This is a genomic window from Shinella granuli, assembly GCF_004341885.1.
Taxonomy (GTDB): Bacteria; Pseudomonadota; Alphaproteobacteria; order Rhizobiales; family Rhizobiaceae; genus Shinella; species Shinella granuli.
Window position 1 is genome coordinate 55,149 of sequence record NZ_SLVX01000007.1, and the last position, 57,416, is coordinate 112,564.

Annotated in this window: 48 protein-coding genes, 1 tRNA gene and 1 riboswitch (2 of these 50 cut by a window edge); of the genes, 25 read left to right on the plus strand and 24 right to left on the minus strand. The window is 65.4% G+C overall.

All coding sequences use genetic code 11. The features are described 5' to 3' along the window. From thiB to EV665_RS13370, 3 genes are all read right to left on the minus strand, one after another. Window positions 1-152, minus strand: the beginning of a protein-coding gene (gene thiB / locus EV665_RS13360; RefSeq protein WP_133034471.1) for a thiamine ABC transporter substrate binding subunit. Its footprint begins 856 nt before the window's first position; only the first 152 of its 1,008 coding nucleotides appear in the window; its start codon is at window positions 150-152; its stop codon lies off the left edge, out of view. A gap of 38 nt (window positions 153-190) precedes the next feature. Then, window positions 191-303: riboswitch (TPP riboswitch) on the minus strand. 107 nt (window positions 304-410) lie between these two features. Continuing rightward, window positions 411-1,664, minus strand: coding sequence for an NAD(P)/FAD-dependent oxidoreductase (locus EV665_RS13365; protein WP_133034472.1), 1,254 nt, complete (start codon window positions 1,662-1,664; stop codon window positions 411-413). Between the two features lie 66 nt (window positions 1,665-1,730). Beyond that, complete coding sequence (locus tag EV665_RS13370) at window positions 1,731-2,384, minus strand: GntR family transcriptional regulator (protein WP_064332702.1); 654 nt, start codon at window positions 2,382-2,384, stop codon at window positions 1,731-1,733. Window positions 2,385-2,562: 178 nt separating this feature from the next. Between EV665_RS13370 and EV665_RS13375 the strand changes: the two genes are divergently transcribed. Together EV665_RS13375 and EV665_RS13380 are read left to right on the plus strand one after the other, a co-directional pair. Further along, entirely contained in the window at window positions 2,563-3,912 is a 1,350-nt protein-coding gene (locus tag EV665_RS13375) for a glutamine synthetase family protein (RefSeq protein WP_133034474.1), read from the plus strand. Beyond that, on the plus strand, window positions 3,912-5,219 hold the full coding sequence (locus tag EV665_RS13380) for an NAD(P)/FAD-dependent oxidoreductase (protein ID WP_206362189.1): 1,308 nt from the start codon (window positions 3,912-3,914) through the stop codon (window positions 5,217-5,219). Before EV665_RS13375 ends, EV665_RS13380 begins: the two co-directional genes overlap by 1 nt. Window positions 5,220-5,327: 108 nt before the next feature. Here EV665_RS13380 and EV665_RS13385 read toward each other — a convergent pair whose 3' ends face one another. Continuing rightward, entirely contained in the window at window positions 5,328-5,768 is a 441-nt protein-coding gene (locus EV665_RS13385) for an Lrp/AsnC family transcriptional regulator (protein ID WP_206362188.1), read from the minus strand. Window positions 5,769-5,880: 112 nt separating this feature from the next. On the opposite strand from EV665_RS13385, the gene EV665_RS13390 reads away from it, so the two are divergent. Next, window positions 5,881-6,981 (plus strand): saccharopine dehydrogenase family protein, encoded by a 1,101-nt coding sequence (locus EV665_RS13390; protein ID WP_133034475.1) that lies wholly within the window; start codon window positions 5,881-5,883, stop codon window positions 6,979-6,981. 153 nt (window positions 6,982-7,134) lie between these two features. Here EV665_RS13390 and EV665_RS13395 read toward each other — a convergent pair whose 3' ends face one another. From EV665_RS13395 to hglS, 4 genes are read right to left on the minus strand one after another with little or no spacing between them, the layout of a single operon-like run. Then, window positions 7,135-8,367 carry a pyridoxal phosphate-dependent aminotransferase gene (locus EV665_RS13395; protein ID WP_133034476.1) on the minus strand — a complete coding sequence of 411 codons (1,233 nt, stop codon included), beginning with the start codon at window positions 8,365-8,367 and terminating at the stop codon, window positions 7,135-7,137. A 6-nt stretch (window positions 8,368-8,373) separates the two neighbouring features. Next, on the minus strand, window positions 8,374-9,897 hold the full coding sequence (amaB, locus tag EV665_RS13400; RefSeq protein WP_133034477.1) for an L-piperidine-6-carboxylate dehydrogenase: 1,524 nt from the start codon (window positions 9,895-9,897) through the stop codon (window positions 8,374-8,376). Between the two features lie 21 nt (window positions 9,898-9,918). After that, window positions 9,919-11,337 carry an FAD-binding oxidoreductase gene (locus EV665_RS13405; RefSeq protein WP_133034478.1) on the minus strand — a complete coding sequence of 473 codons (1,419 nt, stop codon included), beginning with the start codon at window positions 11,335-11,337 and terminating at the stop codon, window positions 9,919-9,921. A gap of 11 nt (window positions 11,338-11,348) precedes the next feature. Continuing rightward, window positions 11,349-12,746, minus strand: coding sequence for a 2-oxoadipate dioxygenase/decarboxylase HglS (gene hglS, locus EV665_RS13410; RefSeq protein ID WP_133034479.1), 1,398 nt, complete (start codon window positions 12,744-12,746; stop codon window positions 11,349-11,351). A 171-nt stretch (window positions 12,747-12,917) separates the two neighbouring features. Between hglS and EV665_RS13415 the strand changes: the two genes are divergently transcribed. From EV665_RS13415 to EV665_RS32325, 3 genes are all read left to right on the plus strand, one after another. Further along, the gene (locus tag EV665_RS13415) at window positions 12,918-13,814 is read left to right on the plus strand and encodes a LysR substrate-binding domain-containing protein (protein WP_064331841.1); all 897 of its coding nucleotides are present in this window, start codon (window positions 12,918-12,920) and stop codon (window positions 13,812-13,814) included. A gap of 122 nt (window positions 13,815-13,936) precedes the next feature. Then, window positions 13,937-15,220 carry an NAD(P)/FAD-dependent oxidoreductase gene (locus tag EV665_RS13420; RefSeq protein ID WP_133034480.1) on the plus strand — a complete coding sequence of 428 codons (1,284 nt, stop codon included), beginning with the start codon at window positions 13,937-13,939 and terminating at the stop codon, window positions 15,218-15,220. Between the two features lie 115 nt (window positions 15,221-15,335). Further along, a complete protein-coding gene (locus EV665_RS32325; RefSeq protein WP_162853017.1) occupies window positions 15,336-15,512 on the plus strand; it encodes a hypothetical protein in 177 nt (58 codons plus the stop codon). A 185-nt stretch (window positions 15,513-15,697) separates the two neighbouring features. Here the strand turns inward: EV665_RS32325 and EV665_RS13425 are convergent, their stop codons facing one another. Both EV665_RS13425 and EV665_RS13430 read right to left on the minus strand, forming a co-directional pair. Further along, window positions 15,698-16,876 carry a CobW family GTP-binding protein gene (locus EV665_RS13425; protein ID WP_133034481.1) on the minus strand — a complete coding sequence of 393 codons (1,179 nt, stop codon included), beginning with the start codon at window positions 16,874-16,876 and terminating at the stop codon, window positions 15,698-15,700. A 39-nt stretch (window positions 16,877-16,915) separates the two neighbouring features. Then, window positions 16,916-18,031 (minus strand): D-alanyl-D-alanine carboxypeptidase family protein, encoded by a 1,116-nt coding sequence (locus EV665_RS13430; protein ID WP_133034482.1) that lies wholly within the window; start codon window positions 18,029-18,031, stop codon window positions 16,916-16,918. Window positions 18,032-18,162: 131 nt separating this feature from the next. On the opposite strand from EV665_RS13430, the gene EV665_RS13435 reads away from it, so the two are divergent. Then, window positions 18,163-19,323, plus strand: coding sequence for a M20 aminoacylase family protein (locus EV665_RS13435; RefSeq protein WP_133034483.1), 1,161 nt, complete (start codon window positions 18,163-18,165; stop codon window positions 19,321-19,323). Between the two features lie 46 nt (window positions 19,324-19,369). Next, window positions 19,370-19,446: transfer RNA gene (locus tag EV665_RS13440), tRNA-Arg, on the plus strand. 308 nt (window positions 19,447-19,754) lie between these two features. Here the strand turns inward: EV665_RS13440 and EV665_RS13445 are convergent. Next, a complete protein-coding gene (locus EV665_RS13445) occupies window positions 19,755-20,135 on the minus strand; it encodes a hypothetical protein (protein ID WP_064331836.1) in 381 nt (126 codons plus the stop codon). A gap of 28 nt (window positions 20,136-20,163) precedes the next feature. Next, window positions 20,164-20,880: an META domain-containing protein gene (locus EV665_RS32840; protein WP_245507713.1), complete on the minus strand. Its 717-nt coding sequence runs from the start codon at window positions 20,878-20,880 to the stop codon at window positions 20,164-20,166. Window positions 20,881-21,070: 190 nt separating this feature from the next. Here EV665_RS32840 and dxr point away from each other — a divergent pair, with 190 nt between their 5' ends. After that, complete coding sequence (gene dxr, locus EV665_RS13455) at window positions 21,071-22,246, plus strand: 1-deoxy-D-xylulose-5-phosphate reductoisomerase (RefSeq protein WP_064331834.1); 1,176 nt, start codon at window positions 21,071-21,073, stop codon at window positions 22,244-22,246. A gap of 20 nt (window positions 22,247-22,266) precedes the next feature. Here the strand turns inward: dxr and hemA are convergent, their stop codons facing one another. The 4 genes from hemA to EV665_RS13475 all read right to left on the minus strand — a co-directional run bounded on the left by hemA (window position 22,267) and on the right by EV665_RS13475 (window position 27,484). Further along, the gene (hemA, locus tag EV665_RS13460) at window positions 22,267-23,481 is read right to left on the minus strand and encodes a 5-aminolevulinate synthase (RefSeq protein WP_133034484.1); all 1,215 of its coding nucleotides are present in this window, start codon (window positions 23,479-23,481) and stop codon (window positions 22,267-22,269) included. A 242-nt stretch (window positions 23,482-23,723) separates the two neighbouring features. Next, window positions 23,724-24,521, minus strand: a complete 798-nt coding sequence (locus tag EV665_RS13465; protein WP_133034485.1) for an FAD binding domain-containing protein — start codon at window positions 24,519-24,521, stop codon at window positions 23,724-23,726. Between the two features lie 11 nt (window positions 24,522-24,532). Next, window positions 24,533-26,884: a xanthine dehydrogenase family protein molybdopterin-binding subunit gene (locus tag EV665_RS13470; protein WP_133034486.1), complete on the minus strand. Its 2,352-nt coding sequence runs from the start codon at window positions 26,882-26,884 to the stop codon at window positions 24,533-24,535. Window positions 26,885-26,992: 108 nt separating this feature from the next. Beyond that, the gene (locus EV665_RS13475) at window positions 26,993-27,484 is read right to left on the minus strand and encodes a (2Fe-2S)-binding protein (protein ID WP_133034487.1); all 492 of its coding nucleotides are present in this window, start codon (window positions 27,482-27,484) and stop codon (window positions 26,993-26,995) included. 456 nt (window positions 27,485-27,940) lie between these two features. Here EV665_RS13475 and EV665_RS13480 point away from each other — a divergent pair, with 456 nt between their 5' ends. The 5 genes from EV665_RS13480 (at window position 27,941) to EV665_RS13500 (ending at window position 37,460) form a co-directional block, all read left to right on the plus strand. Then, window positions 27,941-28,204, plus strand: a complete 264-nt coding sequence (locus tag EV665_RS13480) for a YMGG-like glycine zipper-containing protein (RefSeq protein WP_064331830.1) — start codon at window positions 27,941-27,943, stop codon at window positions 28,202-28,204. Between the two features lie 268 nt (window positions 28,205-28,472). Then, window positions 28,473-30,401: an autotransporter assembly complex protein TamA gene (locus tag EV665_RS13485; RefSeq protein ID WP_133034488.1), complete on the plus strand. Its 1,929-nt coding sequence runs from the start codon at window positions 28,473-28,475 to the stop codon at window positions 30,399-30,401. A gap of 104 nt (window positions 30,402-30,505) precedes the next feature. Further along, entirely contained in the window at window positions 30,506-34,675 is a 4,170-nt protein-coding gene (locus EV665_RS13490) for a translocation/assembly module TamB domain-containing protein (protein WP_133034489.1), read from the plus strand. A 146-nt stretch (window positions 34,676-34,821) separates the two neighbouring features. After that, window positions 34,822-35,298, plus strand: a complete 477-nt coding sequence (locus EV665_RS13495) for a chemotaxis protein CheW (RefSeq protein WP_064331827.1) — start codon at window positions 34,822-34,824, stop codon at window positions 35,296-35,298. A 392-nt stretch (window positions 35,299-35,690) separates the two neighbouring features. After that, window positions 35,691-37,460, plus strand: a complete 1,770-nt coding sequence (locus EV665_RS13500) for a methyl-accepting chemotaxis protein (RefSeq protein WP_133034490.1) — start codon at window positions 35,691-35,693, stop codon at window positions 37,458-37,460. 61 nt (window positions 37,461-37,521) lie between these two features. Here EV665_RS13500 and EV665_RS13505 read toward each other — a convergent pair whose 3' ends face one another. From EV665_RS13505 to EV665_RS13535, 7 genes are all read right to left on the minus strand, one after another. Next, a complete protein-coding gene (locus EV665_RS13505) occupies window positions 37,522-37,791 on the minus strand; it encodes a formate dehydrogenase subunit delta (RefSeq protein ID WP_133034491.1) in 270 nt (89 codons plus the stop codon). A 9-nt stretch (window positions 37,792-37,800) separates the two neighbouring features. Beyond that, window positions 37,801-38,634, minus strand: coding sequence for a formate dehydrogenase accessory sulfurtransferase FdhD (gene fdhD / locus EV665_RS13510; RefSeq protein ID WP_133034492.1), 834 nt, complete (start codon window positions 38,632-38,634; stop codon window positions 37,801-37,803). 9 nt (window positions 38,635-38,643) lie between these two features. Next, window positions 38,644-41,523, minus strand: a complete 2,880-nt coding sequence (fdhF, locus tag EV665_RS13515; RefSeq protein ID WP_133034493.1) for a formate dehydrogenase subunit alpha — start codon at window positions 41,521-41,523, stop codon at window positions 38,644-38,646. A 55-nt stretch (window positions 41,524-41,578) separates the two neighbouring features. Beyond that, complete coding sequence (locus EV665_RS13520) at window positions 41,579-41,794, minus strand: DUF4287 domain-containing protein (protein ID WP_133034494.1); 216 nt, start codon at window positions 41,792-41,794, stop codon at window positions 41,579-41,581. Beyond that, on the minus strand, window positions 41,791-43,347 hold the full coding sequence (locus EV665_RS13525) for a formate dehydrogenase beta subunit (RefSeq protein WP_133034495.1): 1,557 nt from the start codon (window positions 43,345-43,347) through the stop codon (window positions 41,791-41,793). Before EV665_RS13525 ends, EV665_RS13520 begins: the two co-directional genes overlap by 4 nt. Further along, complete coding sequence (locus EV665_RS13530; protein WP_133034496.1) at window positions 43,344-43,823, minus strand: formate dehydrogenase subunit gamma; 480 nt, start codon at window positions 43,821-43,823, stop codon at window positions 43,344-43,346. The genes EV665_RS13525 and EV665_RS13530 overlap by 4 nt, the downstream gene beginning before the upstream one ends. Window positions 43,824-44,003: 180 nt before the next feature. Further along, window positions 44,004-44,897, minus strand: coding sequence for a LysR family transcriptional regulator (locus tag EV665_RS13535; protein WP_064331820.1), 894 nt, complete (start codon window positions 44,895-44,897; stop codon window positions 44,004-44,006). Between the two features lie 96 nt (window positions 44,898-44,993). Here EV665_RS13535 and acuI point away from each other — a divergent pair, with 96 nt between their 5' ends. Next, window positions 44,994-45,989: an acrylyl-CoA reductase (NADPH) gene (gene acuI / locus EV665_RS13540; protein WP_133034497.1), complete on the plus strand. Its 996-nt coding sequence runs from the start codon at window positions 44,994-44,996 to the stop codon at window positions 45,987-45,989. A 13-nt stretch (window positions 45,990-46,002) separates the two neighbouring features. Here the strand turns inward: acuI and EV665_RS13545 are convergent, their stop codons facing one another. Next, the gene (locus EV665_RS13545) at window positions 46,003-46,773 is read right to left on the minus strand and encodes an SDR family NAD(P)-dependent oxidoreductase (protein WP_064331818.1); all 771 of its coding nucleotides are present in this window, start codon (window positions 46,771-46,773) and stop codon (window positions 46,003-46,005) included. Window positions 46,774-46,918: 145 nt separating this feature from the next. Between EV665_RS13545 and EV665_RS13550 the strand changes: the two genes are divergently transcribed. The 10 genes from EV665_RS13550 to ptsP form a co-directional block, all read left to right on the plus strand. Continuing rightward, on the plus strand, window positions 46,919-47,689 hold the full coding sequence (locus EV665_RS13550) for a DeoR/GlpR family DNA-binding transcription regulator (protein WP_064331817.1): 771 nt from the start codon (window positions 46,919-46,921) through the stop codon (window positions 47,687-47,689). A 116-nt stretch (window positions 47,690-47,805) separates the two neighbouring features. Beyond that, a complete protein-coding gene (gene glpD / locus EV665_RS13555; RefSeq protein WP_064331816.1) occupies window positions 47,806-49,323 on the plus strand; it encodes a glycerol-3-phosphate dehydrogenase in 1,518 nt (505 codons plus the stop codon). Between the two features lie 40 nt (window positions 49,324-49,363). Beyond that, window positions 49,364-50,446: an ABC transporter ATP-binding protein gene (locus EV665_RS13560; RefSeq protein WP_133034499.1), complete on the plus strand. Its 1,083-nt coding sequence runs from the start codon at window positions 49,364-49,366 to the stop codon at window positions 50,444-50,446. Between the two features lie 10 nt (window positions 50,447-50,456). Then, window positions 50,457-51,527 (plus strand): ABC transporter ATP-binding protein, encoded by a 1,071-nt coding sequence (locus EV665_RS13565; RefSeq protein WP_064331814.1) that lies wholly within the window; start codon window positions 50,457-50,459, stop codon window positions 51,525-51,527. 2 nt (window positions 51,528-51,529) lie between these two features. Continuing rightward, entirely contained in the window at window positions 51,530-52,396 is an 867-nt protein-coding gene (locus EV665_RS13570; RefSeq protein ID WP_064331813.1) for a carbohydrate ABC transporter permease, read from the plus strand. Between the two features lie 11 nt (window positions 52,397-52,407). Further along, window positions 52,408-53,289: a carbohydrate ABC transporter permease gene (locus EV665_RS13575; RefSeq protein WP_245507714.1), complete on the plus strand. Its 882-nt coding sequence runs from the start codon at window positions 52,408-52,410 to the stop codon at window positions 53,287-53,289. Next, entirely contained in the window at window positions 53,289-53,708 is a 420-nt protein-coding gene (locus EV665_RS13580) for a DUF2160 domain-containing protein (protein WP_084438163.1), read from the plus strand. The genes EV665_RS13575 and EV665_RS13580 overlap by 1 nt, the downstream gene beginning before the upstream one ends. 75 nt (window positions 53,709-53,783) lie before the next feature. Further along, window positions 53,784-55,505 carry an ABC transporter substrate-binding protein gene (locus EV665_RS13585; protein WP_133034500.1) on the plus strand — a complete coding sequence of 574 codons (1,722 nt, stop codon included), beginning with the start codon at window positions 53,784-53,786 and terminating at the stop codon, window positions 55,503-55,505. A 193-nt stretch (window positions 55,506-55,698) separates the two neighbouring features. Next, complete coding sequence (locus EV665_RS13590; RefSeq protein ID WP_064331811.1) at window positions 55,699-56,973, plus strand: aspartate kinase; 1,275 nt, start codon at window positions 55,699-55,701, stop codon at window positions 56,971-56,973. Window positions 56,974-57,059: 86 nt separating this feature from the next. Then, window positions 57,060-57,416: the beginning of a phosphoenolpyruvate--protein phosphotransferase gene (ptsP, locus tag EV665_RS13595; RefSeq protein WP_064331810.1), read on the plus strand. Its footprint extends 1,911 nt past the window's final position; only the first 357 of its 2,268 coding nucleotides appear in the window; its start codon is at window positions 57,060-57,062; its stop codon lies beyond the right edge, outside the window.

Here is a 57,416-nt window from a genome sequence, read left to right on the forward strand (position 1 = left end):
TTCTCGAAGGCTTCCTTGACCTTCGGGCCGGGTCCCCATTCGGCGACGAAGCTCTCATAGGTGTAGACGGTCAGCGTCTTTTCCTGCGCCAGCGCGGGAAGGGCGAGGGAAACGGCGAGTGCCGCGATGGTGGAGAAAAGTGTCTTGCGCATCCGCGCCTCCTTGCTGTTCACAAAACGGGAGTAGGGCGCTGGATGTGCCGTCTAATCCCTCCGCCGGTACGAGCCGGATCAGGTTCTTCGGGTTGGCGAAACCGCCTCTCAGCCAGCGGATCGAAACCCGCGGGCACCCCGTTAGAGCAAGGCAAGGCATAATCCCGCTTGCGGCGGGGCGCAAGAGGGTGGCGGCAAGCAAAAGGCCGGCGAAAGCGCCGGCCCCGACCTGTCAAAAAGCTGCCTACCTCTTTTCGGTCACGCGATGAAACGCTCGGGGCGATAGGGGCCGATATTGATGACGGTCCGCTCGCCCAGCATCTTTTCCGCCAGCACGCGGCCGGTGATCGGGCCGAGCGTCATGCCGTGATGGGCGTGGCCGAAGGCGAACCAGAGGCCGGCGTGGCGCGGAGCCTTGCCGATGATCGGCATCATGTCCGGCGTGCAGGGGCGGGCGCCCATCCAGGGCTCTTCGTCGCGGCGTTCGGCGAGCGGGAAGAATTCCCGCGCCACCTTTTCGGCCCGGCGCAACTGCACCGGCGTCTTGCGCGTGTCGCGCTTGGCGAATTCGGCCCCGGTGGTGAGGCGGATGCCGCGCTGCATGGGCGCGAGGAAATAGCCGCGTTCGGCATCCAGCACCCAGTTGTTGAGCGTCGCGCCCTCTTCCGCACCGTAATGCATGTGATAGCCGCGCTTGACGGCGAGCGGGAAGCGGTAGCCGAGCTTGCGCGTCACCGTATCGGCCCAGGGACCGAGCGCGACGACGACTTCCTTGCCTTCGAGCGGGCCTTCCGGCGTGGCGATGCGCCAGCCTTCACCTTCCAGCACATGCTCGATGGTCGCTGCATCGCCGGACTTGAGTTCGCCGCCGAGCGACTGGAAATAGGCGAGGTAGCGCTTCAGGAGGCCCTGCGGATCGAGGATCGACCATGGGTCGGTCCAGCGCAGGCCGCCGGTGAGCTCGGCGCGGATGGATGGCTCGGCCTCGGCCACCTCCCGCGTCGTCAGCTTCTGGTGGTTGACGCCGAAATTGGCCGACAGCTTTTCGGCGTCCGCATAGGCCTTGTCGCGCTCCTTCTCCGTGCGGAAAACCTTCATCCAGCCGTCCTTGCGGATGAGGTCGTCCGCGCCGGACGCGGCGATGAGGTCGGCATGCTCGGAAATCGAGTTCTCGATGAGCGGCGCATAGAGATGGGCGATGCTCTGGTGCTGGCGGAAGCCGGAATGCCACCAGTAGCGGGCAAGGAACGGAATGATGCCGGGGATCGCCGAGGGGTGGTAGTGCGCGTCGATCGTGTTGTTCAGCGCGTAGCGGAAGAGCGCGCCGAAATCATGCGGGAAACCATAGGGGAAGACGCCCTCGCGCTGGATCAGGCCGGCATTGCCATAGGAGGTTTCTTCCGCCGCGCCGCGGCGGTCGACGAGCACCACCGACTTGCCGCGCCGGAGGAGATGGATCGCGGTCGAAATGCCGACCACGCCCGCGCCGAGAACGATGACATCCGTCTTCATGAGCCTGCCCCAGGAGATTTTCGTTTGCGCATCAATGCATGCGGGCTCGCGCCAAGGCAAGGCGCGTCATTGTCCCGCCAGCCGCAGCAGGTTTTCGATCGCCGCGTGTTCGAAGCCGCCGATGCCCTCGGAAATATCGGCCTTGATGGCGGACGCCACGGCGTCCTCGTCGCGCTTGCGCAGCGCGGCGATCGCTTCCTGGTGGCGATCGACGAAATAGAGCTGGGCGACATGCTCCATGGCGATACCGAGGAAGGGGCCGAGCTGGAGCCAGATGCTCTCCACCATCGGCATGATCACCTGCTCGGGATTGGCGGTATAGAGCGTGCGATGGAATTCCTGGTTCAGGAGCAGGGCATTGGCATTGTCCTTGCGGGCGATCGCCTCGTCCTGCGCCCTGTCGATCTCTTCCAGCCGGTCGATCCGGCGCTCCGTGATATGCGGCACCGCCCGGCGCGCGGCATGCTGCTCCAGCACGGAACGCAGCGAGACGAGTTCGCTGAACCGGTCCGCTGTCATGCGCGGCACCATGATGCGCCTGTTGTCGAGCACGCGCAGCGCGCCTTCCGACGAGAGGCGGCGCAACGCCTCGCGCACCGGCGTCGGGCTGCTCTCCATCGCTTCGGCGATGCCGCGGATCGTCAGCGATTCCCCCGGCCGGATCGAGCCGACCATGATCGCCTGGCGCAGGCGCCGGTGCGCATATTCATGCGTCGTCATGCCTTCCGGCCGGTCCAGTGGCTCAAGCGCCAAGTTGCCCAATCCATCCCTCCACGAAAGGCTGCCAGATGCTATCCTATGCTTTGTGACAGGTTCTAGCAGCTTGACCCCCGACAAGAAAGTGTGCATATTTTGAAAATGTGATCACAAAAATAATTATGTGATACGGAAGGGAACCATGACTGCGAACAATGATGCCAATTGGCTGATCAATGCCGACGGCGTGGAGAGCATCCAGGCCGTGGTCTGCGACCTGAACGGCATCCTGCGCGGCAAGCGCGTGCCCGTCGGACAGGCGGAAAAGGTGCTGAAGGGCGGTATCCGCATGCCGCTGTCCATCGTCGGCGTGGACGTATGGGGTGAGGACATCGTCGGCTCCAGCCACGTCTTCGCCTCGGGCGACATGGACGGCATCTGCAGCCCCACCGGCCGCGGCGCGCTCCCGGTCAACTGGACGCTGAAACCGTCGGCCGTCGTGCCGCTCTGGCTGTTCAAGGAGGGTGGTGAACCGTTCCTCGCCGATCCGCGCCAGGCGCTCGCCCATATCGTGCGGCAGTATCACGAATTGGGCCTGCGCCCCGTCGTCGCCTCGGAGATGGAATTCTACCTGATCGACGCCGAGCCCGATCATGCCGAGCCGCCGATCTCGCCCTATACCGGCAAGCGTCTCGATTCCGATGCCATCCTCTCCATCGACGAACTCGACGATTTCGGCCAGTTCTTCTCCGACGTCTATGCGGAATGCGAGCGGCAGAACGTGCCGGCGGATTCGGCCGTCGCGGAAAACGGCATCGGCCAGTTCGAAATCAACCTGATGCATACCGACGATCCGTTGAAGGCTGCCGACGACGCGCTGTTCTTCAAGCGCATCATCAAGGGCGTCGCGCGCAAGCACGGCTTTGCCGCCACCTTCATGGCAAAGCCCTACGGCATGCGTTCGGGCAGCGGCATGCACATGCATTTCAGCCTGGTCGACGAGAAGGGCGACAACGTCTTCGACAACGGCACACCCGAGGGTTCCGACATCATGAAGCACGCCGTGGCGGGCCTGATGCGCGGCATGGCGGAATCGACGCTGCTCTTTGCGCCGCACTACAATTCCTACCGGCGCCTGCGCCCCGATACCCACGCGCCGACCTCGATCTCCTGGGGCTACGAGAACCGCACCGCCGCCATCCGCATCCCCGGCGGCAACAACAAGGCGCGGCGCATCGAGCATCGCGTCGCCGGCGCGGACGCCAATCCCTACCTCGTCATGGCCGGCATTCTCGGCGCCGCCCTCGTCGGCATCCGCAACAAATGGGAGCCGCCGGCGCCGGTCTCGGGCCGGGCCTATCTCTCACAACTGCCGCGCATTCCGAGCGAATGGGGTTCGGCCGTCACTGCCTTCGAGAACGGCTCGATCGTCTCCGAAATCTTCGACACCGACCTTCGCTCCATGCTGATCGCCTGCAAGCGGCAGGAAATCGCCGGTTTCGCCGAACAGGTGACCGACTTCGAATTCAGCGCCTACCTGGAAATCGTCTGATGGCCAAGCAAGACTCCTATGCCGGCAACGGTGCCTACCCCGACAGCTACTACGCCGCCTCCCGCAACATCGTCCGCACGCCGAAAGTGCTGGAAGGCGCGGTGACGGCGGACGTCGCCGTGCTCGGCGCCGGCTATTCCGGCCTTTCGACCGCCATCCACCTTGCCGAAAAGGGCTACAAGGTGGTGATGGTCGAGGGCGCCGGCATCGGCTGGGGTGCGTCCGGCCGCAATGGCGGCCAGATCGTCAACGGCCTCAATGCCAGCCTCGACACGATCAAGCGCCGCTATGGCGTTGAGGCCGGCGCCTTCGTCGGCGGCCTGGTGCAGGAGGGCGGCAAGATCATCCGCCGCCTCGTTTCCCAGTACGATATCGACTGCGACCTGAAGACCGGCAACATCTACGCCGCCTATACGCCCGCCCACATGAAGGACCTCGAACACAAGAAGGCCCTGTGGAAGAGCTACGGCATGGACGACCACCAGATGCTCGACAAGGCGGCGATGCGCAAGCTCGTCAACACCGACGCCTATATCGGCGGCATGCTGGATACGACCGGCGGCCACATGCACCCGCTCAACCTCACGCTTGGCGAGGCGAAGGCTCTGGAATCGCTCGGCGGCGTGATCTACGAGCAGTCGCCCGTCACCCGCGTCGAGCACGAGGCGGAAAAGCCGGTCATCCACACGGCCAAGGGCAGCGTGACGGCCAATGTCGCCGTGCTCTGCGGCAATGCCTATCTCGGCCATGTCGTGCCGAAGCTGGTCTCGCGCGTCATGCCGGTCTCCACCCAGATGGTCGCCACCGAACCGCTCGGCGCCGAGCGCGCCGACGCGCTGATCCCGAGCGACATGTGCGTCGAGGACGTGCGCTACATCCTCGATTATTTCCGCCTGTCGGCCGACAAGCGCATGATCTTCGGCGGCGGCACCGTCTACGGCGGCACCGACCCGGCGGACGTCAGGGCAAAGATCCGCCCGAACCTCGAAAAGGTCTTCCCGTCGCTGAAGGGCGTGAAGATCGACTATGCCTGGAGCGGCAATTTCGCCCTCTCCTTCTCGCGCGTGCCGCAGATGGGCAAGATCGGCAAGAACACCTATTTCGCCCATGGCTACAGCGGCCACGGCGTGACCGGCTCGCACCTTTTCGGCCGCATCCTCAGCGAGGCGATCGACGGCGACCTCTCCCGCTTCAGCCAGTTCGAAAAGCTGCCCTGGATCCCCTTCCCCGGCGGGCGCCTGTTCCGCGCGCAATATTCCACCATCGGTTCGTGGTGGTATCAGTTCAAGGATGCCTTCGGCCTCTGAAGACGGCCGTGTTTTGACGACAAGCATTCCTCCAGACACGTGTCCTCCTCGGCCTTGCTCCGGGGAGGATGAGCCGCGATTGGCCGCCCGATGGTCCTGTGCTGTTTCCTAACGCCGGATCCGCGTCGACAGGATGATCGACGACAGCGTGCGCTCCACGCCGTCGATCGCGCCGATGCGGTCGATCAGGTGGTCGAGTTCGGCGATCGATGCCGCCTCGACCACGGCGATCAGGTCGAAACTGCCGCTCACCGAATGCAGCGTGCGCACGGCCGAGATGGCGTGCAGCTCCGTGGTGATGCGCGCCAAGGTCTTCGGCGCGATGGTGATCAGCACATGCGCCTTCACCATGCCGCTCTCATAGGCATCCGAGAGCTTGACGCCGTAGCCGGCGATCACCCCGTCCCGCTCCAGCCGGTCGATCTTCGCCTGCACGGTGGTGCGGGAAAGACCCAGTTTGCGGGCGATCGTCGCGGTCTGTTCACGGGCGTTCTCGCTGAGGATGGCGAGAAGTTCGCGATCCTTGGCGCCTAGCGTCGAAATGCTCATTTTCACCGTCATTCTGCCGATATCGATAGTGTATTATGCCGGATATGGCGCTTTAAATCGACACCCATCGCCCTCAAAATTAGTGCATCAATTCATGCCGGAGGGAAATCACATGAAGGACATCGTTGTCATCGGCGCAGGCAAGATCGGCTCGACCATCGCCCGCATGCTGGCTCACAGCGGGGATTACCGCGTCACCGTCGCCGACCGTTCGGACGAGCAGCTCGCCGCCATCGAGCGTCACGCGACCGTTTCGACCGCCGTCGTCGACATTGCCGACGGCTCTGCCCTGCGCGCGCTCCTCGCCGGCAAGTTCGCCGTTCTCTCCGCCGCGCCCTACCACCTGACTGTCGCCATCGCGGAAGCTGCCGCCGATGCGGGCCTGCACTATCTCGACCTCACGGAAGACGTCGAATCCACCCGCCAGGTCAAGCGCATCGCGGAAAACGCCAAGACGGCCTTCATCCCGCAGTGCGGCCTTGCACCGGGCTTCATCTCGATTGTCGCCAACGACCTCGCCAGCCGCTTCGATTCGCTCGAAAGCGTGCGCATGCGCGTCGGCGCCCTGCCGCAGTACCCGTCCAATGCCCTGAACTACAATCTCACCTGGAGCACGGACGGCGTCATCAACGAATATATCGAGCCCTGCGAAGCCATCGTCGAAAGCGCGCTGATCGAGGTTCCGGCCCTCGAAGAGCGCGAGGAATTCTCGCTCGACGGCGTCACCTACGAGGCCTTCAACACCTCCGGCGGCCTCGGCACGCTCTGTGAATCGCTGAAGGGCAAGGTCCGCACGCTGAACTACAAGACGATCCGCTATCCCGGCCATGCCGCCATCATGAAGGCGCTGCTCAACGACCTCGGCCTGCGCCACCGCCGCGAAGTCCTCAAGGACATCTTCGAAAACGCCCTGCCGACCACCACGCAGGACGTCGTCATCATCTTCGTGACCGTCTCGGGCCGCAAGGGCGGCCGCCTGATCCAGGAAACCTACGCCAACAAGGTCTACAGCGCCCCGGTCGCCGGCAGCCTGCATTCCGCCATCCAGATCACCACGGCCGGCTCGATCTGCGCCGTGCTCGACATGCTCGCCGACGGTTCGCTGCGCGCCGAGGGTTTCGTCCGCCAGGAGGAAATCGCCCTCGACACCTTCCTCGCCAACCGTTTCGGTCACTACTACGCCCAGGAAAACCACGGCGCCCGCGCCGCCTGACCTTCCAGACCCTTCAGACGCCCCGGTTCGGACCGGGGCGTTTTCGCATCTGTGGCTCGGCCGCGGGGAAGTAGAGAACGCCACAAGGCGCGGATCCATAAAAATGGGGCCTCTTTCGAGGCCCCTTTTCTTTTGTCCGATTGGTGATGCGGCTCAGGCGAGCTTTGCGCAGGCGTCCGCGATGCGCTTCAGCGCTTCCGTCAGTTCCGCCTCCGACGTGGCGTAGGAGATGCGGAAATAGGGGGAAAGGCCGAAGGCCGAGCCGGGCACGACGGCGACATGGGCGTCTTCCAGGAGATAGTCCGTGAAGTCGCTGTCGGCTTCGATGCGCCTGCCCTTCGGCGTCACTTTGCCGATCACGCCCGCGCAGCCGGCGAAGGTGTAGAAGGCGCCTTCCGGGGTGCGGCAGGCAAGGCCGGGGATGGCGTTCAGCGCCGAGACGACGAGGTCGCGGCGATGCTTGAAGCTCGCCTGGCGGTCCTTGAGGAAATCCTGCGGGCCGGTGAGCGCCTCGACCGAGGCGGCCTGGCTGACCGAGGACGGGCAGGAGGTCGCCTGGCTCTGGATCACGGCCATCGCCTTGATCAGCGCCTTCGGGCCGCCGGCATAGCCGATGCGCCAGCCGGTCATGGCATAGGCTTTGGAGACGCCGTTGATCGTCAGCGCACGGCTCTTCAGGCGCGGTTCGATGGCGACGGGGGTGACGAACCTGAATCCATCGTAGACGATGTGTTCGTACATGTCGTCGACCATCAGCCAGACATGCGGGTGTCTCAGCAGCACGTCGAGGAGCGGGCGGTAGTTGGCCTCGCCATAGGCCGCGCCTGACGGGTTCGACGGCGAGTTGAACAGCACCCAGCGTGTCTTCGGCGTGATCGCCCTTTCGAGCTGCTCGGCCTTCAGGCGGAAACCGGCCTCGGCGTCGCAGGGGATCAGCACCGGCACGCCGCCGCAGATCTCCACGATGTCGGAATAGGAGGTCCAGTAGGGCGTCGGAATGATCACCTCGTCGCCCGGATCGATCGTCGCCATGAAGGCGTTGAACAGGATCTGCTTGGCGCCCGTCGCGACGGTGATCTCGTCGAGCGCATAGTCGACATCGTTCTCGCGGCGGAATTTCTCGGAGATCGCCTTCTTCAGCTCCGGCGTGCCGTCGAGCGCGGTGTATTTCGTCTCGCCGCGGTCGATGGCGGCCTTGGCGGCGGCCTTGACATTGTCCGGCGTGTCGAAGTCCGGTTCGCCGGCGCCGAGGATGATGACCGGCAGGCCGTCCTTCTTCATTGCAGCGGCGCGGGCGCCGATCTGCAGGATTTTCGAGACGCCGATGGCGGCGATGCGCGAGGCGGGCGTAAAGCCCGCCTCCTCTGTCTTGGTCCGGTTGTCCATCACGGCCTACTCGATGTCGAAGGAGACGCCCTGGGCGAGCGGCAGAGCCTTCGAATAGTTCACCGTGTTGGTGGCGCGGCGCATATAGGCCTTCCACGCGTCGGAGCCGCTCTCGCGGCCGCCGCCGGTTTCCTTCTCGCCGCCAAACGCGCCGCCGATTTCCGCGCCCGAAGTGCCGATGTTGACATTGGCGATGCCGCAATCCGAGCCGTCGGCGGCGAGGAAGCGTTCGGCTTCCTGCATGTTCAGCGTGAAGATCGACGAGGAGAGGCCGGCCGAAACGGCGTTGTGATCGTCCAGGACGGCGTCGAAGTCGGAATATTTCATGACATAGAGGATCGGCGCGAAGGTCTCTTCGAGAACCGGGCCGGCCTGCTTCGGCATTTCGACGATGGCGGGCTTGACGTAGTAGGCCGTGTCCTTCCCGGCTTCCGCGACGCGTTCGCCGCCGGTGACGGAACCGCCTTCGGCCTTGGCTGCTGCCAGCGCCTTCTGCATGCCGTCGAAGGCCTGCTTGTCGACGAGCGGGCCGACGAGCGCCGAGGTTTCCAGCGGGTTGCCGACGGAAACGCTGGTATAGGCCTTCTTCAGGCGCGGCACGAGCTGGTCGTAGACGCTGTCATGCACGAAGAGGCGGCGCAGCGTCGTGCAGCGCTGGCCGGCGGTGCCCATCGCGCCGAAGGCAATCGCGCGCAGCGCCATGTCGAGGTCGGCCGAGGGGCAGACGATGCCGGCATTGTTGCCGCCGAGTTCGAGGATCGAGCGGGCAAAGCGCTTGGCAAGACGCGGGCCGACTTCCTTGCCCATGCGGGTGGAGCCGGTGGCCGAGACGAGCGCGACCTTGGAATTGTCGACGAGGGCTTCGCCGATGGCGCGGTCGCCGATGAGGACCTGCGACAGGTTCGCCGGGGCGTCGCCGAAGCGGGCGAGGGCGCGCTCGAAGATCGCCTGCGATGCAAGGGCGGTCAGCGGGGTCTTTTCGGACGGCTTCCAGACGATGGAATTGCCGGCGACCAGCGCCAGCGCGGCGTTCCACGACCAGACGGCGACCGGGAAGTTGAAGGCCGAGATGATGCCGACGACGCCGAGCGGGTGCCAGGTCTCCATCATGCGGTGGCCGGGGCGTTCGGTGGCGATCGTCAGGCCGTAGAGCTGGCGGGAGAGGCCGACGGCGAAATCGCAGATGTCGATCATTTCCTGCACTTCGCCGAGGCCTTCGGAGGTGATCTTGCCGGCCTCGATGGAGACGAGGCGGCCGAGATCGGCCTTGGCGGCGCGCAGTTCCTCGCCGAGCAGGCGGACGAGTTCGCCGCGCTTCGGTGCGGGAACGAGACGCCAGGCCTTGAAGGCGTCGTGGGCGGCGTCGATCGCCTTGTCGGCCTCGGCGGCCGAAACGGTCTTCAGCTTGCCGATCTCCTCGCCGGTGACCGGGCTGTAGGAGGCCATGTCGCCGCCCTGCCAGGCGCTGCGCGCGACGCCGAGCTTGTCGAGAAGGGTTTCGGTTTCCTGTTTCACGTCGACTTTCGTCATGGGGTGTCTCCCTGTCTGTTTTTAGAATGTGATGGTGCCGAGCGGGCCCGGCGAGGTGATGGTTTTCAGCCCGGCCGCAAGCGCGCGGAGCTTTTCCGGGGTGTATCTGTCGTAGAAGGCCTGGTTCTTGCGGCCGATGGCGTGTTCCGCGCTGAAGCTGCCGCCGAATTGCTCGACCGCGACGGTGAAGACCCATTCGCGCAGGTCCGCCTCGAAATCGGGATCGGCAAGCCGTGGGTCGTCCTTCGCGACGACCAGGTTGAAGTGCACGCCGCCGTCGCCGATATGGCCGAAGTCGCAGATCGTGACGTCCTCGAAGTGATCAGGCATTTCCGCCTTCATATGGGCGAGGAAGGGCATGATGTCACCCCGGCGGAAGGACAGATCGAAGGCGATCAATCGCCCGCGATGCTTCACGCCCTCCGAGAGCGCATGGCGCAGCGCCCAGATCTCGTGCGGCGGGCCGACGAAGGCGTCGGCGAGCGGTGCGTCCTCGCGCTCCCAGATCGCGGCGAGCACCTCTTCCAGCACCGCGTCGAGCGGCTGCTCGCCAGCGCGCGGCGGAGTGGAGCGGGAGATTTCCGCGAGGATGACGAAGTCGGGCACCACGCCGCCCTGGAAGGGATTGCGCAGCGACGGCACATGATCGAGCGCGGCGGCGACCGCGTTGCCGGACATGCCCTCGAAGGCCGAGAGATAGCTGCCGAGCGCGTCTTCCATGGCGACGAGCAGCGTCGCGACCTGGTCTGCCGAGGCGGGCACGAGCAGGGCGGTGGCGGACTGTTTCGGGGCGGGTTCGAGGTTCAGCACGCATTCGGTGACGACGCCGAAGGCGCCCGACGTGCCGATGAAGAGCTGCTTCCAGTCGACGCCGGTATTGTTCTTGCGCAGGTCCGAGGAGAGGTCGAGCACGGTGCCGGCCTCGTCGGCGAGCACCACGGTGAGGCCGAGAACATTGCGGCGCACATCGCCGTAGCGCAGGAACCGCGAGCCGCCGGTGTTCGTCGCGATCATGCCGCCGAGGCGCGGGTCGGCGCCGAGGTCGATCGGGAAGAAGAGGCCGCTGTCTTCCAGCTTGCCGTTGAGGTCGGAAAGGCGCAGGCCCGCCCCGGCCCTGACCGAGCGGTTCACCCGGTCGAGGTCGAAGGGGGCGGTCAGGCGGTCGAGGCTGAGCACGCCCTGTCGGCCGCTCCCGTCGGGCGTCGAGCCGGAGACGAGGCCGGTATTGCCGGACTGCGGCACGAGCGCGATGGCGTTCCGCACGCAATAGGAGACGATGGCGGAGGCCTCCGCCGTCGTGGCCGGGCGGGCGACGAAGGCGGCGCGGCCCCTGTCGTAGCGCGCGCCGGTCTCGTAGGCGGCCATGTCGGCTTCTTCGGTGAGAAGACCCTTCTCGCCGGCAAGGCCCTTCAGCGCTTCGATATGGCGTGCCTCGATCATGCGCTCTTCCGTCACTCCGCAGCGGCAGCCATGTTGACGATGCCGAGGCACATTTCAAGCGACGCGCGCTGGATGGCGGCATAGTGGGCGAATTCGTCGAGGACGGCATGGCCGAGATCGCGCTCGAACATCACCTGGTTCGGGCTGGCGACGAAGTCCTGGGTCGCGTCGTCGCCGAGGTTCGACTGGAAGATGCCCGCGGCGCTGACCGGCAGGAAATCCTCGTAGACGATCGGGTCGAAGCGGATGAGGCCGGCTTCGATCGCCGTTTCGAGATCGGCGTTGCGGCCGGTGCCGGACTTGCCCTTCTCCGTCAGGCAATAGGTGAAATAGCCGAGGCCCGCCTTGCGGATGCCGTCCCAGTCATCCGGGAAGGCCTTGAAGACGTCGGCGAGCGCGGCCTCGTATTCGGCGGCATTGGAGCCGTCGGCGGCCGGGCGCACGCGGGCGCGCGTCTCGGTGAGCAGCCGGTCGTAGAGCGCGCGGCCCTTCGGCGTCAGTGCCACGCCGCGCTGCTCGATCTCGCCGAAGCGGGCCGTGTGGGAGCCTTGCTGCCAGGCGCCGTCGGCGCCGATGAAGGAGACGGCCTCCTCCAGCGCCTTGAACGAGGTCTGGCGCAGGAGGATCGGGCAGGTGCGGGTCGGCGGGCCCTCGACGACGGCCTTCGGGGCGATGCCCTCTTCCGGCATGCGGGCCTGTACCTTGTCGATGTCGAGCGTGCGCGGTGTCAGGTGGTTGATGTGCGGACCCTTGAAGGAGACGACGTCGGCGATCAGGCGATGCGCCTCGTGCAGGCGCTTGTACATGTCGGCGCTGACGATGGCCTGGTCGTGCCAGCGGAAGGTTTCCAGCACTTCGCTGACGAAATGGGCGGCATCGGCTTCATCGAGGCCGCCGTCACGCTCGGCCTTCTCGACGAGCCTGACGGCCTCGTCGGTGAAGATCTTTCGTGCGGCGAGCACGTCGGCCGCTTCTTCACGCAGTTTTTCGTCGGCGATGAGATCGAGGCGCAGCAGCGAGGTGAAGACGCGGAAGGGGTTGAGGCTGAGGCTTTCGGCGCCGACCGGGCGGAAGGCGGTGGAGTGCACGGGAACGCCGGCGGTGGAGAGGTCGTAGTAGCCGACCGGGAACATGCCCATGACGGCGAAGACGCGGCGCATCATGGAAAGCTCGCCCGGCGTGCCGAGGCGGATGGCGCCATGGCGTTCCTCGGAGATGCGCTCCAGCGTGTCTGTCGCCTCCAGGCGCTCCCTGAGGACGGGGTCGGCGGCAAGCGTCTCGGCGTTCACCTCGGCCACCAGCGACATCAGCGTGCCATAGGCGGGAACCTCGTTGCGGTACATGGCGGACATCGCGGCGGAGAAGTCCGCGCGGATCTTGTCGGCGGAAACGTGCGAATTTGCTTTCATGGCGAGCGGTCTCATCTCGATGTTGCGCAATTCCGCATGGAAAACCGCTTCACACTTTTCCTGGAATTGCTTTAGAAGGGTGGGAGGCCCTGATCATTCTCAAAACGGATCATACCGGATCGTTTCTTGCCGCGATTGCGACCGTTCTGACTATGTTGATGCGAGGAAAGAATGAAGCTCAGTCGAAGGCTGATCCCCGACGTCACCACGCTGCAGGCGTTCGAATGCGCCGCGCGCCACGGCAGCTTCACGCAGGCGGCCCATGAGCTGAACCTCACCCAGAGCGCCGTCAGCCGCCAGATCAAGGACCTGGAGGAACAGCTGGGCGTGCTGCTGTTCGAGCGCGTGCGCCAGCGCGTGGTGCTCTCTGACGATGGCCGCCGTTTCCTGCCGGAAGTGCGCAAGCTGCTGCACCAGACGGAGGAGACCATGCTGCGCGCCATGGCATCGGCCTCCTCCGAGCACAGCCTTTCCATCGCGACGCTGCCGACCTTCGGCAGCCGCTGGCTGACGCCGCGCATTCCGGGCTTCCTTGCGGAAAATCCCGGCACGATCATCAACATCGCCTCGCGCTCGGCGCCGTTCGATTTCGACGAGGAGAATTTCGACCTCGCGATCCACTACGGCCAGCCAGTCTGGGCGCGGGCGGCCTGTACCTATCTGTGCAGCGAGGTCATTCTCCCCGCGGCAAGCCCGGAGCTGGTGAAATCCTGGAACCTTGCCGAGCCGAAGGACCTGGAGCGGGCGCCGCTCCTGCATCTTGCGACGCGCCCGAAGCTCTGGGCGCAATGGTTCGAGCTGAACGGCGGCTCGGCGGATACGGCCTATCGTGGCCATCGCTTCGACCAGTTCTCCATGGTCATCGAGACGGCCGTCGCGGGGCTCGGCTTCGCGCTGCTGCCGCATTACCTGATCGAGCAGGAGCTGGCGAGCGGCCGGCTCGCCGTCGTCTTCGACCGGCCGATGGAGACGGAGAACAGCTATTATCTCGTCGTGCCGGAAGGAAAGCTCGAAAATCCGCTGAGCCAGGCGTTTCGCGCCTGGATTTCCCGGCAGGTCCCGGCATAGGATTTTCGCGGCCGATCATGCGGCGGGGGCATGACCCCGTTCTCATTTTTTGCTTTAGTCGTCGGGCCGCATGGCCGATTGTGCGGCGAGAAATCCTTCTCCTCCGGAAAAGACTGACGCCCATGCTCAACGACCCGCGCTCCCATGGCCTTTGGGAGATGACCGCTCCGCCCGCCCCCGAAACCGTCGCCTTTTCCGGCAGGGCGGAGGCGGATGTCGTCATCGTCGGCGGCGGGTATACCGGTTTCTCGACGGCGCTGCATCTGGCCGAGCGCGGCACGCGGGTCATCCTGCTCGAAGGGGCGGAGATCGGCTACGGCGGCTCGGGCCGCAATGTCGGCCTCGTCAATGCCGGCATGTGGGTGATGCCCGACGAACTGCCCGGCGTGCTCGGCGACCTGTACGGCAGCCGGCTGCTGGAACTTCTCGGCAATGCGCCGCGTGCCGTGTTCGACCTCGTCGAAAAGCATGCGATCGATTGCGAGATCAACCCGGCCGGCACGCTGCATTGCGCCGTCGGCCAATCCGGTCTCGACGAACTGAAGCAGCGCGCCGAGCAATGGGCCCGCCGCGGCGCGCTGGTGCGCCTGCTGGACGCGGCCGAGACGGCGGCGAAGGTGGGCACGGAGGCCTATGCGGGCTCGCTCCTCGACCTGCGCGCCGGCACGATCCAGCCGCTCGCCTATGCGCGCGGCCTTGCCCGCGCGGCGATTGCGGCCGGCGCTGCGGTCTTCACGGCAAGCCCGGTGACGGGTGCGGAGCGGACGGGAAAACGGTGGACGGTGACGACCGCGCGCGGCTCCGTCACGGCGGACTGGGTGGTCGTCGCCACCAATGCCTATACGGTGGCGCCTTGGAACGAGGTGCGCAGCGAGCTCGTGCACCTGCCCTATTTCAACTTCGCCACCGCGCCGCTTTCGCCCGAGATGCAGGCGAAGATCCTGCCGGAGCGGCAGGGTGCCTGGGACACGAAGGAAGTCCTCTCCTCCTTCCGCTTCGACAAGCGCGGCCGGCTGGTGTTCGGCAGCGTCGGCGCGTTGCGCGGCACGGGCACCGGCGTTCACAAGGCCTGGGCGCGGCGCGCGCTGAAAAAGCTCTTCCCCGCGATCGGCGATGTCCCCTTCGAGGCGGAATGGTACGGCAAGATCGGCATGACGACGGACAACCTGCCGCGCTTCCACCGCCTTGCCGAGAACGTCATCGGCTTTTCCGGCTACAACGGCCGCGGCATCGCGCCCGGCACGGTCTTCGGCCGCACGCTGGCGGAGCTCATTTCCGGTGAGATCGCCGAGACGGACCTGCCGCTGCCGGTGAGCGCGCCCGAGGCGCAGTCCTTCCGCTCGATGCGCGAGGGCTATTACGAACTCGGCGCGCAGATCGCCCATTTCGCCGGCGCCCGCTTCTGATTTCGGGGCCGCGCCCGCCTGTTTCCTGCGAAACAGCGGCAGGCGGGACGATGTGAGATCTTCTGATCACCGGATGAGAGAGGCTCATCCCCAACAAGAGATCAGGAGAGACCCCATGCGCAAGATCATCGTTTCCGCCACCGTCGCCCTCATTGCCGCCGTCTCCTTCGCCGCCCCCTCGCAGGCCGGCTACTACAGCTACGGCTACAAGCCGCACTGCTTCATCAAGAAGGTCAAGGCCTACGACTACTACGGCAATGTCATCTTCAAGACGGTCAAGGTCTGCAAGTAAGCGCTTTTCCCGCTGACCTCCCCGAAGGCCCGGATGTCCCCTGCATTCGGGTCTTCTGCCGTTTCTGGCGACGCTGGCGGTCGACAACGGCTGCGGTGCCGAATGCCTGCGCAACGCCACTGCGCTTACGGTGCGCATGGCAAGGCGCTTCCAGCGGATGCCGTAAGCGCCTGCCCCGCCCGGTATCAGAGGCGCAGGCCCGGAATGGCGAGGGGATTGTCGGACAGCGCGGCGCGGTCCGGCCGGTCGATCTTCGGCGTGCCGGTGAAGGCATCGAAGAGATCGCGTACGAAGGCTTCCGGCAGGTCCCTGGTGATCAGCACCAGCCGCGTGCGACGGTCGGCCGGGTCGGGCCAGGCGGAAAGGCGCTCCGGCGGATGGAAGACGCTCTGCACGCCCTGCAGCACCAGCGGCCGCTCCGGATTGTTGGACATCAGCACGATGCCCTTCATGCGCAGGAGCTTTTCCCCGTGCGCGGAGCGCAGGAGATCGATGAACATCTCCAGCGCCATCGGATCGACCGGCCGGTCGTGCACGATGCTGAAGGAGCGGATCGTCGCGTCGTGGCGGGTCACGTCATGGGCGTGCTGGTGGGCATGATGGTGATGATGCCCGTGGTCATGGCCGTGATGGTGGTGGTCATGATCGTGGTGATGCGCGTGATCGTGCCCATGATCATGCTGGTCGTGCGCCTCTTCGTGCAGCCATCGGCGGACGTCGGGGATCTTGCTGCCGGGATCGTAGAGGCCGTTGGCGAGGAGGGCCGGGCCGACGAGGCCGGGCGTGTCGATGTCCGAGACGCTCGCCCGCGGATTGAGTGCGGCGATCTCCCGCTGCACCGCTTCCACCGCCGCGGCATCGGCAAGCGAGATCTTGCTGATCAGCACGCGGTCGGCGACGGCGACCTGCTTGACCGCCTCGGGATGGTTGGCGAGCGTCGACAGGCCGTGGACGGCATCGACCACGGTGATCACGCCGTCGAGGCTGAAGGACTGGCTGAGCACCGGATTGCCCATGACGGATTGCAGCACCGGCGCGGGATCGGCAAGGCCGGTCGTCTCGATCACCACGCGCTTCAGCGGCTGGATCCTGCCCGTCTGCATGCGGTCCATCAGGTCGGCGAGCGTATCGACCAGCTCGCCGCGGATCGTGCAGCACAGGCATCCGTCGGAAAGCTCGATGACGCCGTCGCTCGACTGTTCGACGAGCAGGTGATCGATGCCGACCTCGCCGAATTCGTTGATGATGACGGCCGTGTCGGTGAGCGTCGGGTCCTTCAGCAGCCGGTTGAGCAGGGTCGTCTTGCCCGCGCCCAGAAATCCGGTCAGCACGGAAACCGGCACGCGCCGCTCAGCAGGGGTCATGGTCTTTCCAATCACATGGGGCCAATCGAATGGGGCCAATCAGAAGGTGGTGGGACGCGGGATCGGGATCGGCACGTTGGCAAGGCCGCCGGTGTCGCCGACGGCGACCTGTTCGTTGCCCGCGGGCTTGGCCGTGTCCCCGCCGATAAGGCCCGCGAAGACCAGCTTCAGCGGCCGGTTCAGCTCATGGATATAGGGCGAGACGAGCTTTTGCCGCCCGGCCTCGTCGCGGCTTTCGCTGCGCACCTTGGCCGCGTGTTTCGAGCAGATCTCCTGCGAAACGTCGGCGACGATGTCGCGCGTCTCGCCATAGGGGCGCAACTGGCCGAGTGTCGGCACATTGCCTGCCTGCTTCGTCAGGCCCTTTTCCAGCATGCCGGCGGAAATGTCCGCGCGCGCGCCGAGGCTGTCGGAGCCGAGCACGACGGAGACGACGCTGCGGCCGTTGCGGGTGGCCGAGGACACCTGGTTGAAGCCGGAGGCGCAGATGAAGCCGGTCTTCATGCCGTCCGCGCCGTCGAAGCGGCCGATCAGCATGTTGAAGTTCGGATATTGCTTCTTGCCGGTGGTGAAACCTTCCAGCGCGAAATAGGAGGCGTATTGCGGGAATTCGCGCTTCAGCGTCACGGCAAGCACGGCAAGGTCGCGCGCCGTCGTGTACTGGCCCTTGCCGGGCAGGCCGTGCGGATTGATGAAATGCGAGGAACTCATGCCGATGCGGGCGGCTTCGGCATTCATGCGGGCGACGAAAGCCTGTTCCGAGCCGGCGACGGATTCGCCGATCGCCACGGCGACGTCGTTGGCCGATTTCACCAGGATGATCTTCAGCGCACTGTCGAGCGTCATCTTCTGGCCGGGCTTGTAGTACATCTTGCTCGGCGGCTCGGCGGCGGCGTTCTTCGTCATCGTCACCGTGCTTTCCAGCGAGACCTCGCCGGCCTTGATCGCGCGGAAGACGGTGTAGGCGGTCATCAGCTTGGTCAGCGAGGCCGGATACCAGCGCTGGAAGGCATCCTCGTGCTCGATGACCTTCAGCGTGTTGACGTCCACAAGGATGCGCGGGGCGGCGGTTGCCGCGGTTGCCAGAAGGGTGGCTGCGAGCAGCAGGCTGGAGCCCAAAAACCATGCGCTCCGGCGCGTCGTTCGTCCGTTCATCTGCAAGGCTGTGTCCTCGAAATCGGGAGTTGTCTCGAACCGTCGCCCTATTTAACCTATATGGCACCGTGATGGCAAAGCCATCGAATGCAGATGGCCGGTTTTGCGGCCGAAATGACAGGAAGTGTTGCATGCCCATCCTCAACCGCGCCGCAGAGATGCAGGACGAAATCGCTGAATGGCGCAGGCAGATCCACCGGGAGCCGGAAATCCTCTTCGCCGTGGAAAAGACCGCCGCCTTCGTGGCCGGGAAGCTGCGCGAATTCGGCGTCGACGAAATCGTGACCGGCATCGGCCGCACGGGCGTCGTCGGCCTCATCCGCGGCAAGGGCGAGGGGCGCACGATCGGCCTTCGCGCCGACATGGATGCGCTGCCGATCGAGGAGGCGAGCGGAAAACCCTGGGCCTCGACCGCCAAGGGCAAGATGCATGCCTGCGGCCATGACGGCCACACGGCCATGCTGCTCGGCGCGGCGAAATACCTTGCCGAGACGCGCAATTTCTCCGGCAATGTCGCGGTCATCTTCCAGCCGGCCGAAGAGGGCGGCGGCGGCGGCAACGAGATGGTCAAGGACGGCATGATGGAGCGCTTCGGCATTGCCGAGGTCTACGGCATGCACAACCTGCCGGGCATGCCGGTCGGCTCCTTCGGCACGCGCCCCGGCCCGATCATGGCGGCGACCGACGAGTTCAGCATCACGGTCAGGGGCCGCGGCGGCCATGCCGCCCTGCCGCACAAGACGGTCGATCCGATCGTCATCGGCGCCCAGGTGGTTTCCGCGCTCCAGACCATCGTCTCGCGCGTCGCCGATCCGATCGCGTCCCTCGTCGTCTCCGTCACCAAGTTCAACGCCGGCTTCGCCCACAACGTCATCCCGGAGACGGCGCAGCTTGCCGGCACCGTGCGCACCCTGAGCGCCGAGATGCGCCAGGAGGCGGAAACCCGCATCCGCCAGATCTGCGATGGCCTTGCGGCCGCCCACGGCGCCGAGATCACGGTCGGCTACCACCGCAACTATCCCGTCACGGCCAACCACCCCGAGGAGACCGGCCATGCCGTCGCCGTCGCGCGCGAGATCGCCGGCGAGGCCGCGGTCGACCCGTCGCTCGATCCGATGATGGGCGGCGAGGATTTCTCCTACATGCTGCTCGCCCGCCCCGGCGCCTTCATCTTCCTGGGCAACGGCGACAGCGCGGGCCTGCACCATCCGGCCTACGATTTCAACGACGATGCCATACCCCATGGGGTGAGCTACTGGGTCAAGCTCGCCGAAAGCCGCCTCGCGGCCTGAAAACCACTTGGCTAAAAGCCCCGGCTTTTGTATGGGTGCAGTCAGTGGTCCCGTAGCTCAGCAGGATAGAGCACCAGATTCCTAATCTGGGGGTCCCGCGTTCGAATCGCGGCGGGATCACCACTTGCTTCTGAGTCGCGGCGCGCTGTTCGCAAGCGCAGAGGATGCGGTGCGGCCGCCACGCTTGTGGCCTTTCGTCCAAGATACCTTCAGCCTGTGCACCACCTTTACTTCGCCTCGCACTCGACGAGGTCGGCGGGCGTGACGACGCAGTTTGCCGGGCGGCCGGCGGTGCAGGCGCCGAGCAAGGCGAGGGCGGCGACAAGAATGAGGTGGCGCATGGGGGTCTCCATCGTGCGGATATTGCTCCCTCGCGTGCCCACGTCGTGGAGCCGGATCGCGCGGCGGGGGTCACCGTTCCCCGAATGTCGTCAGACGTCTTCCTTCTCGCGCTCCGGCGTGACGACACGGGGCTTGGTGCGGATGGACGGCACGATCGAAGGTTTGGTGACGACCTTCGGCTGCGGGGCCTTGAGGCCGAGGAGGCTGCGGATGCGATCGGACACGAGCGGGCGGAAGCGGCTGGCGCGGAAGGGCATGTCGTCGGCGCCGTAGCCTTCCGGGCCGTCGTCCTTGCCGCGGTAGAGCTCCATCAGCTTGATGCCGTAGAAGTCGCCGTCGACATAGTGGCGGTAGTGGCCGGTCCAGCGGACCGTGTAGACCTGCCCCTTGCGGATGCCCTGGTCGATCGAGACGTTCTTGAAGCGGTCGTTGATGCAGACGACCTTCTGTCCGACGCGGAATGTGGGCATGCGATGTCCCCTCCAATGACCGGCCGGCTCAGCCGGTCTTGCGGCAGCTGACGCCCGGCGCGTTCTCGCCCCCGGTCAGGTCGTAGAGCGTCGCCTCGTCGCCCTTCGTCCACCATTCATACTGGCCGCCGGCATATTTGGCGCCGGAGGCCGAGAGCACGTTGGCGGCGATGACCGTCTCTTCGGCGATCCTCAGGACGGCGAGCGAATTGGCGCCGGCATTGATGTATTCGACGACGACGCGTTGCTCAGCGTCGCACTGGTAGTTGATCGTTTCGCGCGCCACGCTCTGTTCGGGGCCCGGCAGGCGGATGACGATGTCGGTGTTGTTCTTGAGGCCGGCAAGGCGGATCGCGGGTGCGCCTTCCTTGCCCGTCAGGTGCAGGATGCCGTTTTCGAGCTTCCACGAGGTCACGGTGCCGAGCGCGTCGAAGAACTTCTGCTCCTGGTCCATGATGGCCGGCGCGCACATCTTGCGCGTCGCGGCGGCGGGGGCGAAGGCGATGTTGCCGTTCTGCACCTTCAGCTTGCCGCGATAGGTGTTGCAGCCGCCATTGCCGCCATAGGAGCCGTCCGGCTTGATTTCCAGCGTCGTCTGCAGGTCGTCGATGACACCGTTGCCGCCGATATCCTCGGCAAGCCAGGTGCCGCCGAGACCACCCGGGACCGGCTCGTCGGCATAGGCCGGAGCTGCCGCCATGAAGGCGAGGCAGGCGAGGGTCCATACTCTCAGGCGTCGGTGCACAGATTTCTCCAATCGCGTCAGCGCGGAAGACCGCTTTGCCGGGACGTTATGGCCGTCCGGGCGAAAAGGTCAAGCCGCGGGGTTGCGAAGACGGGCGCAGCCTTCGCTTTACAGCATTTCCATGACTTGTTGCAGGCGCCTTTCGCCTGTAGAGCCTTCTGTCGATAACAAGAAAATCGCGGACTTCACCATGGCTCCCGACGCGCGGCAAAAGCGCCGCATCACCATTCTCGGCTCGACAGGCTCCATCGGCACCAGCACGCTCGACGTGGTGCGCCAGCTCGGCGGGCAGGATCGCTACGAGGTCCTGGCGCTGACCGGCAACGGCAATGTCGATCTCCTCGCCGCGCAGGCGAAGGACTGCGGGGCGAGGATGGCGGTGACGGCGGACGAGAGCCGCTACGGCGCGCTGAAGGAGGCTCTTGCCGGCAGCGGCATCGAAGCGGCGGCGGGACGCTCGGCGCTGCTGGAAGCGGCCTCCGGCGAAGCGGACTGGGTGATGGCGGCGATCGTCGGCACGGCCGGCCTTGCGCCGACGCTGGCGGCGGCGAGGAAGGGCGCGGACATCGCGCTCGCCAACAAGGAATGCCTCGTCTCGGCCGGCGACCTCTTCGTCCGGGCCGTCGCTGCGGGCGGCGGGCGGCTCATCCCGGTCGACAGCGAACACAGCGCGATCTTCCAGGCGCTGGAGGACGACCAGCGCCACGCGGTCGAGCGCATCGTGCTGACGGCTTCCGGCGGGCCGTTCCGCACCTGGAGCCGCGCGCAGATGGCCGATGTCACCGCCGATATCGCCCGGGCTCATCCCAACTGGTCGATGGGCCTCAAAATCTCGATCGGCAGCGCCTCCATGTTCAACAAGGCCCTGGAGATGATCGAGGCGAAGCACCTCTTCGATGTCAGGCCGGACCAGATCGAGGTGGTGGTGCATCCGCAGTCGATCATCCATTCGATGGTCGGTTATGTCGACGGCTCGGTGCTGGCGCAGCTCGGCGCGCCGGACATGCGCACGGCGATCGGCTATGCGCTGACCTATCCCGGGCGTTCGCCGCTCAATGTCGACCGGCTGGATTTCGCAAAACTGTCGCGGCTCGATTTCGAGGCGCCGGATGAAGAGCGCTTCCCGGCGCTGCGCCTGGCCCGCACGGCGCTGGAGCGCGGCGGCCTGCAGGGCGCGGTGATGAATGCGGCCGAGGAGGTGGCGTTCCATGCCTTTGTCGGCGGGCGCATCGGTTTCCTCGCAATGGCCGATATTGCCGAGGCGGTGATGGACAGGCTCACGCATCTGCCGCCGGCCGCGTCCATGGACGACGTCTTCGCCGCGGACGAAGAAGCCCGGCGGGTGGCCGCCGGGCTCATCGGATAGTGCTGGCTTACGCCGATCCGTCAGGCGACGGCGCGGGCGAGCGCACAGCGCGACCAGAGCGAATGCAGGGCACTGACGAGGTGCTCGATATCGGCATCGTCATGCAGCGGCGTCGGCGTGATGCGCAGGCGCTCGGTCTTCTTCGGCACGGTCGGATAGTTGATCGGCTGGACGTAGATACCGAAATTGTCGAGCAGCAGGTCCGAGATCCACTTGCACTTGGCCGCATCGCCCACCATGACCGGCACGATATGGCTCGGATTGGGCATGTGCGGAATGCCGTTGCGGTCGAGCAGGCTGCGCAGCTTGCGCACGCGCTCCTGGTGGGCGAAGCGTTCGACCTGGCTTTCCTTGAGATGGCGGATGGCCGCGGCCGCGCCGGCGGCGATCGCCGGCGGCAGCGACGTCGTGAAGATGAAGCCGGAGGCGAAGGAGCGCACGAAGTCGCAGAGCGCCGCCGAGCCGGCAATGTAGCCGCCCATGACGCCGAAGGCCTTGCCGAGCGTGCCCTCGATGAGGGTCAGGCGGTGCATCAGGCCTTCGCGTTCGGCAATGCCGCCGCCGCGCGGGCCGTACATGCCGACGGCATGCACTTCATCGAGATAGGTCATCGCGCCGTATTTGTCGGCGAGGTCACAGATCTCCTTGATGGGGGCGATGTCGCCGTCCATGGAATAGACCGATTCGAAGGCGATCAGCTTCGGCGCCTTCGGATCGGCCGCGGAAAGCTTGGCTTCGAGGTCCTTCAGGTCGTTGTGCTTCCAGATCACCCGCTCGCATTTCGAATGGCGGATGCCCTCGATCATCGAGGCGTGGTTGCCGGCATCGGAGAAACAGATGATGCCGGGGATCCTGGAACAGAGCGTGCCGAGCGCAGCCCAGTTTGACACGTAGCCCGAGGTGAAGAGCAGGGCCGATTCCTTGCCGTGCAGGTCGGCGAGCTCGCGCTCAAGGATGACGTGATAGTGGTTGGTGCCGGAGATGTTGCGAGTGCCGCCGGCACCGGCGCCACACTGGTCGATGGCGAGCTTCATCGCCTCGGTCACCTTGGGATGCTGGCCCATGCCGAGATAGTCGTTCGAGCACCAGACCGTGACGTCCTGCGGGCCGTTCGCCGTGTGGCGGGTCGCTTTCGGGAAATTGCCCTTCTGGCGCTCCAGGTCGGCGAAAACGCGATAGCGGCCTTCCTGATGCAGGCCGTCCAGCTCGTTCTTGAAGTAGGTCTCGAAGTCCATCCAGAGTCTCCTGTCCGGCGGAAACCCGGACATCATCATCGTTGGCGGTCGTTCAATCGGCTATATCAGGCGCCCTTTTCCCGCAACGGTATCCGCTGCGGCAAATCGGCGCCACCTTTGAACCATTCCAATGTATCCTAAGCCCCCAAAGGCCATTTCCTGTTGATGCATGTCAAGTCTGCATGAAAAAAGGACGGCCTCAACCGTCCTTTTAATCGAACAGTTTCAAGTTTTTCGAGGGGTCAGGCGGCGGCGACGGCGCGCTTGGCCATGACCTTCACGAGATTGGCGCGATATTCCGCGCTGCCGTGGATGTCCGAGAGCAGGTCGCCGGCATCGACGGTCACGCCCGCTGCGGCATCGGCTGACCAGTCGGCGGAAAGCGCGGCTTCCAGCCCGGCATGGCGGAAGACGCCGTTGGCGCCGGCGCCTGTCACCGCCACCCGCACGCTGCCGTCCTGCGCCTTCGCCACGAAGACGCCGGTCATGGCATAACGCGAGGCCGGGTTCGGGAACTTGGAATAGGCGGCTTTCGCAGGCATGTCGAAGGTCACCGCGACGACGATGTCGCCGTCTTCCAGCGCCGTCTCGAAGAGGCCGGTGAAGAAGTCGTCGGCCGGAATCTCCCTGGCATTGGTGACGATCGTCGCGCCCAGCGCCAGCATGGCGGAGGGGTAGTCGGCGGCCGGGTCGTTGTTGGCGATGGAGCCGCCGATCGTGCCCATATGCCGCACATGCGGGTCGCCGATATGGGCGGCGAGGTGGCAGATCGCCGGGCAGGCGGCCGCAAGCTCGGGCGAGGCCGAGACCTCGGCATGCGTCGTGCCGGCCCCGATGCGCACCCGGCTGGCGTTGACGGAGATGCCCTTCAACTCCGCGATGTGGCGGAGATCGACGAGATCGGACGGGGCGGCGAGGCGCTGTTTCATGGTGGGAATCAGCGTCATGCCGCCGGAGACGTATTTCGCCTCATTGGAAGCGGACTGCAGGGCGACGGCCTCGGCGATCGAGGAGGGGCGATGGTAATTCGTGGCGTACATGGCGTCCTCCGTCAGTTGCCGGCGGCCAGCGCCGCCGCCCAGACCTTCTGGGGCGTTGCCGGCATGGTGAGGTCATTGTTGCCGATGGCGTCGGTGATGGCGTTGATCAGCGCCGGCGGCGAGCCGATGGCGCCGGCCTCGCCGCAGCCCTTGATGCCGAGCGGATTGCCCGGGCAGGGCGTCACCTGGTGCGAGACCTTGAAGGAGGGCAGGTCGTCGGCACGCGGCATGGTGTAGTCCATGTAGCTCGCCGTGAGAAGCTGGCCCGTCTCCGGATCGTAGTGCACGCCTTCGAGCAGCGCCTGGCCGATGCCCTGGGCGATGCCGCCATGCACCTGGCCCTCGACGATCATCGGGTTGATGATGTTGCCGAAATCGTCGGCGGCGACGAACTGGACGATCGTCGTCTTGCCGGTTTCCGGATCGACCTCGACTTCCGCGATGTAGCAGCCGGCCGGGAAGGTGAAGTTGGACGGGTCGTAGAAGGCGCCTTCCTTAAGGCCCGGCTCCATGCCGGAGGGCAGGTTGTGCGCGGTATAGGCGGCCAGCGCCATCTGGAACCACGGCACCGACTTGTCCGTGCCGGCGACCTTCAGCGCGCCGTTCTCGATGACGATGTCGCTCTCGTCGGCCTCCATCAGGTGGGCGGCGATCTTCTTGGCCTTGGCCTCCACCTTGTCGAGCGCCTTGACGATGGCGGACATGCCGACGGCGCCGGAGCGCGAGCCGTAGGTGCCCATGCCCATCTGCACCTTGTCGGTGTCGCCGTGCACGATGGAGACGCTGTCGATCGGCACGCCGAAGCGTTCGGCGACGAGCTGGGCGAAGGTCGTCTCATGGCCCTGGCCGTGGCTGTGCGAGCCGGTCAGAACCTCGATCGTGCCGACGGCGTTGACGCGCACCTCGGCCGATTCCCAGAGGCCGACGCCGGCACCGAGCGAGCCGACCGCCGCCGACGGCGCGATGCCGCAGGCCTCGATATAGCAGCTCATGCCGATGCCCCGCTTCATGCCGCGGCTTGCGGCTTCCGCCTTGCGGGCGGGAAAGCCGTTCCAGTCGGCGGCCGCCATGGCGGCTTCCAGCGAGGCCTCGTAGTCGCCGGCGTCATAATTCATGATGACGGGCGTCTGGTGGGGGAAGGCGCGGATGAAATTGATGCGGCGAAGCTCCGCCGGCGAGACGCCGAGTTCGCGCGCGGCCGTCTCCACGGTGCGTTCGAGCAGGTAGGTCGCTTCCGGCCGGCCGGCGCCGCGATAGGCGTCGACGGCGGCGGTGTTGGTGTAGACCGCACGCACATTGGCATGGATGGCCGGGATGGCGTACTGGCCGGAGAGCAGGGTGGCATAGAGATAGGTCGGCACCGAGGAGGAGAAGAGCGACATGTAGGCGCCGAAATTGGCGATCGTGTCGACCTTCAGGGCCGTGATGCGGTTGTCGGCATCGAAGGCCATCTTGACGGTCGAGACATGGTCGCGGCCGTGCGCATCGGTGAGGAAGGCCTCGGTGCGGTCGCTCGTCCATTTCACCGGCACGCCCGCGCGCTTGGACGCCCACAGACAGACGATCTCCTCCGGATAGATGAAGATCTTCGAGCCGAAACCGCCGCCGACATCCGGGGCGATGACCCGCAGCTTGTTTTCCGGCGCGACATTGTAGAAGGCGCTCATGACGAGGCGGGCGACATGCGGGTTCTGGCTGGTCGTGTAGCAGGTGTAGTGGTCCTCGGCGGAATCATAGATGCCGAGCGCGGCGCGCGGTTCCATCGGGTTCGGCGCGAGCCGGTTGTTGACGATCCGCATCTCCGTGACATGGGCGGCCGCGGCGATGGCCGCATCGGTGGCGTCGGAATCGCCGAGCTGCCAGTCGAAGATGAGGTTGCCGGGCGCCTCGGGGTGGAGCTGCGGCTGGCCGGCTTCAAGTGCCCTGACGGCGTCGGTGACGGCCGGCAGCACCTCGTAGTCGACGAGGACGGCCTCGGCCGCATCGCGCGCTTCGCCCATGCTGTCGGCGACAACCACGGCGACGGCGTCGCCGACATAGCGCACCGTCTCGTGCGCGATCGGCCGCCAGGCGCCCATCTTCATCGGCGAACCGTCCTTGGAATGGATCATCCAGCCGCAGATCAGGTTGCCGATGCCGTCGTCGAGCATCTCTCTGCCGGTGAGCACGGCGATGACGCCGGGCATGTCCTTCGCCGCCGACGTATCGATGCTCCTGATCTTCGCGTGCGCATGCGGCGAGCGCACGAAGGCCGCATAACGCATGCCCGGCACGGACATGTCGTCCGTGTAGCGGCCCTGGCCCATGAGAAACCGCTTGTCTTCCTTTCGCGCGACACGCGCGCCGATGCCTTCGACACCCATCTTCATCTCCTCCAGAGAAGTGAGGCAGTAGGCTTTAGCCAATAGGCGCTGGGGATTTCACCGTCGCGCAATTGGCCGCCCTGCTGGCTACTGCCTATTGCCTAACGCCTATTCCGCTGCCTGCCGGCCTGCCGCGCCCATTTCCGCGGCGGCGGCCAGGATGGCTTTCACGATGTTGTGGTAGCCGGTGCATCGACAGATATTGCCTTCGAGGTTTTCCCGCACCGTCTTCTCGTCGAGCCTTGCGCCGTAGCGGTTGATCATGTCGACCGCACTCATCACCATGCCGGGCGTACAGAAGCCGCATTGCAGGCCGTGATTGGCCTTGAAGGCGGCCTGGACGGGGTGCAGCTCGCCATTGGCCGCAAGGCCCTCGATGGTGAGGATCTCGGCGCCGGCGGCCTGGGCTGCCAGGATCGAACAGCTCTTCACCGCCTTGCCGTCCATATGCACGACGCAGGCCCCGCACTGGGACGTATCGCAGCCGACATGGGTTCCGGTAAGACTGAGCTGGTCGCGGATGAAATGAACGAGCAGCGTGCGGTCCTCGCACTCGCGGCTCACCTTCCGGCCGTTGACGGTCATTGCCACTTTCGCCATGCGTTCCTCCCTGGCGGTTCATTGTCCGCTGGGGCGATCGATCCGACGTCACATGCAGCGGGCGTCCTCACGACGCGGGCCTGGGATCAAACGACACCAGCATTGTCTGCACTGTATTCGTAGCGGGAATGCCGCCGGCCGTTCCTCCGACCGCCGGTGCGGCATCAACAGTCATATCATTTGACTTTTTGCGGCGGCGATCAACCGGTACTTTCAGGCAACCGCGAAATTTCTCGTGACCGGTCGAAGTGTCGGGGCCAATCAAACGAAATGGAAACGATATTTATTCGCACGCCAAAAAAATACTTCAATGCCATGGACTTCCCGATTTCCGGGTATATTTTCGACCTTGGACAAACCTGACCGTTGAAGACGGCCGGGGTATGTTGCCTGAGTAGAAGGGGATAGGGCGGACCCGGCAAACGTGGCCGCCGCTCAACTTTGGAGAACATCTTCATGAAGAAAGTCATTGCGCTCGTTCTGGTCGGCCTGGCCGTGGCCAGCTGCACGCAGACCGAAAAGGGTGCGGGTATCGGCGCCGTCTCCGGCGCGATCATCGGTGGCGCGGTTACGGGTAACGTGCGCGGTGCCGCCGTCGGCGCGGCCATCGGCGGTGTCTCGGGTGCTGTCATCGGCAGCGTCTCCGAACAGCCGGGCCAGTGCTACTACCGTGACCGCTATGGCCGCCGCTACATCGACCGTTGCCCGTCAGGTTACTGATAGTCGGTTCATGCAACCTATGCGAAGCCCCGGAGTGTCTCCGGGGCTTTTGCTTTTACGGGTGTGGCGTAAAATCACCGCTGCGGTGCTTCAAATCTTGTCTCCATCCGTGTAAAACCGCCGTTAACATTACGGAAAACCTAACGCGTTAGGGTCTTTTCCTGCCTGAAAGCTCCGTATGAGACGGGGCGCCTGAAGTCTGTGACGGAAAGCTGTCGGTCCGCCGCGCGCACCGCACCTGAAGGAGAAAGGCGACGGATAGCTGCGGATGCGGGATAAAGTGAACCGGCCGGAAAAGAGTATTGCGTTTCTGAGAGCTGGCACCGCGCTCGCGGTTGCTGCTGCGCTGGTGTGCGGTCCCTTGTCGGCTCCGCCAGCCTCTGCCTTCGAGCTCTTCGGCATGAAGTTCTTCGAGGGTGACGACGAGGAGGCGGCCGCCGCCGTCATCGATCCCGTGAACTACACGCTGACGCTCGATCCCGGCACGGACGACGACGATCTCAAGCAAGCGATCGAGAACACCGCGCGTCTCAAGCAGGACGAGGGAACGCCGGTCTCCGGCGATCTCGGCCTCGTCATCAAGGCGCGCGACGACCGCGACCGCATCCTCGCCGCGCTTTATGAAAAGGCCCGCTACGGCGGCGTGGTGACCGTGACGGTCGGCGGGCGGGACCTCGATTCGCTGCCGCCCAACCCCGAATTCAACCAGCGTGGCGCCGTTCCGGTGACGATCAGCGTCGAGCCCGGTCCGGCCTTCACCTTCGGCGAGGTCGCCTTTTCCGGCGATGCGGAGGGGCGCAATCCGGCCGATTACGGGCTGGTGCCCGGCGCGCGGGCCGATTCCACCCTCATCCTGAAGGCCGGCGAAAAGGTCGTCGTCGACCTGAAGGCCGAAGGCCGGCCGCTGGCCAGGCTCACCGAGCGCAACGCGACGGCGGACCACAAGACGCAGACCGTCGACGTGGTGATCGCGGCCGAGGGCGGGCCGGTCGCGCCCGTCGGCGAGGTCGGCGTTTCCGGCACCAAGACGGTCGATCCGGATTTCGTGCAGCGCTATTCGCGCATCAATGCCGGCCAGCCCTATTCGCCGGAAGCGCTCACCAAGGCGGCCGAGCGGCTTCGCACGCTCGGCGTCTTCTCCAGCGTGACGATCCGCGAGGCCGACAAGCTGGCGCCGGACGGTTCGCTGCCGATGACCATCGAGGTCTCCGAAGGCAAGCACCGCTATTTCGGCGTCGGCGCGCAATATTCGAACACGGACGGCCTGGGCCTGCAGGGCTACTGGGGCCACCGCAATCTTTTCGGCCAGGCCGAATCCCTGCGCCTCGAAGGGTCGGTCAACCGGATCGGCGAGTCGGATATCGGCAATCTCGACTATTCGGTGGGCATCCTCTTCTCCAAGCCCGGGGCGTTCGGGCCGGCCTCGACCTTCAATGCCAGCCTCAAGGCCTCGATCGTCGATCCCGATGCCTACAAGGCGTTCACCACCACGGCCGCCGCCGGCGTCAGCGTCGAGCTTTCCGACAGGGACACGGTCAGTGCGGGCGGCGAGGTTATGTGGAGCGATGTCGAGGATGCCTTCGGCAAGAACAAGTACCTCACGCTCGCCATCCCGATCGAATATGTGCGCGACACGCGCGACGACAAGCTGAACCCGACCGAGGGTTATCGCGCGATGATCAGTGCGAAGCCGAGCTACGAGATCGAGCGCGGCACCTTCTTCTCCAGCTTCGAAGGCGCGATCACCGGTTACCAGGCGTTCGGCGAGGAGAAACGCTTCGTGCTGGCGGGGAAGCTTGCCGCCGGCACGATCATCGGCGGCGACGAACTCTCGGACATTCCGGCGACGCGGCGCTTCTTCCTCGGCGGCGGCGGCACGGTGCGCGGCTACGGTTACCAGGAGATCTCGCCGCGCGACGGCCGCAACAAGCTGCTCGGCGGTCGTTCCTATGTCGCGGCCACGGCCGAGGCGCGCATCGGCGTCACCGAGACGATCGGCGTCGTGCCCTTCATCGACGTCGGCACGGTCTCGACCGACAAAGTGCCCGATTTCAAGGACATCCGGGCCGGTGCGGGCATCGGCCTGCGCTATGCGACGCCGTTCGGGCCGCTGCGTCTCGATGTCGCCGTGCCGCTGAAGAAATATCCCGGCGGCACCTCCTTCGGCGTCTATGCCGGCATCGGCCAATCCTTCTGACTGTCGCCTCAATTTTCGTCTAGACTCTTGATCGGCCGCGCGATTCAGATTCAAGACGGACCGGAGCGATTCCTTGCGCTCTTCGCACGCGAAATGGATAAGGCATGAACAGGCTGTCCCGAATTCTCCGCGCCACGCTCCGTTATCTCGGTTATGGCCTTGCCATTCTCCTGGTTCTTCTTGTCGCGGTCATCGGTTTCGTCGGTTTTACCGATGCGGGCGCGCGTTTTGCCGTCTCGCAGGTGGAAAAGATCGCCGCGGCGAGCGGGCAGGTGATCTCGATCAGCGAGCCCTCGGGCCTGCTCACGGGCAAGCTCCGGGCCGGCACGATCACGGTGGGGGACGCGAAGGGCACCTATGCGGAAATCCGCGACCTTGCCGTCGACTGGTCGCCCTGGGAGCTTCTGTTCTTCAGCTTCGAGGCCGAGCGCGTCTCCGCCTCTTCCGTTTCCCTGCTGCGCCTGCCGGAGCCGAAGGCCGATGCGGAGCCATCGGACAAACCGTTCACCCTGCCGGTGGAGGTGCATGTCGGCGCGCTGGCGATCCCGGAGCTTTTCGTCTCCGGCACGGTCGCCGGGCGGGACCAGCGCATCGTCGTTGCCGGCAGCGGCGATGCGACCGCCGAGAGCGTCGCGATAAAACTTTCGGCTTCCGAGAAGGCGCGGCCGGATGCCCGGGTCGCCGCCGACATCGTCTTCAATCCGGCCGGTAACGAGCTTCGCCTCGAAGCCGACGTCGCCGAGCCGCAGGGCGGGCTGCTCGCAGCGCTGCTCAAGCTGCCGAACGACCCCGCCGTGGCGATCCGCCTGACGGGGGACGGCCCGCTCTCGCAATGGACGGGCCGGCTGTCCGCATCGCTCGACGGCACGGAAATGCTGAGGGTCGACGGCCGCCACGATCTTTCGGCGAACGGCCTGCACACGATCGCCCTCATTGGCGGCGGCACCTTCGACGCGCTGATGCCGCCGCAGCTTCGCCCGCTCTTTGCCGGCGACACGGGCATCGATGTTGTGGCCGCCTTCGATGGTTCGGACATGCTGCGCATCGAGAAGGGTTCGATCTCGACGGGCGCCATGACGCTGGCCGCCTCGGGCACCGTCAGTGCCAAGGGCGCGAACGATCTCGACGTCAAGCTTTCCGGCAAGGACGGGCCGATCGATTTCCGCTGGCCGCTTGCCGAGGGCGATGCGCGCGTGCTGATCGAGGGCGCCGATATCTCGCTGACCGGCGAGGCGAGCGCTGCGGCGCTTGAGGCCAATGCCACCGTGGTTTCCGCCGAACTGCCGGCCGGCCGGGTGGAGAACATCCGCCTGACGGCCAGGAGCGATGCCTTCAACGTCGCAAGCCAGTCCGGCCGCATCGACGCGACGCTCGAAACCGGGCTGACGGCCTTTGCCAACGCCGATCTCGACCGCATGGTGAAGGGGCCGGCGAAGCTGATCGCGACGCTGAATATCTCGCCGGATGAGATCGCCTTCGATCCCGCGACGCTCGAAAGCGCCAGCATCGGCGGCACGCTCTCCGGCCGCTACGGGCTGGCGAGCCGGGAGGCCGACGTCAATTTCCGCCTCTTCGCGCTGCCTGCCGTGCTGCCGCCGGCGCTGGCCGGCAAGTTCGACACGACGATCGCGATGGAGGGGCGGGTCCAGGTGGCGGGTGACGGCGCCGTTCAGGTTTCCGGCCTCCAGGTCAAGTCCGGCACGCTGGAGACGGCGGGCACGGTCTCGCTCGGCAACGGCACGCTCGATGCCGCGCTGACCGGCAAGGTGCTGGACCTCGGCAAGCTGCTCGCCGATGCGGCGGGTGAGGCGGCCTTCGAACTCTCCGCCACCGGCCCCGTCGCGGGGCTCGATGTGTCCGCCAAGGTCACGTCGAGCGGGGCGACCCTCTCCGGCCGCACGCTCAGCGACCTCGTCGTGACGCTGACCGGCAAGGCCGTCGCCGACAGCCCGTCCGGCGAGCTGACGGCGACCGGTGCGCTCGACGGCCAGCCGATCAATGTGCGCTCCAGCATCACCTCGCAGGGCGGGCGCATCTCCGTGCCGGTACTGGAGGCGGAGATCGGCCCGAACACGCTGAAGGGCTCGCTCGCGCTGGCGGAGAACTTCATGCCTGATGGCACGATCCGCTTCGATTTCCCCGATCTCGGCCTGCTCGCCGCCATGGCGGGGCAGCAGGCGGCCGGCGATCTTTCCGGTCAGGTGGAAATCGCGACCGGCAATGGCAGGACGTCCGCGACCATCCAGGCTTCGGGCTCCGCCATCCGGCGCGATACGCTGAGCATCACCAGGCCGGTCGTCGATCTCACCATTGCCGATCTCGCCACCGCCGCGATATCAGGCACGGTGCGCGCCGAGCGGGTCGCTTCGGGCGAGAACCGGCTGGACGCGCTGAAGCTCGACTTTTCACGCGAAGGGCAGGCGAGCAATTTCGACCTGACCGGCCGCCTCGACGACGCGCCGCTTCTGACGAAGGGCAAGGTCATCCAGCGCGACGGCGGGCTGGATGTCGCCCTTGAGGCCTTCGAGGCGGCACCGCGGGGCATCGCCTTGAAACTGGCCAAGCCGACGACGATCGGTGTTGTCAACGGTGTCGCCGCGCTCGACGGGCTGACGATCCAGGCCGGCCGCGGCTCCATCGCGGTCTCCGGCCGGGCGGGCGAGACGCTGGATCTGTCCGCCCGCCTTACGGCGCTGCCGGCTGCGCTCGTCAACAATTTCGCCGCCGGCCTCGGTGCGGAGGGCACGATCGACGGCACGGTCACGGTGAAGGGCCGCGCGTCGGCGCCGGTCGTCACTTATGCGCTGGACTGGGACGGGGCGGCGACGAGCCAGACCCGCGGCGCAGGCATCGGGGTGCTTTCCATCAATGCCAAGGGTGAATATTCCAACAACCAGGTGCGGCTCGATACGGTGCTTTCGGGCGGCGGCGGCCTCTCCTTCCGCGGCGGCGGCACCGTCGGCATCGGTGGGGCGACGCCGCTCGGGCTCAAGTTCAACGGTACGGTGCCGTTCGGCCTGCTGCAGGGCCAGCTTTCCGCCCAGGGCTTCGTCCTGACCGGCAATGCCGATGTCGATGTCTCCATCGGCGGCACGGCGGCCGCGCCCTCGATCACCGGCAGCATCACGGCCGGCGGCGCGCGGCTCGTCGATGTGCGCCGCAACCTCGCGGTGGAGAACCTGACGATCCGCGTCACCATGGACGGGCGGCAGGCGGTGATCGAGACGGTTTCCGGCCGGCTCGCCAGCGGCGGCCAGCTTTCGGCCAGCGGGCGCGTGGGCATCGATCCGGCGAGCGGTTTTCCGGTGGATGTCGCCGTCAAGCTCGGCGACATCACCTATGTCGACGGCACGCTGGTGACGGCGAATGTCGCGGGCGACCTGACGCTGAAGGGGCCGGTGGCCGGACTTTCGCTCGGCGGCAAGCTGCGCATCAACAAGGCGAACATCACCATTCCGCAGAAACTGCCGGCCTCGCTCTCCGAAATCGACATCAAGCACCGCAACGCGCCCGCCGATGTCAAGCGCATGACGGCGGACGTGCAGCGTGACCAGGGCAGCAGCGGCGCCTCGCGCGGCATCGCGCTGGACCTTACCATCGAGGCGCCGGGCCAGCTCTTCGTGCGCGGCCGGGGCATCAATGCGGAACTCGGCGGCAGCCTGAAGATCACCGGCACCTCCGCCGCGCCGGTCGTGTCAGGCGGTTTCGAACTGGAGCGCGGGCGCATGGAGATCCTGACGCGCCGCCTCGACTTCACCAGCGCCCATATCGGCTTTGCGGGGGGGCTCGTGCCGACGGTCAATCTGGTGGCCGGCAGCACGGTCGGCTCGACGGAAATCACGGTGACGGTGGCCGGCCTTGCCAACAACCCGACGGTCACTTTCGCCTCCTCGCCCTCGCTGCCGCAGGATGAGATCCTGGCGCAGCTCATCTTCAACCGCTCGATGTCGAACCTTTCGGCGGTGCAGATCGCCCAGCTCGCCTCGGCTGCCAGCCAGCTTGCCGGCGGCAGCTCGACCGGCCTGCTCGACAGCCTGCGCAGCAAGCTCGGCGTTGACGATCTAGACATCACGACGGATGCGGAAGGCCGGGCGGCGGTCTCGGCGGGGAAGTATCTCAACGAGCGAACCTATATCGAGCTGAAGCAGGACCCGGAGACGAACGGCGCCAAGGCGGTCATCAACCTCGATGTCGGCCGCGGCCTGAAGCTGCGCGGCGAGGCCGGCAGCGGTGGCAGCGCGGGAGCGGGCATCTTCTACGAGAAGGAATATTGAGGGCACGGCGGAGGCTGCCGGGTGCTTTCGCGGTGACGCGGGGCCTTTTGCATGCGGGGCGCAACAAACCGCGGCGCGTTTGAAAGATTTTAACCAGGCCGTGCATAGGATCGGGGCACGAAGCAGATGAAACTGGAAAGACCCCGATGACCTCCATCAAGACGGCCGGCTTTGCCGGCGACACGCTCGAAATCATCGCATTCCGCCTGCACGATCAGGAATTCTGTGTGAAGACGACGACGATCCGCGAAATCCGCGGCTGGGCACCGTCCACGCCGATCCCGCATTCCCCGCCTGATGTCATCGGCGTGATGAACCTGCGCGGCACCGTGATCCCGATCATCGATCTCGCCCACAAGCTCGGCATGAAGAGCACCGAAGCGAACGAGCGCAGCGCCATCGTGGTTGCCGAAGTGCACAGCATGGTCGTCGGCCTCGTCGTCGATCGCGTCTCCGACATCCTCACCATCCGCAGCGAGCAGATCCAGCCGGTGCCGGAAGTGACGACCTCCTTCGACAAGGTCTATGCGGAAGGCATCATCGCCCATGAGAACGGCATGATCTGCTTCCTCAACCTGGCGCGCATGTTCAAGGAGCGCGACGTGGAAGACATGGCGGCCTGACCCGTCCCGAACATCGTTGGAATAAAGAGCCGCCGTGCGATTGTCCGGCGGTTTTTTGTTGCCGGTTTTTTATGCAACTTTACCGATAGTTTGCTTATGCGCAGGATGGAGCTCACCTAACGTAACTTGAGTTCCGAGCTCCAGGATCAGGCGTAAGGCATTGTTATATAGTATCTTCATAATCTTGCCGTTCGATTTTCATGGATTTTTAAGCCTGCAATGCCATCTTTGATTGTAGATGCGCATTTCTTCGCTCCGGCATGAAGCCTCTCGCGAAGATTGTTTTCACCGCTGCCAGTGCGCGATCGCCGCGGCGTCCGCGCCTGAGTGTCAACACATGAGGATCGCCATGCGCGCAATCCCGGCCGCGGCATCGCACAGAGGGACAGGTCATGCTTTCATTCGCAAAATCCATGGATGCGGGCCATATCTTCGACGCGCTGTCGCGCTCGCAGGCCGTGATCCAGTTCGATCTCACCGGTACGATCCTGACCGCCAACGAGAACTTCTGCCGGACGCTCGGCTACGAGCTGAAGGAGATCGTCGGCAAGCATCATCGCATGTTCTGCGAGGCGGCCTATACGGCCAGCGAGGAATACCGCCAGTTCTGGGCGCGGCTGGCGCGGGGCGAATACGATTCGAACAGCTACAAGCGTCTGCGCAAGGACGGCGGCGAGATCTGGATCCAGGCGACCTACAATCCGGTCTTCCGCGGTGGCAAACCCTACAAGGTCGTCAAGTTCGCCTCCGACATCACAGAGGCGAGGAAGCGGGCGGCGGAGGATGCCAGCAAGCTCGACGCGATCGCCCGCTCGCAGGCGGTGATCGAATTCACGCCGACCGGCGAGATCCTGACCGCCAACGAGAATTTCTGCGCGGCGCTCGGCTATGACCTTTCCGAAATCCGCGGCAAGCATCATCGCATGTTCTGCGACCCCGCCTATGTGCAGACCGCGGCCTATGCGGATTTCTGGAGAAGCTTGGCCGAGGGCCGCTTCATCTCCAACGAATTCGTGCGTTACGGCAAGGGCGGGCGCGAGATCTGGATCCAGGCGGCCTATAACCCGATCCGCGACCTTTCCGGCCGGGTCTACAAGGTGGTCAAGTTCGCGACGGATGTGACTGAGCGCATGTCGGCGATCAACGCGCTCGGCGGTGCGCTGAAGGCGCTGGCCGAGGGGGACCTGACGCAGACCCTCGCCACGGCCTTCGTGCCGTCGATGGAGACGGTGCGCAAGGACTTCAACGAGGCGGTGGCCGGCCTGCACGAGGCGATGCGCACGGTCGAGAGCAACGCCAATGCGATCGCCTCTGGTGCGCAGCAGATCCGCTCGGCCGCCGACGACCTGGCGAGGCGCACCGAGCAGCAGGCGGCTTCCGTCGAGGAAACCGCTGCCGCCCTCGACGAGATCACCACGACGGTCGGCGATTCGAGCCGGCGGGCCGACGAGGCCGGCATGCTGGTCGGCAAGACCCGGGCGGGCGCGGAACAATCCGGCGCGGTCGTCAAGAAGGCGATCGACGCGATGGGCCAGATCGAGCAGTCCTCGCGTGAGATCTCCAACATCATCGGCGTCATCGATGACATCGCCTTCCAGACCAACCTCCTGGCGCTCAATGCCGGTGTCGAGGCGGCACGGGCGGGCGAGGCGGGCAAGGGCTTCGCCGTCGTGGCACAGGAAGTGCGCGAGCTCGCCCAGCGGTCCGCCAGCGCCGCCAAGGATATCAAGGCGCTGATCACCACCTCCGGCGAGCAGGTCAGGAGCGGCGTGGCACTGGTCGACGAGACGGGGCGGGCGCTTCAGGAGATCCTGGTGCAGGTGCAGGACGTGCACGCCAACGTGGTGGCGATCGTCGAGGCTTCGCGGGAGCAATCGACCGGGCTTCGCGAGATCAACCAGTCGGTCAATGCGATGGACCAGGCGACGCAGCAGAATGCGGCGATGGTGGAAGAGAGCACGGCGGCAAGCCACGCCATGGCGCGCGAGGCGGAGGCGCTGCATGCCCTCATCCGCCGGTTCCGGCTTGCGGGCAACCCCGCCCAGCCGGTGCAGCGCACGCCGTCGCCCACCCCCGTATCGCAGCTTCATGCCATGGCGCGCGCCCTGCGTGCGCCGCGCGGCTCCACGGCGCCGGCAGCGGAGAACTGGGAAGAGTTCTGAGGGCACCGCGGCATGAAAACGGCCGGCAGCAATGCCGGCCGTTCGCGTTCTCGGGATGGAATCAATGGGCGGCGGCGTTGCCGGCCCGTGCTGCCGGCGGCACTTCGGCTGGCGGCGGGCGGTGGATCAGCGGCGCGGCCTCAAGGACGAGGCTGTCGAGCCCTTCGCCGCCATGGTTGTCGACGATGTCGAAGAATTGCCGGCGCATGCGCGGCTCCCAGAACTTGTTGATATGGGTCGCTACGCCGTTCGCCGCCTCGCTCGCCGGCTGCGAGTGGAAGAAGGTGGCGATCTGGTTTGCCATCCTGACGAGCTTGTTGCCTTCCGACATTCCTGTCTCCTAACCGTTGCCGATCCGGCGTTGCGTGCCGGAGACGATGCGCTCCGCGCCAGTGAAAATCTCGAATTCCTCGCCGCGCACCAGCGCGATCAGCGTCATGCCGGCCTCTTCGGCGGTGCGGATGGCGAGCGCCGTCGGCGCGGAAATGGCGATGATGAAGGGGCTGCCGATGATCGCGGTCTTCTGCACCATCTCGACGGAAACGCGGCTCGTCACCACGACGGCGCCGGTGCTGCCCGCATGGCCCGCCCGCCGCGCGGCGCCGACGAGCTTGTCGAGCGCATTGTGCCGGCCGACATCCTCCCGCACGGCGATGAGGCCTTCGCCCGGGACGTAGAACCCGGCGCCATGCACGGCGCGCGTCACCATGTGCAGCGGCTGCTGGCCGTTCAGCAGGCGTACCGCCTCGACGACCGCATCTTCGCTGAGCGTAAGGGAGGAGGCACGCACCGAGGGCGTCACGCGCACGGCCTGCTCGATCGATTCGATGCCGCAGAGCCCGCAGCCGACGGGGCCGGCCATGTGGCGGCGGCGGGCGGTCAGCGCGTCGTTCTGCGTGTCCGCCAGCCGGATCTGCACGTCGATGCCCTTGTCCTCGGCCAGCACCTCGATGGTCTCGATCTCGCCGGGATCGGTGATGATGCCCTCCGTCAGGCTGAAGCCGACGGCGAAATCATCGAGGTCGGCGGGCGTCGCCATCATCACGGCATGGGTCGAGCCGGCATAGGAGAAGGCGACCGGGGTTTCCTCCGGCACGAAGCGCTCGCCCTCCGCGAGCCGCCCGTTGCGGCGGGCGATCTCGGCGACCTTGGTCGTGGTGGAAAAATCCGGCACGCCGCTATCCTACTCCGCTGCCTCCAGCTTGCCCCTGATCCGGCGCGAGCGGCGGGCCAGTTCGTCATATTCGATCTGCCAGTCGGACGGGCCGTTCGACGGCGAGATCTGCACGGCGGTCACCTTATACTCCGGACAGTTCGTCGCCCAGTCGGAGAAATCGGTGGTGATGACGTTTGCCTGTGTCGTCGGGTGGTGGAAGGTCGTGTAGACGACGCCCGGCGCGACGCGATCGGTGACGAGGGCCCGCAGCGTCGTCTCGCCGGCGCGGCTGGCGAGGCGCACCCAGTCGCCGTCGCGAATGCCGCGGTTTTCCGCATCGTGCGGGTGGATCTCCAGCCGGTCCTCCTCGTGCCAGACGACGTTTTCCGTACGCCGCGTCTGGGCGCCGACATTGTACTGGCTGAGGATGCGGCCGGTGGTGAGCAGCAGCGGGAAGCGCGGGCCGGTCTTCTCGTCCGTCGCGACATATTCCGTGCGGATGAACTTACCCTTGCCGCGCACGAAGCCGTTGATGTGCATGATCGGCGAGCCCTGCGGGTTCTTCTCGTTGCAGGGCCACTGCACCGAGCCGTTCTTCTCCAGATAGTCGTAGGAGACGAGGGCGAAGCTCGGCGTCGTCGCGGCGATCTCGTCCATGATCTCGGAGGGATGGCTGTAGTTCCAGGCAAGGCCCATGGCCCTGGCGAGGTTCTGGGTGACCTCCCAGTCCGCATAGCCGTTCTTCGGCGTCATCACGCGGCGCACGCGGTTGATGCGGCGCTCGGCATTGGTGAAGGTGCCGTCCTTTTCGAGGAAGGTCGAGCCCGGCAGGAAGACATGGGCGTAGTTCGCCGTCTCGTTGAGGAAGAGGTCCTGCACGACGACGCATTCCATGGCGGCCAGGCCTGCGGAGACGTGCCTGGTGTCCGGGTCGGACTGGAGGATGTCCTCGCCCTGGATGTAGAGGCCCTTGAACGTGCCCTCGACGGCGGCGTCCAGCATGTTGGGGATGCGCAGGCCCGGTTCGTTGTTGAGCGTCACGCCCCACAGCTTCTCGAAGATCTCGCGCGTCGCGTCGTCGGAGATATGGCGGTAGCCCGGCAGTTCATGCGGGAAGGAGCCCATGTCGCACGAGCCCTGCACGTTGTTCTGGCCGCGCAGCGGGTTCACGCCGACGCCCTCGCGGCCGATATTGCCGGTCGCCATGGCAAGGTTGGCGATCGCCATGACGGTGGTCGAGCCCTGGCTGTGCTCGGTGACGCCGAGGCCGTAATAGATCGAGCCGTTGCCGCCGGTGGCGAACAGGCGGGCGGCGCCGCGCAGCGTCTCCGCCGGCACGCCGGTGAAGGCTTCGGTTTCCTCGGGGCTGTGGCGCGGCTCGGCGACGAAGGCGGCCCAGTCCTCGAACTCCGACCAGTCGCAGCGCTCGCGGATGAATTTTTCGTCGTAGAGGCCTTCCGTCACGATGACATGGGCGAGCGCCGTGACGACGGCGACGTTCGTGCCGGGCTTCAGCGGCAGGTGATAGGACGCCTTGATGTGCGGCGAGGAGACGAGCTCGATGCGGCGCGGATCAATGACGATCAGCTTGGCGCCCTGGCGCAGGCGCTTCTTCAGGCGCGAGGCGAAGACCGGGTGGCCGTCCGTCGGGTTGGCGCCGATGACGATGACGACATCCGTGTGCTCGACGCTGTCGAAATTCTGCGTGCCGGCGGAGGTGCCGAAGGCCTGGCCGAGGCCGTAGCCCGTCGGCGAATGACAGACGCGGGCGCAGGTGTCGACATTGTTGTTGCCGAAGCCGGCGCGGATCAGCTTCTGGACGAGGAAGGTCTCCTCGTTGGTGCAGCGCGAGGAGGTGATGCCGCCGATCGAATCCCGGCCGTACTGGTACTGGATGCGGCGGAACTCGGCGGCGACATGGGCATTGGCTTCTTCCCAGGTCACCTCGCACCACGGGTCCGAGATCTTCTCGCGGATCATCGGGTTGAGGATGCGCTCCTTGTGGGTCGAGTAGCCATAGGCGAAGCGGCCCTTGACGCAGGAATGGCCGCGGTTCGCCTGGCCATCCTTCCAGGGCACCATGCGCACCAGCTCCTCGCCGCGCATTTCCGCCTTGAAGGAGCAGCCGACGCCGCAATAGGCGCAGGTCGTGACGACGGAATGCTCCGGCTGGCCGATCTCGATGACGGATTTCTCGGTCAGCGTCGCCGTCGGGCAGGCCTGCACGCAGGCGCCGCAGGAGACGCATTCGGATTCGAGGAAATGCTCATGCATGCCGGGCGAGACGCGGCTGTCGAAGCCGCGGCCCTCGATGGTCAGCGCGAAGGTGCCCTGCACCTCCTCGCAGGCCCGCACGCAGCGCGAGCAGACGATGCATTTCGACGGATCGTAGGTGAAATAAGGGTTCGATTCGTCCTTCGGCATCCAGCGGGCGTTGATCTCGCCGTTGTTGCGGGCCTTGACGTGGTTGTCGCCCTCGTAGCCGTAGCGCACGTCGCGCAGGCCGACCGCCCCGGCCATGTCCTGCAGCTCGCAGTCGCCGTTCGCCGCGCAGGTGAGACAGTCGAGCGGGTGGTCGGAGATGTAGAGCTCCATCACGCCCTTGCGGATGTCTTTGAGCCGGCTCGTCTGGGTGTGGACGACGAGGCCGGGCGCCACCGGGGTCGTGCAGGAGGCGGGCGTGCCGTTGCGGCCCTCGATCTCGACGAGGCAGAGCCGGCAGGAGCCGAAGGCATCCACCATGTCGGTGGCGCAGAGTTTCGGCACCTTTATGCCGGCCTCCATCGAGGCGCGCATGATGGAGGTGCCCTCGGGAACGGTGATCTCGTTCCCGTCGATGGTGAGCGTCACCATCCTTTCCGAGCGGGAGGCGGGAGTGCCAAAGTCGATTTCTGGAACGAGGGGCATGGGAACCTCCGGGTCAATCCGTTGCGCCGCGGGTGGGCGGCGACTTCACTTGTTTCTACGACGTCTTCTCGGCGAGCGTCGCCGCGACGAGCGCATTGGCATGGCCATGGCCGAGGCCGTGCGTTTCCTTGAGGAACGTGACGATCTGCATATGCGCCTTGCCGTCCTGCGCGCGGATGATCTCTTTCCAGTGCTCGATCGGCTGACCGTAGGTCTTCTCGATCGAGGGGAAGTAGGATGCCGGGCCCTTGACCTTTTCCGTCGCGCTCATTCCGCCGCCTCCACCATCGGGGCCGGGGAAAAATCCTCCGGGAAATGCGTCATGGCGCTCATGACGGGATAGGGCGTGAAGCCGCCGAGTGCGCAGAGCGAACCGAACTTCATGGTGTTGCAGAGGTCGGCGAGCAGTTCGCGGTTCTTCTCCGGCTCGATGCCTCGGGCGATCTTGTCCGCGGTCTCGACGCCGCGCGTCGAACCGATGCGGCAGGGCGTGCACTTGCCGCAGCTTTCGACGGCGCAGAATTCCATGGCGAAGCGCGCCTGCTTCAGCATGTCGACGGTATCGTCGAAGACGGTGATGCCGGCATGGCCGATGAGGCCGTCCTTCGCGGCGAAGGCCTCGTAGTCGAAGGGCGTGTCGAACAGGGCGCGCGGGAAATAGGCGCCGAGCGGGCCGCCGACCTGGACGGCGCGGACCGGCCTTCCGGAGGCGGTGCCGCCGCCAATCGTGTCGACGATCTCGCCGAGCGTCAGGCCGAAGGCGGTTTCGTAGAGCCCGCCATGCTGGACGTTGCCGGCGATCTGGATCGGGATCGTGCCGCGCGAGCGACCCATGCCGAAATCGCGGTAATAGGCGGCGCCCTTGTCCATGACGATCGGCACGGAGGCGAGCGAGATGACGTTGTTGACCACCGTGGGACGGCCCAGGAAACCCTGCAGGGCCGGCAGCGGCGGCTTGGCGCGCACGATGCCGCGCTTGCCTTCCAGGCTGTTGAGCAGCGCCGTCTCCTCGCCGCAGACATAGGCGCCGGCGCCGACGCGGATTTCCATGTCGAACGCCCTGCCGGAGCCGAGCACGGACGGGCCGAGCATGCCAGCGGCGCGCGCGATGGCGACGGCCTCGTTCATCACGGCGACGGCGTGCGGATATTCGGAACGGGTGTAGACGTAACCCTTGGTGGCGCCGGTGGCGAGGCCCGCGATCGCCATGCCCTCGATCAGCACGAAGGGGTCACCCTCCATGATCATGCGGTCGGCGAAGGTGCCGCTGTCGCCCTCGTCGGCATTGCAGACAATGTATTTTTGGTCACCCGGCGCATCGAGAACCGTCTTCCATTTGATGCCCGTCGGAAAGCCCGCGCCGCCGCGGCCGCGCAGGCCGCTGTCGGTGACTTCCTTGACGATGTCGGCGGGCGCCATCGCGATGGCCTTTTCGAGGCCCCGGAGGCCGCCATGGGTCTTGTAGTCCTCGAGCGAGACGGGATCGATGACGCCGCAGCGGGCGAAGGTGAGGCGGGTCTGGTTCTTCAGGAACGGAATCTCTTCCGTTCCGCCAAGACAGAGCGGGTGGGCCTTGCCGTCCAGCAGGCCGGCATCGAGCAGGCCGGGCACGTCGGAGGGCCTGACGGGCCCGTAGGCGATGCGGCCTTCAGCCGTCTCGACCTCGACCAGCGGCTCCAGCCAGTGCATGCCGCGCGAGCCGTTGCGCACGATCGTGATGTCCAGCCCGCGGGCCTCCGCCTCGCGGGAGAAGGCCTTGGCGACGCGGTCTGCACCGAGCGCAAGGGCTGCGGCATCGCGGGGAACGTAGAGACGAACGGTCATCGGCGTGCCTCCGCGACGAGTTCCTTCGCCAGATCCGCATCGACCCGTCCATGCACCTCGCCGTCGAGCATCGCGGCGGGTGCGCAGGAACAGAGCCCGAGACAGTAGATCGGTTCGAGCGTGACGGCGCCGTCCAGCGTCGTCTGGTGGAAATCGATGCCGAGCAGCGCCTTCACGCGCTCGGCCAGCTCGTTCCCGCCCATCGACTGACAGGCCTCGGCGCGACAGAGCTTCAGCACATGCCGCCCGGTCGGATGGTCGCGATAGTCGTGATAGAAGGTGACGACGCCATGCACCTCGGCGCGCGACAGGTTGAGTTCGCGCGCGATCACCGGCAGGCTCTCCTGCGGCACGAAGCCGAACTCCGCCTGGATCTCGTGCAGGATGGGAAGAAGCGGCCCTTCGAGCCCCTTCAGTTCGCTGACGATCGCCAGCGTTCTTGCGCCGACATCGCTGCCGGATACGTGCACATTCATCGTCAGGCCTCCCAACCGACACGAATGAACCGCAAGGCCTCCGGGTTCTGTCGCGCCGATACCATTGAAACTGCTCGGCGAAGACCGGAACCCTGTCGATCCACGCGTTATTCTAACAGCTTCTCAGCCAGGAGACGACCGGTCAATAAAGCAAAGCCGTTGATCGATAGAAAAATCCTATCAATCGATCCCCTTCTCCGCCAACACGCGCGCTTCGTGCAGCAGGGCGGATACGAGCGGGGTGAAGGGCTCGCGATGGGTGGCGACGAGGCCGACGGTATGGTGCGGCTCGGGCTCGACAAGGGAAACCATACTTATTTCGTCAGGAAATCCAAACGATTTTGCGACGTTTCGCGGCATGATGCTCGCCCAGCGTCCCGTGCGCACATGGGAGAACAGCACGATCATCGAGTTGGCTTCCAGCGAGGGTTCCACCGAAACGCCGGCTTCGGCAAAGTGTCGGTTGATGATGCGGCGGTTCTGCATGTCGGCGGTCAATAGGCAAAGCCTAACGCTGCCGGCTTCCTGCCAGGTCACGGTCGCGCGATCGGCAAAGGGCGTGCCCTTGGCGGTGACGAGGCAATAGTGCTCGTGCAGCAGCGGCACGCTCGTCACGCGGCCGAGCGGCTCGTTCTCCAGATAGGTGAGGCCGGCGTCGATCTCCAGGTTCTCCAGGAGGCCGAGGATCTTGATCGACGTGGTCGAGACGATGGAGAAGGTGACGTCGGGGTGCTTTTCCTGGAAGGGAGCGGTGATGCGCGGCACCATGGCGAGCGTCGTCGGGATGGCGGCAAGGCGGATATGGCCGGACAGGCCCTTGCGCGCCGCGCGCATCTCCTCGCGCATGGTGCGCGTGTCGCCGACGATGCGGCGGGCCCATTCGAGCACGCGCTGGCCTTCCGGTGTCAGGCCCTGGTAGCGCGAGCCGCGCACGACGAGCATCACGCCCAGGTGGTCCTCCAGCTGGCGGATCGCCGCCGAAAGCGTCGGCTGCGAGATGCCAAGTTCTTCCGCCGCCCGGGCGAAATGTTTCTCGCGGGCGAGCGCAATGAAGTATTCGAGCTTGTCTATCATCCCGTGCCTCCGCGTCCTTGATACAAAAGAACAGTGGCGGCACCAATGCCCCGCGCCCTATATCTGGGACGAATGGATGAGCACGAGGAGGGCGCCATGACGTTTCAGGCATTGCTGGTCGAAAAGGATGCAGATGGCGCGGTTTCCGCATCGGTTCGGGAACTGGAGGATTCGCGGCTTCCGGACGGCGATGTCACCGTCGCCGTCGAATATTCGACGCTCAACTACAAGGATGGGCTCTGCATCAGCGGCAAGGGCGGCCTTGTGCGCACCTTCCCCCATGTGCCGGGCGTCGATTTCGCCGGCACGGTCGAAGCCTCGGACGATCGGCGCTACCGGCCGGGCGACCGGGTGGTGCTGACCGGCTGGCGGGTCGGCGAAGTCTGGTGGGGCGGGTACGCGACGCGGGCGAAGGTCAAGGCCGACTGGCTGGTGCCGCTGCCCGAGGAGCTTTCGACCCGGCAGGCCATGGCGATCGGCACGGCGGGGCTCACCTCCATGATGTCCGTCATCGCGCTGGAAGAGGCCGGGCTCTCGCCGCTGAAGGGCGAGGTGCTGGTGACGGGCGCGGCGGGCGGCGTCGGCTCGGTGGCGGTCGCGCTGCTGGCACGGCTCGGCTATTCGGTCGCCGCCCTCACGGGGCGGCCGGAAACGGCGGGCTACCTGAAGGAACTGGGTGCCGAAACGATCGTCGACCGCGGTGAGCTGTCGGAGGCGAGCAGCAAGCCGCTGGAATCGGAGCGCTGGGCCGGTGCCGTCGATGCGGTCGGCGGCGACATGCTGGCGCGGGTGCTCAAGCAGATGAAATATGACGGCGCCGTCGCCGCGGTCGGCCTTGCCGCCGGTGCTGCGGTTCCCTCCTTCACCGTCATCCCGTTCCTCCTGCGTGGTGTCAGCCTGCTCGGCATCGATTCGGTCATGCGGCCCTACGACCAGCGCGTCGATGCCTGGAACCGCATCGCCGCCGACCTGCCGATGGACAAGCTGGAGGCCATGGTGGTGGAGCACCGGCTGTCCGACCTGCCGGAGCTGGCCGGCAGGATCCTCGAGGGCAAGGTGAAAGGCCGCGTCGTCATCGACGTCAATGCCTGATCGAGGCCTGATCTCAGCAGATCAACTGGCCGCCGTTCACCTCCAGCACCTGGCCGGTGATATAGCCGGAAAGGGCCTTGGAGGCGAGGAAGAGATAGGCGGGGGCGCAGTCCTCCGCCGTGCCGAGCCGCTGCAGCGGAATGGTCTTGCGCGTCGCCTCCAGCTTTTCGGCCGATGAATAGCGCGAATGGAAGTCGGTGGTGATCGTGCCCGGCGAGACGCAGTTGACGCGGATGCCGTCCGGCGCGAGCTCGCGTGCCAGCCCCTTGGAATAGGTCGAAACGAACGCCTTGGTCGCCGAATAGATCGCCGAACCCGGGCTGCCGCCGGTGAGCGCCGAGATCGAGACCGTGTTGACGATGGCGGCGCTTGGCGCCCGGCGCAATGAGGGCAGTAGCGCGCGCGTCACCTCGACGACGGAGGTCTGGTTGAGGCGCACGATGGTTTCGTACTGTTCGTCCGTCAGCTCGGCGGCCGGGAAGCGGCCGACCATCGTGCCGGCATTGTTGATCAGCACGTCGACATGCGGGAAGAGGCTGTCCACCCGCTGCAGGATCGCCCCGATGCCGCCTTCGACGAGGAAGTCCGAATAGACGATATGGGCACGGGCCTCCGCGACGGCGGCTTCCAGGAAATCGGGCAGGGGACCGGATGCCGCGCGCCCGCCATGCAGCAGCACATGGGCACCGCAATCGAGGAACTGCCGGGCGGTTTCCAGGCCGATGCCGCGCCCCGCGCCCGTCACGACGACGTTCGCCCCCTTGAACAAGGCTGGATGAAACATGTGCTGTCCTCCGATGCTGGCCGCGACCTGCTGCCCGCCCAGTATCACAAAAAGTGGGGCGCACTCCAAGAAGGCGGGGCGGATCAATTGATGTGCTTTCGTTTTTGCATATTATGAAAACAAACGAAAGCAATGGGAGGAGCCGATGTTTCTGACAGGTCGCCAGGCGGAGATCCTCGATCTCGCCAAGGCCGAGGGCCGCGTGCTCGTGGAAGACCTTGCGGCACGCTTCTCCGTGACGCCGCAGACCATCCGCAAGGATCTCAACGATCTCTGCGATAACAAGGTGTTGACGCGCATCCATGGCGGGGCGCTGTTCCCGAGCGGCAACGAAAACGTCAAATACGAGGCGCGCCGCTCCATCGCCGCGCCGGAAAAACAGGCGATCGGCCGCGCCGCCGCCGCCATGATCCCGGACAATTCCTCGCTCTTCATCAATATCGGCACGACGACGGAGGCGGTGGGCGAGGCGCTGCTCGATCACAAGGAATTGATGGTCATCACCAATAATATCAACGTCGCCAACCGTTTGCGCGTCTATCCCTCGATCGAGGTGGTGATCGCCGGCGGCGTCGTGCGCGGCGCGGACGGCGGCATCGTCGGCGAGGCGGCGGTCGATTTCATCCGCCAGTTCAAGGTGGACTATGCCGTCATTGGCGTTTCCGCGATCGATGAGGACGGCGCGCTGCTCGACTTCGACTATCGCGAGGTGAAGGTGGCGCAGGCGATCATCGCGAATGCGCGTCATGTCATCCTGGTTTCGGATTCGACGAAATTCGAAAGGACCGCGCCGGTTCGCATCGGCCACCTTTCGCAGGTTCACACCTTCATCACCGACAACTGTCCTTTCGAGGGCATTCGCAGCATTTGCCAGGAGCATGACGTGCGTCTCGTGGAGACGTCTTCGCTCGCCTGAAAGGAGGGAACGGTATTTTCACTCGCATTCGTTTGACATTCGAAATATTTTCGTTTTAACTCCACTGGCTTTCGCAACTGCGCAGGATTTGTGCGATGCGAAATGGGGAGGGAACTTTGAACGGCGACGTGATCCGCGATATTTTCGTTATCGGTGGCGGCATCAACGGCTGCGGCATCGCGCGCGATGCGGCGGGCCGTGGTTATTCGGTCGTGCTTGCCGAGATGAAGGACTTTGCGTCGGGCACGTCCTCGGCCTCCACCAAGCTCATCCATGGCGGCCTGCGCTATCTCGAACATTACGAATTCCGCCTGGTGCGCGAGGCGCTGATGGAGCGCGAAGTGCTCTGGGCCATGGCGCCGCACGTCATCTGGCCGATGCGCTTCGTGCTGCCCTTCCAGAAGGGCGGCCTGCGCCCGGCCTGGCTCATCCGCCTCGGCCTGTTCCTGTATGACTATATCGGCGGGCGCAAGCTGTTGCCGGCCACCCGCACGCTCGACCTTGCAAAGGACCCGGCCGGAGGGCCGCTGAAGAAGCTCTTCCGCAAGGCCTTCGAATATTCCGACGGCTGGGTGGACGATGCGCGCCTCGTCGTCCTGAATGCCCGTGACGCCGCCGATCGCGGCGCGGATATCCGCACCGGTACCAAGGTCGTCACCGCGCGCCGCGAAAACGGCCACTGGACCGTCGAGACCGAGAATGTCGAGACGGGCGCGCGTGAAAACGTCCGCGCGCGCATGCTGGTCAATGCGGCAGGCCCCTGGATCGACAAGGTCCTCTCAACCGCCTTCGGCCGAAACGACGTGCACAATGTCCGCCTCGTGCAGGGCAGTCACATCGTCGTGAAGAGGAAGTTCTCCGATCCGCGCGCATACTTCTTCCAGAACCCGGACGGGCGTATCATGTTCGCCATTCCCTACCAGGAAGAATTCACGCTGATCGGCACGACCGACCAGGACTATCAGGGCGATCCCCGGGATGTTCGCATCAGCGACGCGGAAATCGATTATCTTTGCGCCTCGGCGAGCGAATATTTCGCCGAACCCGTGACGCGGAACGACATCGTCTGGACCTATTCCGGCGTGCGCCCGCTCTTCGACGACGGCGCCAGCAAGGCGCAGGAAGCGACGCGCGACTACGTGCTGAAGGTCGAGGGCGGCGATGGCCAGGCACCGCTGCTCAACATCTTCGGCGGCAAGCTCACCACCTACCGGCGCCTCGCCGAATCGGCGCTGGAGAAGATCGAGGATGCGATCGGCGCGAAGGGAGATCGCTGGACGGCCGGCTCACGCCTGCCCGGTGGCGATTTCAAGGTCGACGGGTTCGATGTCGAGGTGAAGGCGCTTTCCGCGCGGTTCGCCTTCCTCGCCCCGGCCCATGCCCGCCGGCTCGTTCGGCTCTACGGCACGCGGGCGGCAGCGATGCTGGACGGTGCGAAGGGCATCGACGATCTCGGCCGGCATTTCGGCAGCGACCTCTATGAGCGTGAAGTGCGCTGGCTGATGAAGGAGGAATGGGCCCGGCATGCCGAGGACGTGCTGTGGCGGCGGACCAAACGCGGATTGCATCTGACGGCCGCGGAGGCGGCCGCACTGGAAGACTACATGGCGGCCGCACAGGCGGCTCCCCACTAGCGCCCTCATCCGGTGGCTGGGAGGAACGACGGAGACAGGAATGCTGGAACTTAAGAACATCGCGAAGGTGGCGGGGGCGGAGACGCATATCCATCCGACCAACCTCGTGCTCGAGCGCGGCTCGCTCAACGTGCTGCTCGGCCCGACGCTTTCGGGCAAAACCTCGCTGATGCGGTTGATGGCCGGCCTCGACAAGCCGACATCTGGTTCCGTCTGGTTCGACGGCAAGGACGTGACGGGCGTGCGCGTGCAGGATCGCGGCGTCGCCATGGTCTACCAGCAGTTCATCAACTATCCGGCGCTGACCGTCTACGAGAACATCGCCTCGCCGATGCGCATCAAGGGCGCCGATAGCGCGACCATCGACCGGGAAGTGCGCAAGGCGGCCGATCTTCTGAAGCTGACACCCTATCTCGACCGCACGCCGCTCAACCTTTCGGGCGGCCAGCAGCAGCGAACGGCGCTCGCCCGCGCCATCGTCAAGAATGCCAGCCTCGTGCTGCTCGACGAGCCGCTCGCCAATCTCGACTACAAGCTGCGCGAGGAACTGCGCCTCGAACTGCCGAAGATCTTCGCCGCCTCCGGCGCGATCTTCGTCTATGCGACGACGGAACCCTCCGAGGCCCTGCTGCTCGGCGGCAACACGGCGACGCTGTCGGAGGGCCGCATCACGCAGTTCGGCCGCACGATCGACGTCTATCGCCGTCCGAACGATCTTCTGACGGCCCGCACCTTCGCGGACCCGCCGCTCAACACCATGCAGGTGCTGAAGAACGGTGGCCATTTCGAGATCGGCGGCAAGCCGGTCCTGCCGGTGCCGGCGCATCTCGCGGCGCTTCCGGACGGCCCCTGCACCATCGCCTTCCACCCGCATCACCTGGCGCTTGCGAGCCAGCATCCGGCTTCCGCAAACCTTCAGGCGCGCACCGCGATTTCCGAAATCGCTGGCTCGGAAAGCTTCATTCACATCGAATTCGAGGGCAGCCGCTGGGTCATGCTCTCGCCGGGCATCCATGACATCGAGCCGGACGCGGTCATCACCGTCCATGTCGACACGCGCCACCTGATGGCCTTCGGCACGGATGGCAGGGCGATCGCGGAACCCGCGGCCGCGGCGGCCTGAGGAGGAGACCATGGCACGCATCAATCTCGACCACATCCGCCACGCCTACGGCGAAAAGCCGAAATCGGAGGCGGATTATGCGCTGAAGGAAGTGCACCACGAGTGGAACGACGGCGGCGCCTATGCGCTGCTCGGTCCCTCGGGCTGCGGCAAGACCACGCTGCTCAACATCATCTCCGGCCTGCTGCAGCCGTCCGAAGGGCGCATCCTGTTCGATGGCAAGGATGTCACCTACCTTTCGACGCAGCAGCGCAACATCGCGCAGGTTTTTCAGTTCCCGGTCATCTACGATACGATGACGGTCTACGACAACCTCGCCTTTCCGCTGCGCAACCGCGGCGTTGCCGAGCCCGAAGTCGACCGTCGCGTGCGCGAAATCCTTGAGATGATCGATCTTTCGAGTTGGGCGAAGAAGACGGCGCGCGGGCTCACCGCCGACCAGAAGCAGAAGATCTCGCTCGGTCGCGGCCTCGTGCGCAACGACGTCAACGCCATCCTCTTCGACGAGCCGCTGACCGTCATCGACCCGCACATGAAGTGGGTGCTGCGCTCGCAACTGAAGAAGCTGCACCGGCAGTTCGGCTTCACCATGGTCTATGTCACGCATGACCAGACCGAGGCGCTGACCTTCGCCGACAAGGTGGTCGTCATGTATGACGGCCAGATCGTGCAGATCGGCACGCCGGCCGAGCTTTTCGAGAAGCCGAGCCACACCTTCGTCGGCTACTTCATCGGTTCGCCAGGCATGAACGTGCTGCCGGCCTCCATCGACGGCAGCAGCATCAAGATCGGTGAGGAGACGCTTACGCTCGACTACCGGCCGCAGGTCGCCGCCGGCGCGAAGACGGAACTCGGCATCCGCCCGGAATTCATTTCGCTGTCGCGCGAGGGCATGCCCGTCTCGATCAGCAAGGTCGAGGATATCGGCCGGCAGAAGATCGTGCGCGCCGAATTCGCTGGCAAGCCGATCGCCATCGTCGTTTCCGAGGACGGCGAGATCCCGGCCGAGCCGCGCGTCACCTTCGACCCCGCGGCCATCAACATCTACGCCGATTCCTGGCGTGTCGGCAGGGAGGGCTGACGATGAACAAGACCTGGAACAACAAGGCCTGGTTCATGGTCCTGCCCGTGCTGCTGCTCGTCGCCTTCTCGGCGGTGATCCCGCTGATGACGGTGGTGAACTATTCGGTCCAGGACACGTTCGGCAACAACCAGTTCTTCTGGAACGGCGTCGGCTGGTTCTCGGACGTTCTGGAATCCGACCGCTTCTGGCAGGCGCTCGGCCGTAACCTGCTCTTTTCCGGCATCATCCTTTCCATCGAGATCCCGCTCGGCATCCTGATCGCGCTCAACATGCCGAAGAAGGGTCTCGGCGTGCCGGTCTGCCTCGTCCTGATGGCGTTGCCGCTGCTCATTCCGTGGAACGTCGTCGGCACGATCTGGCAGGTCTTCGGCCGCGTCGACATCGGCCTGCTCGGCCGCACGCTCCATTCGCTCGGCATCAACTACAACTATGTCAATAATGTCTTCGATGCCTGGATGACGCTGATCATCATGGACGTCTGGCACTGGACGAGCCTTGTCGTGCTGCTGTGCTATGCCGGCCTCGTCTCGATCCCGGAGGCCTATTACCAGGCCGCCAAGATCGACGGCGCGTCGCGCTGGGCGGTGTTCCGCTACATCCAGCTTCCGAAGATGAAGCGCGTGCTGCTCATCGCCTTCCTGCTGCGCTTCATGGACAGTTTCATGATCTATACCGAGCCCTTCGTCGTCACCGGCGGCGGCCCCGGCAATTCGACCACCTTCCTGTCGATCGACCTCGTCAAGATGGCGATCGGCCAGTTCGACCTCGGCCCGGCCGCGGCCATGTCCATCATCTACTTCCTGATCATCCTGCTGCTGTCGTGGATCTTCTACACGGTCATGACCAGCAGCGACGAACAGGCGTGAGGGAGGAAACCATGACCTCACAGGCAACCACCGCAAACACAATCCAGACGAGCGTTGCGAGCAATGCCGGCGCGAAGGCCGGGGCCGGCTCGAAGCGCAGCCTCTCCTGGCTCGTGCCGACGCTCTACATCGTCTTCCTGATGCTGCCGATCTACTGGCTCGTCAACATGAGCTTCAAGACGAACCAGGAGATCACCGGCGTCTTCTCGCTCTGGCCGCAGTCGCCGACGCTCCGGAACTACACCGTGATCTTCACCGATCCGGCCTGGTATTCGGGCTATATCAACTCGATCCTCTACGTGGTTCTGAACACGGTCATCTCGGTCGCCGTGGCGCTGCCGGCGGCCTACGCCTTCTCGCGCTACCGCTTCCTCGGCGACAAGCACCTGTTCTTCTGGCTGCTGACCAACCGCATGGCGCCGCCGGCCGTCTTCGCGCTGCCGTTCTTCCAGCTCTATTCTGCCTTCGGCCTGATCGACACGCACATCGCCGTCGCCATCGCGCACTGCCTGTTCAACGTGCCGCTCGCCGTCTGGATCCTCGAGGGCTTCATGTCCGGCGTGCCGAAGGAGATCGACGAGACCGCCTATATCGACGGCTATTCGTTCCCGAAGTTCTTCGCCAAGATCTTCGTGCCGCTGATCGCCTCGGGCATCGGTGTCGCCGCCTTCTTCTGCTTCATGTTCTCCTGGGTCGAACTGCTCATCGCCCGCACGCTGACGACGACGGACGCAAAGCCCATCGCCGCCACGATGACGCGTACGGTCTCGGCCTCGGGCATGGACTGGGGCGTGCTCGCCGCCGCCGGGGTTCTGACCATCATTCCCGGCGCGCTCGTCATCTATTTCGTCCGCAACTACATCGCCAAGGGCTTTGCCCTGGGGAGGGTCTGATGGCCGCCGTCGCAAACCGCAACAACCGCTGGCCGGTGGCGCTTGCCGCCGTGCTCGCCGCCTATGCCGTCATCACCGGCCTCCTCGTCATGGCGATCCCCGTCAAGGACGGCGCGCGCGACTGGTTCGCCTCGCTCATTCCGGGCGGCTGGATGGCCTGGTCGTTCCCGACGGCCATGTTCTTCCTGACGATCTTCACGCTGATCGCGCTGATGGCGGTGTGGGAATATGCCCGTCCGGGCGGGTCCCCGCGCGTCGGCATCCTGCGCTTCGAGACGACCCGCGGCGACCGGCTCTTCGTGTCGCTGCTCGGCTCGGCGTTCATTCATCTCGCATGGCTGGGGCTCGTCGGTCCCAACCTGTGGTGGGCTCTTGCCTTGTCCGTGGTCTACGCCATCGGCGTGTTCCGCTTCGTCTAGGCAAAGGAAAGGGAGGCCCCGGGGAGAATAGGGGCCTTCGCGCATGCAATCGCAAAACCCTAAGGGAGGATCAATATGCGAAAGCAACTTCTGACGACGACGGCAGTCATGCTGCTGGCGTTCACCGGTTCCGCATTCGCGGACATGGACGCCGCCACGAAATTCCTCGATGCGGAAATCGGCGACCTGTCCACGCTTGACCGCGCCGGCCAGGAAGCGGAGATGCAGTGGTTCATCGATGCCGCCAAGCCCTTCGCCGGCATGGAGATCAAGGTCGTCTCCGAAACGATCACCACGCATGAATACGAATCGAAGGTCCTTGCGCCGGCCTTCACCGCCATCACCGGCATCAAGATCACCCACGACCTGATCGGCGAAGGCGACGTCATCGAGAAGCTCCAGACGCAGATGCAGTCGGGCGAGAACATCTACGACGCCTATGTCAACGATTCGGACCTCATCGGCACGCACTGGCGCTACCAGCAGGCCCGCTCGCTGACCGACTGGATGGAGAACGAGGGCAAGGACGTCACCAATCCCGGCCTCGACCTCGACGACTTCATCGGCAAGTCCTTCACGACCGCGCCGGATGGAAAACTCTACCAGCTGCCCGACCAGCAGTTCGCGAACCTCTACTGGTTCCGCTACGACTGGTTCAACGACGAGAAGAACAAGGCGGACTTCAAGGAGAAGTACGGCTACGACCTCGGCGTTCCGGTCAACTGGTCGGCCTATGAGGACATCGCCGAGTTCTTCACCGGCCGCGAGATCGACGGCAAGAAGGTCTATGGCCACATGGACTACGGCAAGAAGGACCCGTCGCTCGGCTGGCGCTTCACCGATGCCTGGCTCTCGATGGCCGGCAACGGCGACAAGGGCATCCCGAACGGCCTGCCGGTCGACGAATGGGGCATCAAGGTCGACGAGAATTCTCGTCCGGTCGGCTCGTGCGTCGCCCGCGGCGGCGACACCAACGGCCCGGCTTCGGTCTATGCCATCCAGAAGTACCTCGACTGGCTGAAGGCCTATGCACCGGCAGCAGCCGGCGGCATGACCTTCTCCGAATCCGGCCCGGTCCCCTCGCAGGGCGAAGTCGCCCAGCAGATGTTCACCTATACGGCGTTCACCGCCGACTTCGTGAAGGAAGGCCTGCCGGTCGTTAACGAGGACGGCACGCCGAAGTGGCGCTTCGCCCCGTCGCCGCACGGCGTCTACTGGAAGGACGGCATGAAGCTCGGCTATCAGGACGTGGGTTCCTGGACGCTGTTGAAGTCGACGCCTGAAGACCGCGCCAAGGCTGCCTGGCTCTATGCGCAGTTCGTCGTCTCCAAGACGGTCGACGTCAAGAAGAGCCATGTCGGCCTGACGCTCATCCGCGAATCCTCGATCGCCCATCCGTCCTTCACGGAGCGGGCGCCGAAGCTGGGCGGTCTGATCGAGTTCTACCGTTCGCCGGCCCGCGTGCAGTGGTCGCCGACCGGCACGAACATCCCGGACTATCCCAAGCTGGCACAGCTGTGGTGGCAGGCGATCGGCGATGCCTCCTCGGGCGCCAAGAGCGCGCAGGAAGCCATGGATTCGCTGTGCGCCGAGCAGGAGAAGGTGCTGGAGCGCCTCGAACGCGCCGGCGTCATGGGCGACATGGGTCCGAAGCTCGCCGAGGAGCACGATCTCGAATACTGGAACAAGGATGCCGTCGCAAAGGGCAACCTTGCGCCGCAGCTCAAGATCGAGAACGAGAAGGAACAGCCGCTCACCGTCAATTACGACGAACTCGTCAAGAGCTGGCAGAAGTAAGCCGAACCGGCCGCGGGCGTTTTTCGCCCGCGGCCTTCATCATCCGATCCCCTTTACCCGCGTGCCGGAAGGTGCGCGGGTCTTTTCGTCTCAGCCGGAATCCATGCATTGCGCAGCGCGGGGTCTTCCGCTAAGAGACCCCGCGGTTTCTCCCGCGCGCTCGCGCGAAACATTGAAAATAGCGGTACACACCATGGCACGCATCGTGATGAAATTCGGCGGAACGTCCGTCGCTGACCTCGACCGTATCCACAATGTGGCCCGCCATGTGAAACGCGAGGTCGATGCCGGCCACGAGGTCGCCGTCGTCGTCTCGGCCATGTCCGGCAAGACGAACGAACTGGTCGCCTGGGTGCAGAACATGCCGAAGGTGACGGGCGCGAACTCCCCCTTCTACGACGCGCGCGAATATGACGCGATCGTCGCCTCCGGCGAACTGGTGACGGCAGGGCTGCTCGCCATCGCGCTCCAGTCGATGGACATCAATGCCCGCTCCTGGCAGGGCTGGCAGATTCCGATCCGGACCGACAATGCGCACGGCGCAGCCCGCATCCTCGATATCGACGGCGCGGAGATCATCCGCCGCATGGGCGAGGGCCAGGTCGCGGTCGTCGCCGGCTTCCAGGGCCTCGGCCCGGACAACCGCGTCGCAACGCTCGGCCGCGGCGGCTCGGACACCTCCGCCGTCGCCATCGCCGCCGCCGTCAAGGCGGACCGCTGCGACATCTATACCGACGTCGACGGCGTCTACACGACCGACCCGCGCATCGAGCCGAAGGCCCGGCGCCTGAAGAAAATCGCCTTCGAGGAAATGCTCGAAATGGCCTCGCTCGGCGCCAAGGTCCTGCAGGTGCGCTCGGTGGAGCTTGCCATGGTGCACAAGGTGCGCACCTTCGTTCGTTCCTCTTTCGAGGATCCCGATGCGCCGGGCATGGGCGATCTTCTGAACCCGCCCGGTACGCTGATTTGTGATGAGGATGAGATCGTGGAACAGGAAGTCGTAACCGGCATCGCCTATGCCAAGGATGAAGCGCAGATCTCGCTCCGCCGCGTCGCCGACCGGCCGGGCGTCTCGGCCGCGATCTTCGGCCCGCTCGCCGAGGCGCATATCAATGTCGACATGATCGTCCAGAACATTTCCGAGGACGGCTCCAAGACCGACATGACCTTCACGGTTCCCTCGGGCGACATGGAGAAGGCGCTCAAGGTGCTGGAAGGCGCCAAGGAAAAGGTCGGTTTCGACGTGATCCAGCACGAGACGGGCCTCGTCAAGGTGTCGGTCATCGGCATCGGCATGCGCAGCCATGCGGGCGTTGCCGCCTCCGCCTTCCAGGCGCTGGCGGAAAAGGGCATCAACATCAAGGCGATCACCACTTCGGAAATCAAGATTTCCATCCTGATCGACGGTCCCTATGCCGAACTCGCCGTTCGGACTTTGCATTCCGTCTACGGTCTCGATAAGAAGTAAGGACCGGCCGACTCGGCGCCGATCTTCTGATCGCCGGCGTGGCCCGCGCCGGCAAGGGTAGTGTTATTTTCGGGAGACGCCACGCGATGAGAGACCTCTCCGCGGGTCCGCGCGTTCTTCTCAAGCGGCTGCGCGAATTGATGGCGGAGCCGCTCGAGCCGCAGGAGCGCCTTGACCAGATCGTGCGCCAGATCGCGCAGAACATGGTCGCGGAAGTGTGTTCCGTCTACGTGCTGCGCTCCGATGGCGTGCTCGAACTCTATGCGACCGAAGGTCTCAATCCCGGTGCCGTCCACCTCGCCCAGCTCAAGATGGGCCAGGGCCTTGTGGGCACCATCGCCGCCTCCGCGCGGCCGCTGAACCTCTCCGACGCCCAGTCGCATCCCGCCTTCACCTACCTGCCGGAAACGGGCGAGGAGATCTACCACTCCTTCCTCGGCGTT

Coding starts and splice junctions, on each gene's coding strand:
- EV665_RS13565 (WP_064331814.1), top strand. CDS start 50,457: ATGGCACGCATCAATCTCGACCACATCCGCCACGCCTACGGCGAAAAG.
- acuI (WP_133034497.1), top strand. CDS start 44,994: ATGACGTTTCAGGCATTGCTGGTCGAAAAGGATGCAGATGGCGCGGTT.
- EV665_RS13390 (WP_133034475.1), top strand. CDS start 5,881: ATGAAGGACATCGTTGTCATCGGCGCAGGCAAGATCGGCTCGACCATC.
- EV665_RS13570 (WP_064331813.1), top strand. CDS start 51,530: ATGAACAAGACCTGGAACAACAAGGCCTGGTTCATGGTCCTGCCCGTG.
- EV665_RS13420 (WP_133034480.1), top strand. CDS start 13,937: ATGCTCAACGACCCGCGCTCCCATGGCCTTTGGGAGATGACCGCTCCG.
- EV665_RS13415 (WP_064331841.1), top strand. CDS start 12,918: ATGAAGCTCAGTCGAAGGCTGATCCCCGACGTCACCACGCTGCAGGCG.
- amaB (WP_133034477.1), bottom strand. CDS start 9,897: ATGACGAAAGTCGACGTGAAACAGGAAACCGAAACCCTTCTCGACAAG.
- EV665_RS13445 (WP_064331836.1), bottom strand. CDS start 20,135: ATGCCCACATTCCGCGTCGGACAGAAGGTCGTCTGCATCAACGACCGC.
- EV665_RS13435 (WP_133034483.1), top strand. CDS start 18,163: ATGCCCATCCTCAACCGCGCCGCAGAGATGCAGGACGAAATCGCTGAA.
- EV665_RS13580 (WP_084438163.1), top strand. CDS start 53,289: ATGGCCGCCGTCGCAAACCGCAACAACCGCTGGCCGGTGGCGCTTGCC.
- EV665_RS13405 (WP_133034478.1), bottom strand. CDS start 11,337: ATGATCGAGGCACGCCATATCGAAGCGCTGAAGGGCCTTGCCGGCGAG.
- EV665_RS13590 (WP_064331811.1), top strand. CDS start 55,699: ATGGCACGCATCGTGATGAAATTCGGCGGAACGTCCGTCGCTGACCTC.
- EV665_RS13545 (WP_064331818.1), bottom strand. CDS start 46,773: ATGTTTCATCCAGCCTTGTTCAAGGGGGCGAACGTCGTCGTGACGGGC.
- EV665_RS13550 (WP_064331817.1), top strand. CDS start 46,919: ATGTTTCTGACAGGTCGCCAGGCGGAGATCCTCGATCTCGCCAAGGCC.
- EV665_RS13465 (WP_133034485.1), bottom strand. CDS start 24,521: ATGTACGCCACGAATTACCATCGCCCCTCCTCGATCGCCGAGGCCGTC.
- EV665_RS13585 (WP_133034500.1), top strand. CDS start 53,784: ATGCGAAAGCAACTTCTGACGACGACGGCAGTCATGCTGCTGGCGTTC.
- EV665_RS13490 (WP_133034489.1), top strand. CDS start 30,506: ATGAACAGGCTGTCCCGAATTCTCCGCGCCACGCTCCGTTATCTCGGT.
- hemA (WP_133034484.1), bottom strand. CDS start 23,481: ATGGACTTCGAGACCTACTTCAAGAACGAGCTGGACGGCCTGCATCAG.
- EV665_RS13425 (WP_133034481.1), bottom strand. CDS start 16,876: ATGACCCCTGCTGAGCGGCGCGTGCCGGTTTCCGTGCTGACCGGATTT.
- EV665_RS13520 (WP_133034494.1), bottom strand. CDS start 41,794: ATGAGCGCGACGGAAAAGGTCAAGGGCCCGGCATCCTACTTCCCCTCG.
- EV665_RS13535 (WP_064331820.1), bottom strand. CDS start 44,897: ATGATAGACAAGCTCGAATACTTCATTGCGCTCGCCCGCGAGAAACAT.
- EV665_RS13530 (WP_133034496.1), bottom strand. CDS start 43,823: ATGAATGTGCACGTATCCGGCAGCGATGTCGGCGCAAGAACGCTGGCG.
- EV665_RS13395 (WP_133034476.1), bottom strand. CDS start 8,367: ATGGACAACCGGACCAAGACAGAGGAGGCGGGCTTTACGCCCGCCTCG.
- EV665_RS32325 (WP_162853017.1), top strand. CDS start 15,336: ATGCGCAAGATCATCGTTTCCGCCACCGTCGCCCTCATTGCCGCCGTC.
- EV665_RS13575 (WP_245507714.1), top strand. CDS start 52,408: ATGACCTCACAGGCAACCACCGCAAACACAATCCAGACGAGCGTTGCG.
- EV665_RS13525 (WP_133034495.1), bottom strand. CDS start 43,347: ATGACCGTTCGTCTCTACGTTCCCCGCGATGCCGCAGCCCTTGCGCTC.
- EV665_RS13380 (WP_206362189.1), top strand. CDS start 3,912: ATGGCCAAGCAAGACTCCTATGCCGGCAACGGTGCCTACCCCGACAGC.
- EV665_RS13385 (WP_206362188.1), bottom strand. CDS start 5,768: ATGAGCATTTCGACGCTAGGCGCCAAGGATCGCGAACTTCTCGCCATC.
- EV665_RS13430 (WP_133034482.1), bottom strand. CDS start 18,031: ATGAACGGACGAACGACGCGCCGGAGCGCATGGTTTTTGGGCTCCAGC.
- EV665_RS13365 (WP_133034472.1), bottom strand. CDS start 1,664: ATGAAGACGGATGTCATCGTTCTCGGCGCGGGCGTGGTCGGCATTTCG.
- EV665_RS13485 (WP_133034488.1), top strand. CDS start 28,473: ATGCGGGATAAAGTGAACCGGCCGGAAAAGAGTATTGCGTTTCTGAGA.
- EV665_RS13505 (WP_133034491.1), bottom strand. CDS start 37,791: ATGTCGGAAGGCAACAAGCTCGTCAGGATGGCAAACCAGATCGCCACC.
- EV665_RS13495 (WP_064331827.1), top strand. CDS start 34,822: ATGACCTCCATCAAGACGGCCGGCTTTGCCGGCGACACGCTCGAAATC.
- fdhF (WP_133034493.1), bottom strand. CDS start 41,523: ATGCCCCTCGTTCCAGAAATCGACTTTGGCACTCCCGCCTCCCGCTCG.
- EV665_RS13470 (WP_133034486.1), bottom strand. CDS start 26,884: ATGGGTGTCGAAGGCATCGGCGCGCGTGTCGCGCGAAAGGAAGACAAG.
- EV665_RS13560 (WP_133034499.1), top strand. CDS start 49,364: ATGCTGGAACTTAAGAACATCGCGAAGGTGGCGGGGGCGGAGACGCAT.
- hglS (WP_133034479.1), bottom strand. CDS start 12,746: ATGAAAGCAAATTCGCACGTTTCCGCCGACAAGATCCGCGCGGACTTC.
- EV665_RS13375 (WP_133034474.1), top strand. CDS start 2,563: ATGACTGCGAACAATGATGCCAATTGGCTGATCAATGCCGACGGCGTG.
- EV665_RS13475 (WP_133034487.1), bottom strand. CDS start 27,484: ATGGCGAAAGTGGCAATGACCGTCAACGGCCGGAAGGTGAGCCGCGAG.
- EV665_RS13370 (WP_064332702.1), bottom strand. CDS start 2,384: ATGACGACGCATGAATATGCGCACCGGCGCCTGCGCCAGGCGATCATG.
- EV665_RS13500 (WP_133034490.1), top strand. CDS start 35,691: ATGCTTTCATTCGCAAAATCCATGGATGCGGGCCATATCTTCGACGCG.
- dxr (WP_064331834.1), top strand. CDS start 21,071: ATGGCTCCCGACGCGCGGCAAAAGCGCCGCATCACCATTCTCGGCTCG.
- EV665_RS13480 (WP_064331830.1), top strand. CDS start 27,941: ATGAAGAAAGTCATTGCGCTCGTTCTGGTCGGCCTGGCCGTGGCCAGC.